General features: G+C 69.5%; 38 protein-coding genes and 1 pseudogene. 17 read left to right on the top strand and 22 right to left on the bottom strand.

Going from position 1 to position 47,463, the window contains the following annotated elements; genetic code table 11:
• Positions 1-352: 352 nt before the first annotated feature.
• The 5 genes from LZF96_RS23200 to LZF96_RS23180 all read right to left on the bottom strand — a co-directional run bounded on the left by LZF96_RS23200 (position 353) and on the right by LZF96_RS23180 (position 6,307).
• Complete coding sequence (locus LZF96_RS23200) at positions 353-2,854, bottom strand: DEAD/DEAH box helicase (RefSeq protein ID WP_233876217.1); 2,502 nt, start codon at positions 2,852-2,854, stop codon at positions 353-355.
• 49 nt (positions 2,855-2,903) lie between these two features.
• Positions 2,904-3,413, bottom strand: coding sequence for a hypothetical protein (locus LZF96_RS23195; RefSeq protein ID WP_233876215.1), 510 nt, complete (start codon positions 3,411-3,413; stop codon positions 2,904-2,906).
• A 77-nt stretch (positions 3,414-3,490) separates the two neighbouring features.
• Positions 3,491-4,120, bottom strand: a complete 630-nt coding sequence (locus LZF96_RS23190; RefSeq protein ID WP_233876213.1) for a hypothetical protein — start codon at positions 4,118-4,120, stop codon at positions 3,491-3,493.
• Positions 4,117-5,106, bottom strand: coding sequence for a hypothetical protein (locus LZF96_RS23185; RefSeq protein WP_233876211.1), 990 nt, complete (start codon positions 5,104-5,106; stop codon positions 4,117-4,119). Before LZF96_RS23185 ends, LZF96_RS23190 begins: the two co-directional genes overlap by 4 nt.
• Positions 5,107-5,146: 40 nt before the next feature.
• Positions 5,147-6,307, bottom strand: coding sequence for a nucleoid-associated protein (locus LZF96_RS23180; protein ID WP_233876209.1), 1,161 nt, complete (start codon positions 6,305-6,307; stop codon positions 5,147-5,149).
• 401 nt (positions 6,308-6,708) lie between these two features.
• Here LZF96_RS23180 and LZF96_RS27180 point away from each other — a divergent pair, with 401 nt between their 5' ends.
• The 5 genes from LZF96_RS27180 (at position 6,709) to LZF96_RS23155 (ending at position 17,236) form a co-directional block, all read left to right on the top strand.
• Positions 6,709-7,713 carry an SEC-C metal-binding domain-containing protein gene (locus LZF96_RS27180; RefSeq protein WP_233876207.1) on the top strand — a complete coding sequence of 335 codons (1,005 nt, stop codon included), beginning with the start codon at positions 6,709-6,711 and terminating at the stop codon, positions 7,711-7,713.
• A gap of 457 nt (positions 7,714-8,170) precedes the next feature.
• On the top strand, positions 8,171-9,706 hold the full coding sequence (locus LZF96_RS23170) for a DUF2397 family protein (RefSeq protein WP_233876205.1): 1,536 nt from the start codon (positions 8,171-8,173) through the stop codon (positions 9,704-9,706).
• A complete protein-coding gene (locus LZF96_RS23165; RefSeq protein WP_233876203.1) occupies positions 9,703-10,998 on the top strand; it encodes a TIGR02678 family protein in 1,296 nt (431 codons plus the stop codon). Before LZF96_RS23170 ends, LZF96_RS23165 begins: the two co-directional genes overlap by 4 nt.
• A complete protein-coding gene (locus LZF96_RS27175; protein ID WP_308294271.1) occupies positions 10,995-16,004 on the top strand; it encodes an SbcC/MukB-like Walker B domain-containing protein in 5,010 nt (1,669 codons plus the stop codon). The genes LZF96_RS23165 and LZF96_RS27175 overlap by 4 nt, the downstream gene beginning before the upstream one ends.
• Positions 16,004-17,236 (top strand): DUF2399 domain-containing protein, encoded by a 1,233-nt coding sequence (locus LZF96_RS23155; RefSeq protein ID WP_233876201.1) that lies wholly within the window; start codon positions 16,004-16,006, stop codon positions 17,234-17,236. Before LZF96_RS27175 ends, LZF96_RS23155 begins: the two co-directional genes overlap by 1 nt.
• A gap of 95 nt (positions 17,237-17,331) precedes the next feature.
• Here the strand turns inward: LZF96_RS23155 and LZF96_RS23150 are convergent, their stop codons facing one another.
• From LZF96_RS23150 to LZF96_RS23140, 3 genes are read right to left on the bottom strand one after another with little or no spacing between them, the layout of a single operon-like run.
• The gene (locus tag LZF96_RS23150) at positions 17,332-17,904 is read right to left on the bottom strand and encodes a transcriptional regulator (protein WP_233876199.1); all 573 of its coding nucleotides are present in this window, start codon (positions 17,902-17,904) and stop codon (positions 17,332-17,334) included.
• A 16-nt stretch (positions 17,905-17,920) separates the two neighbouring features.
• Positions 17,921-19,450 (bottom strand): helix-turn-helix transcriptional regulator, encoded by a 1,530-nt coding sequence (locus LZF96_RS23145; RefSeq protein WP_233876197.1) that lies wholly within the window; start codon positions 19,448-19,450, stop codon positions 17,921-17,923.
• Positions 19,451-19,462: 12 nt separating this feature from the next.
• Positions 19,463-19,795, bottom strand: a complete 333-nt coding sequence (locus LZF96_RS23140; RefSeq protein WP_233876195.1) for a hypothetical protein — start codon at positions 19,793-19,795, stop codon at positions 19,463-19,465.
• A 141-nt stretch (positions 19,796-19,936) separates the two neighbouring features.
• Between LZF96_RS23140 and LZF96_RS23135 the strand changes: the two genes are divergently transcribed.
• Positions 19,937-20,158, top strand: a complete 222-nt coding sequence (locus tag LZF96_RS23135) for a hypothetical protein (RefSeq protein WP_233876193.1) — start codon at positions 19,937-19,939, stop codon at positions 20,156-20,158.
• Positions 20,159-20,185: 27 nt separating this feature from the next.
• Here the strand turns inward: LZF96_RS23135 and LZF96_RS23130 are convergent, their stop codons facing one another.
• Positions 20,186-23,806, bottom strand: coding sequence for a Helicase associated domain protein (locus LZF96_RS23130; RefSeq protein WP_233876191.1), 3,621 nt, complete (start codon positions 23,804-23,806; stop codon positions 20,186-20,188).
• A 238-nt stretch (positions 23,807-24,044) separates the two neighbouring features.
• Here LZF96_RS23130 and LZF96_RS23125 point away from each other — a divergent pair, with 238 nt between their 5' ends.
• From LZF96_RS23125 to LZF96_RS23110, 4 genes are all read left to right on the top strand, one after another.
• Positions 24,045-25,019: a hypothetical protein gene (locus tag LZF96_RS23125; RefSeq protein WP_233876188.1), complete on the top strand. Its 975-nt coding sequence runs from the start codon at positions 24,045-24,047 to the stop codon at positions 25,017-25,019.
• A 189-nt stretch (positions 25,020-25,208) separates the two neighbouring features.
• Positions 25,209-25,937 carry a hypothetical protein gene (locus tag LZF96_RS23120; protein WP_233876186.1) on the top strand — a complete coding sequence of 243 codons (729 nt, stop codon included), beginning with the start codon at positions 25,209-25,211 and terminating at the stop codon, positions 25,935-25,937.
• Positions 25,934-28,243 carry an integrase gene (locus LZF96_RS23115; protein WP_233876184.1) on the top strand — a complete coding sequence of 770 codons (2,310 nt, stop codon included), beginning with the start codon at positions 25,934-25,936 and terminating at the stop codon, positions 28,241-28,243. The genes LZF96_RS23120 and LZF96_RS23115 overlap by 4 nt, the downstream gene beginning before the upstream one ends.
• Positions 28,240-29,361 (top strand): hypothetical protein, encoded by a 1,122-nt coding sequence (locus LZF96_RS23110; protein WP_233876182.1) that lies wholly within the window; start codon positions 28,240-28,242, stop codon positions 29,359-29,361. Before LZF96_RS23115 ends, LZF96_RS23110 begins: the two co-directional genes overlap by 4 nt.
• Positions 29,362-29,704: 343 nt before the next feature.
• Here LZF96_RS23110 and LZF96_RS23105 read toward each other — a convergent pair whose 3' ends face one another.
• The 5 genes from LZF96_RS23105 to LZF96_RS23085 all read right to left on the bottom strand — a co-directional run bounded on the left by LZF96_RS23105 (position 29,705) and on the right by LZF96_RS23085 (position 33,923).
• On the bottom strand, positions 29,705-30,187 hold the full coding sequence (locus LZF96_RS23105; protein ID WP_233876180.1) for a Mov34/MPN/PAD-1 family protein: 483 nt from the start codon (positions 30,185-30,187) through the stop codon (positions 29,705-29,707).
• The gene (locus LZF96_RS23100) at positions 30,184-31,464 is read right to left on the bottom strand and encodes a ThiF family adenylyltransferase (RefSeq protein ID WP_233876177.1); all 1,281 of its coding nucleotides are present in this window, start codon (positions 31,462-31,464) and stop codon (positions 30,184-30,186) included. The genes LZF96_RS23105 and LZF96_RS23100 overlap by 4 nt, the downstream gene beginning before the upstream one ends.
• Positions 31,458-32,042 carry a hypothetical protein gene (locus LZF96_RS23095; protein WP_233876175.1) on the bottom strand — a complete coding sequence of 195 codons (585 nt, stop codon included), beginning with the start codon at positions 32,040-32,042 and terminating at the stop codon, positions 31,458-31,460. The genes LZF96_RS23100 and LZF96_RS23095 overlap by 7 nt, the downstream gene beginning before the upstream one ends.
• On the bottom strand, positions 32,039-33,013 hold the full coding sequence (locus LZF96_RS23090) for a hypothetical protein (protein ID WP_233876172.1): 975 nt from the start codon (positions 33,011-33,013) through the stop codon (positions 32,039-32,041). The genes LZF96_RS23095 and LZF96_RS23090 overlap by 4 nt, the downstream gene beginning before the upstream one ends.
• Positions 33,014-33,608: 595 nt before the next feature.
• Positions 33,609-33,923 carry a hypothetical protein gene (locus tag LZF96_RS23085; RefSeq protein ID WP_233876170.1) on the bottom strand — a complete coding sequence of 105 codons (315 nt, stop codon included), beginning with the start codon at positions 33,921-33,923 and terminating at the stop codon, positions 33,609-33,611.
• A 128-nt stretch (positions 33,924-34,051) separates the two neighbouring features.
• Here LZF96_RS23085 and LZF96_RS23080 point away from each other — a divergent pair, with 128 nt between their 5' ends.
• Positions 34,052-34,399 carry a hypothetical protein gene (locus tag LZF96_RS23080; RefSeq protein ID WP_233876167.1) on the top strand — a complete coding sequence of 116 codons (348 nt, stop codon included), beginning with the start codon at positions 34,052-34,054 and terminating at the stop codon, positions 34,397-34,399.
• Positions 34,400-34,445: 46 nt separating this feature from the next.
• Here the strand turns inward: LZF96_RS23080 and LZF96_RS23075 are convergent, their stop codons facing one another.
• The 4 genes from LZF96_RS23075 to LZF96_RS23060 form a co-directional block, all read right to left on the bottom strand.
• Positions 34,446-35,915 carry an SAVED domain-containing protein gene (locus LZF96_RS23075; RefSeq protein WP_233876165.1) on the bottom strand — a complete coding sequence of 490 codons (1,470 nt, stop codon included), beginning with the start codon at positions 35,913-35,915 and terminating at the stop codon, positions 34,446-34,448.
• A 391-nt stretch (positions 35,916-36,306) separates the two neighbouring features.
• Positions 36,307-36,765, bottom strand: a complete 459-nt coding sequence (locus tag LZF96_RS23070; protein ID WP_233876163.1) for a hypothetical protein — start codon at positions 36,763-36,765, stop codon at positions 36,307-36,309.
• Positions 36,766-36,920: 155 nt separating this feature from the next.
• A complete protein-coding gene (locus LZF96_RS23065) occupies positions 36,921-37,694 on the bottom strand; it encodes an ATP-binding cassette domain-containing protein (RefSeq protein ID WP_267941270.1) in 774 nt (257 codons plus the stop codon).
• A 78-nt stretch (positions 37,695-37,772) separates the two neighbouring features.
• Positions 37,773-38,027: a hypothetical protein gene (locus LZF96_RS23060; protein ID WP_233876160.1), complete on the bottom strand. Its 255-nt coding sequence runs from the start codon at positions 38,025-38,027 to the stop codon at positions 37,773-37,775.
• Positions 38,028-38,158: 131 nt separating this feature from the next.
• Between LZF96_RS23060 and LZF96_RS23055 the strand changes: the two genes are divergently transcribed.
• Positions 38,159-39,604 carry an NF041680 family putative transposase gene (locus LZF96_RS23055; RefSeq protein WP_233876158.1) on the top strand — a complete coding sequence of 482 codons (1,446 nt, stop codon included), beginning with the start codon at positions 38,159-38,161 and terminating at the stop codon, positions 39,602-39,604.
• Between the two features lie 128 nt (positions 39,605-39,732).
• Positions 39,733-40,188 carry a hypothetical protein gene (locus LZF96_RS23050; protein ID WP_308294270.1) on the top strand — a complete coding sequence of 152 codons (456 nt, stop codon included), beginning with the start codon at positions 39,733-39,735 and terminating at the stop codon, positions 40,186-40,188.
• A 16-nt stretch (positions 40,189-40,204) separates the two neighbouring features.
• Here LZF96_RS23050 and LZF96_RS23045 read toward each other — a convergent pair whose 3' ends face one another.
• The 4 genes from LZF96_RS23045 to LZF96_RS23030 all read right to left on the bottom strand — a co-directional run bounded on the left by LZF96_RS23045 (position 40,205) and on the right by LZF96_RS23030 (position 44,495).
• Positions 40,205-41,020 (bottom strand): IS5 family transposase, encoded by an 816-nt coding sequence (locus LZF96_RS23045; RefSeq protein WP_233876156.1) that lies wholly within the window; start codon positions 41,018-41,020, stop codon positions 40,205-40,207.
• A 312-nt stretch (positions 41,021-41,332) separates the two neighbouring features.
• A complete protein-coding gene (locus tag LZF96_RS23040; protein ID WP_233876154.1) occupies positions 41,333-42,364 on the bottom strand; it encodes a helix-turn-helix domain-containing protein in 1,032 nt (343 codons plus the stop codon).
• Positions 42,365-43,323: 959 nt separating this feature from the next.
• A complete protein-coding gene (locus LZF96_RS23035; protein WP_233876151.1) occupies positions 43,324-43,662 on the bottom strand; it encodes a DUF6415 family natural product biosynthesis protein in 339 nt (112 codons plus the stop codon).
• Positions 43,659-44,495 carry a hypothetical protein gene (locus LZF96_RS23030; RefSeq protein ID WP_233876150.1) on the bottom strand — a complete coding sequence of 279 codons (837 nt, stop codon included), beginning with the start codon at positions 44,493-44,495 and terminating at the stop codon, positions 43,659-43,661. The genes LZF96_RS23035 and LZF96_RS23030 overlap by 4 nt, the downstream gene beginning before the upstream one ends.
• A 303-nt stretch (positions 44,496-44,798) precedes the next feature.
• On the opposite strand from LZF96_RS23030, the gene LZF96_RS23025 reads away from it, so the two are divergent.
• From LZF96_RS23025 to LZF96_RS23010, 4 genes and pseudogenes are all read left to right on the top strand, one after another.
• The gene (locus LZF96_RS23025) at positions 44,799-45,134 is read left to right on the top strand and encodes a hypothetical protein (RefSeq protein WP_233876148.1); all 336 of its coding nucleotides are present in this window, start codon (positions 44,799-44,801) and stop codon (positions 45,132-45,134) included.
• Positions 45,135-45,404: 270 nt separating this feature from the next.
• Positions 45,405-46,049: pseudogene (locus tag LZF96_RS23020) on the top strand (ATP-binding cassette domain-containing protein); the annotation flags it as partial.
• A gap of 176 nt (positions 46,050-46,225) precedes the next feature.
• Positions 46,226-46,408 (top strand): DUF5302 domain-containing protein, encoded by a 183-nt coding sequence (locus LZF96_RS23015; protein WP_233876146.1) that lies wholly within the window; start codon positions 46,226-46,228, stop codon positions 46,406-46,408.
• A gap of 176 nt (positions 46,409-46,584) precedes the next feature.
• The gene (locus LZF96_RS23010) at positions 46,585-47,451 is read left to right on the top strand and encodes a transposase family protein (RefSeq protein WP_308294269.1); all 867 of its coding nucleotides are present in this window, start codon (positions 46,585-46,587) and stop codon (positions 47,449-47,451) included.
• The last annotated feature ends 12 nt before the right edge of the window (positions 47,452-47,463 follow it).

Below are 47,463 nucleotides of genomic sequence, written 5' to 3'. Positions count from 1 at the left end.
GCTTCGCTCCGCGAAGACGACGCGCCGTCGCTACGCGACGGATACATCGCGATGCTCCGCATCGCTGACACTACGTCACTCCGTGACGTAAGCCGGCCACTTCGTGGCCGGCTGAGATCCCGCTCCGCGGTCTCTCAGGGGAGTTCGCTCCGCGAACTCCTGCAGCTAGCTGCAGCGGTGAGGGTGCGTCAGGGCTGCTTGGGTTTGCGGGAATCACGCGGGTGCGGATACGGGTCGCGCTCTGGGCGAGGGACGCTCCCTCTGAACCTGAGTGTCTCCCCCCTGCTGGAGGGGAGTCTCCACACAGTAGCACTTCCTGGGTGCTTCCTTAGTGGAGTTGCGAGCAGAAAAGTTACGGGATCTCTGAGAATCCGGGGTGCTCCTCTTCCGGAGGAATGGCGTCTGCTTCGCGGAGGATGCTCTGGATCAACTGGCTTCTGTTCTGGGAAAGTTGGCCGTTCTTCTGGGCGGTGCGAGTCTTGCAGAGCCAGGGGCCGATCATCACGCGCTCTCCGTCAACGTCGATCCCCTCCCGGGCGCCAGGAGGACGGCCGTGCCGTTCCACGAAGGCGCGCAGCAGAGTGGCTGTCTGCTCGAAGGAGCGGCGTTTCCTGGTTCTGGGGGTGCTGGGTGTGGCGGGGGTGGTGGTCTTCGTCGTGGTCAGGGTGATGTGGTTGGGGGTGAGGCCGAGGCGGGCCAGGAGGTGGCGTTGGCCGTCGTCGAGAGTGCTCCAGGTGGTGAGTTGGCGGTGCAGCCAGGTGCCAGCTTTCACGCCGTCAATCACGGTGTCGCGGCGCAGAGTTGCGGGGTCGTGTCCGGTCTGGAGGTGGCGGGCCAGCAGGTGGTATTTGCGGTGCCAGTCGGGTCCGTGCGGGAGGAGCCAGTCGGGGTCGAGGGCGGTCAGACGTGTGTGGCGGGGCTTGGGGAGCCGGCCTTTGCGGGCGAGGCCGCGTTGGTCGACGAGGAACTGGCCGCCGGGATCCTGGGCAGGGATGGCGAGGTGGCCGTGTTCGGCATGGAAGGCCTCGATGAGGGTCATGTTGCCCTCGAAGGCGGCTTCGTGCTCGTCCCAGATCATGCCGAGTGCGTCGAGTTCAGCAATCCAGTCGGCAGTCAGGGTGCCTCGGCGGTGGGCGGTGCGCTGGCCTGCGATGAAGGCTCCCAGGCGGTAGCCGTAGGCGTCGGTGTAGTCGACCGGAACCTTCAGGTGGCCGTGTTCTGTGTGGTAGCGGGTGGCGGCGGCCAGGCCGGCGCGGCGGGGTGCGGAGAGCACCGCGCCGGTGGAGGGCCAGGCCAGCAGGTCCATCGCTTGGGCGATCGCGTAGGGGGCGAGGGTGAAGTCAAAGCGGAATCGGCGGGTGATCAGGCGGTGGGTGGCACTGTCCAGGCGGTGCGCGGTGGTCTTGCGTGGGGCGCGGGCGGCGATGGTCTGGTCGTGGTGGCGCAGTGCTGCAGTGATCAACCAGAGAGCTTCGTAGGGGGTGTCGAGGAGGTCGGTGGGGTCGGAGTCGGGTGGGGTGTAAGCGGGAATGACCAGGCTCGCGGTCTTCACTTTGGTGGTGGGGGGTTTGCGCAGGGCGCGGCCAAGGGCCTGGACGATCCGGCGCACGCTCTCGGTGCGTGAGGCGAAGACGATCGCGTCGACGGCCGGCAGGTCGATCCCCTCGGATAGGACCTGGGCGTTGGTGATCACCGCGCGGTCGGCGTTCGCGAAGTTGTCGAGGAGTTTCGCGCGCTGGTCAGGTGTGTGGTTGCCGTTGATCGACGAGACGGACAGGGTGCCGGCCCAGGAGGGGCGCTGCTCGGGTGGGAGGGTGCGCAGGGTGTGGGGGAACTGGCGGGCGAAGTCCGCGGCGTCGGCGACCTGCTGGAAGTAGACGATCACATGCTTGAGGTCGTGCTCGGTCATCGCTTTGAGGACCGCCAGGTGCAGAGCGGTCGTCCGGCGCGCGGTCGGGGCGAAGCCGGTGTGCGCGCCGCCGGGGTCGGTCAGGACCATGCGCAGGTCGGTATCGGTGATAGTGGGGACGAGGAGCTGGTAGTCGGCCAGGACGCCGTCCTCGATCGCCTGGGCGTGGGTGTAGGTGTGCAGGCGGGGGCCGAACACCTTCACATCGTCCATCGAGGCGATCAGGGACGGGGACTCCCAGGCCGGTGCGGTCGACGCGGTCCGCTTCGGGCGCGGGCGGGCATCCGGGGCCTCAGCCAGGCGCGGCGCCTCCCATTCATACGGCGTCGCGGTCAGATACAGACGGCGATCCGTGCGGATCCGGGAGGAGTCATGGATCACCGTCCATTCCTTGTCCCAACTGCCCGCGGTGCGGTGCGCCTCATCCACGATCGCGAGATCGAAGACCGGAGCCGGGAAGACCGAGTGCTGGATCTCCTCGATCCGCCGAAGCGAGTCGAGGGTCACGAACACGGTCGCCGACTCGTTCTTCTTGGCACGCTGGGCCAGCCAGTACGCCAGGTACTCCCCCGACCCCGTGGACACCGCCCCTGCCTCGGCCAGCACGGGATGCTTGTGTGCCTCGAGTGAGGACACGGCCATCAACGGCTCACGCCGGCCATCCGCACGGGCGGCTCGGGCCCACTGGCCGATCAAATCCCTCGACGGCACCACCACCAGCAGAAACCGGGTATCGAGAGCCTCGGCCGTCCGCAGCGCGATCAGCGTCTTCCCCGTGCCACACGCGGATACCATGTGCCCCCGCGAACCCGGCTTCCTCAGACCGCGTACCCCACTGTCCACCGCCGCCTGCTGATCGGAGCGCAGCGTACGGCGGACGGGCGGGAAGATGCCGGCCCTGGGCGTGCAGGTGTCCGGGACGACAGAGCTGGGATCGGTGGCCATCAGGTGCTCCTTGGGAGAATCGGCTGACCGCCGCGGGGCAGAGGGGAGGTCACTGGTAGAGGAAGTCCGCTCCCCACACCTGGAGTCCGTCGACCAGGGCAACGGCGGTGTCCGCCGCTTCCCGGAGCTCCGCGGCTGTGCACGCGTCGTAAATGGCGTTGGTCGCCCTTGAGTTGTGGTACTCCGCAGCGAGCCGACGGAAGGTGACCGAGGGACGGAAAACAGTATCCGCCGACGCTTCTTCATCCACGAGCTCCGCGGGAAGCCCGCAATACGTCTCCGAAGTGATGAAGCATGCCCAGTCGACCAGTTTGCGTGTCGACCACACATCGTCGACGACGCGGTCGAGGAGCAGCGGACGGCAGTGGGGGTCAGGGCATTCGTCCACGGTCGCGTAGAACAACTCGTCCAGCAGGACGGTGTCGGCCCTGGTCACAAGGTCCGGATGCAACTCGGACAGCGGCGCGAACTGCCGCTGCCGATGGCGGACCGTGGCCGCATTGTGTACATGGTCAGCGCCGATCGCCATTCTTTCCACGGCCTCCTTCAGCAGGCTCATTTCCCGGTATCACAGTTCATCGTCGCGCGCTCTGGGTGCACAGCGGCCGCAAAACAGCGAACACGCAGGCGGATGCCTCAGGGTGATGCAGGACCGGGCTGAGGCTGGGCGGGCATTGGTTGGCTGGCCGCGGGCGTGGCGGTCTGTTCGGCGAGTTTGCGATAGCCCGTCGCGGTGAGAGCACGCCAGGCACGGTAGAAGCCGAAGGCGGTAGCCAGGCCGAAAACGGTGGTGGCGCAGAGGATGAGCAGGCGGTGTTCGAAGGAGTAGCGCAGCATGGCCAGGTCCGCGGTGAGAGTCAGGGCCAGGGTGTTAAGTGTCCATCCACGGCAGATCCGCATACGGGAGCGCGCGTAGTCTGCGCGGGCGGCCAGGGCCGGGAAGTCGGACAGGCTTAAGCGCGCTTGGGCGTAAGCGGTGTTGGAGGGGAAGAAGCGGGTGCGCAGCCGACGGCGGTGCGGCGTGAGGGCGGTATCGGCTGCCCGGTCGATGAGGATGCCCAGGGCGTAGGCGGCGGCGAGCGCTGCTCCGACCACCGCGGACGAGCCCGCTAGGGGGGCGAGTTTGGCCGTGGTAGCTGGGCCGATCAGAGCAACGAGGAGGAGCACGGCTGCGGTGAGCGCGCCGATGCCGACCACGAGGACCTCGATGAACATCGCGGTGGCGGCCGCGAGGGCCGGCGGCTCGGGCTGTGTTGGGCCCGTCATAGGGCGACTCCCCAGATCTGGGCCATGTCGGTGATCATGCTGTCTGGTAGCTCGCTGTTCTTCCAGGCGATGTGCAGGCCGAAGCGGGAACGGATCTGGGATAGCCGTTCAAAGATGATCAGGCTTTCTGGTTGGCTGGCCAGCAGGTAGCGGCCGTGCTTGAGGAAGAGGGCGCTGGTGGGTCCGTACTCGGTGTAGGCACGTTCGAGACGCTCGCGGAAGCGTTCGGTGAACTGGGTGAGTTGCTCGCTGTAGGCGGTGGTGTCGTCGATGGTCTGGGAGAGGGTGTCGATGACTTCGTGGGACAGGTCGGTGCTGTAGGGGTGGTCAGTGAAGGTGCGGTAGATCTGTTCGGCCGTGTTGAGGAGGTGGTTGCTGCGTGCAAGGTCAGGGTGCTGTGCCATGGCTTCTACCCCCCGTTCGACCTCGAGGTCGAATAGTTCGACCAGGGCAATCAGACGGTACAGCGAGCGTCTGACATCGGGGGGTGGGGTGACGCCGGGCTTATACAGGAGCTTGTGGGACATGCGTGACCACAAGTCGACTGCCTCGGTGCGTAGTTGGATCTCACAGTCGTACGGGTTGCCGTCGGGGTCTTCTTCCCCGCCGACCATGACGGCTTGCACGTGCAGGCGGGGGTAACGCAGGCGGTCCTCGTCGCCGGGAGTGTCCCGGTCGTCCTCTACCCACCGGACGTCGAGGCAGTCTTTGATCATTTCTAGGGCGGGGTCGAGCAGACCTCTGTGGGGCACGATGACGCGTACGCCGGCCTTGTCGGTGATTTCCTTCCAGGGGTCGGTGTAGCCCTTGCGGTACATCTTCGTGTTGAAGCTGCTGACCTCCTTGGCGCGGGCGGTCACCTCGCAGGCGATCCCGCGGAGGGCGGTGTGATGCTCCAGGTGTGCCTTGGTCGCCTCGGCTGCCTTTTCGATGCGGGGTCGTTCGTGTTGATAGCGCTGGAAGGCCTCATCGGCGCTCAGGGGCACGGCTGACCCAGCCAAGCGTTGGGGAGGGTGCCGCGGAACATCACGCCTGGGCCGGTGGGAGCGCGTGTCCGTTGTGGGCAGGCGTGGCTTGTTTGGGGAGGGCGTGGATTGTCTCGAATCCAGGAAGTGTCTCGGCCTGGGTGGGCAGCTCAGGGCGCTGAGTGGGTGGTTTGGGAGGGCGGCCCGCTGCTGCTCCGCTGCTGGTCTTGGTGATGGTCGAGGTGACTGTCACTGTCGTCCGGCCGTCGCCGAGGTCCTCTACTTGGATGGTTCCGTCCTGCATGGCTTCTACCGGGGCGACGAGGAAGGCACCGTTGGACAGGTCCACCCGCATTTTCTGGAGCCTGTTACTGATGAGTTCGGTGTTCTTCTCGAAGGTGCCGATAGGGACGTCGTTTTCGGCGAGGAATGCGGCAAGGTCGGCCTGGTGCGCGTCGCGCAAGTGGGTGCGGATGAACTCCGTGGGGTCCAGTGTCGGGGTAGGGCTCTGGAGTTCCACCATAGTGGCCAGGACGTAGTTCATACGGGTGTCTGAGTCCGTGCAGCGGCTGTTGACCCAGTTCATCGCGGTGTCATGGAAACGGCGGGTCAGTTCCCTGGGGTCGTTTTGATGCCGACAGCCCAGGAACTTCTCGAGGAAGAAGCGGGCAACGTCCTTGCCCGATGTCTGGGGGTCTGCAGCCCATCCCTGAAGCCCTGATTCAGCCAGCCCCTCTTCGGAGAAGAGGGCTACTTTGTACACCTTGGATTTCTGGGTGAGCAGGAGGTCATCGAGGTACTGCATGGCGAAGGTGCGCAGGCCGTCGGTGACGATCTCGTTGGTCTGCATGCCGGTCTCGTGCTCGAGTTTGACCATCAGCAGCGCCTGCTGGCTGTCCAGGCGTGCGGAGGCGACCAAGAGAAGCCCGGCCGGGTTGTTTCCTCCTTGGCTATCGCGCAGTGCGTGTGCCAGCTCCCCGGAGACTTGGACGAGGTCCTGTTCAGCGCCAAGGAAGGCGCGGACCGCGTCGGGCAGGGGGGACTTGAGTTCCGGGTCCTCAATGACCTCGCGCCCCAGACGGGCGAAGACGTCACGCAGTTTGCCCTGGAGTTCGTAGCGCACGTCTTCGTCCAGGCGGCAGAACGTCTGGCTGAGCTGGAGTGGAAAGAGCTCCTCGCCTTGAGCGCGCCTGGGCACTACGTGGACGATGGCCTGGTCCACGACGAGGTCCCCGAAGTCGGTCCGCACTGCCCACCCCACGCATCCCGCCCGCACCCCCGTAGGCCGGACGCCGTCTCGCCAGACCCAGTCCGGAGCGGAGCCAGCCCCGTCCCGTGGCGTACGTCTGTGCGACATCACCTGGCCCGGGGCAGGGCAGGCCCGTTCTGGGCCTGTCCGTGTCACGTGCCACCAATCGTGCCGCTCATCGTAACGGAGCGTACGAAGGCCATGGCAGGGATACCGGGAGTGGTGGCTGAACTTCGCCGGTGCGATGCAGCGTGCCGACGGGCTTGGTACTCGTACGCCGCCCTCCGACGTGTCCACTTGCGGCCGTGCATGATTTCCTTCGGTTCCAGGGGTGGCGTCGCACATGCGCTGGCGCCGGTTGTAGGGGGTTGGAAGTGACGCATGCACCGCAGGACATCGTCGACCTGCCGCGCAGGATGAAGCATCTGGCGGTCGATCGTCGCAGCTATCCGGTGATCGCAACGGTGGACCGTGGCCCGCAGAAGGTGGACTTCGGATCCATCAGCGAGCGGCGGAAGCTGGCCTTGGCCGCGTTCGACTGGTGTGCGGTGTGCGGGCTGCCCTTTGGTGATGAACTGCGCTGGCAGATGGTCTTCCAGGAGAAACCGCTGCCTGCGACGGTCATCAGCGGCGAGGCACCGGTGCACGAGGTCTGCGCACTGTATGCGGCACAGGTATGCCCGTATCTGTTCTCGCCTCGCTCACGGCTGGGAGACGAGGCCCGCAAAGGCATGGTGCGCGATACCGTGGTGCGGTTCGCGGGATTCGAATCGACCCACGCAGTGTTCGCCCATGAGTCGGGACTGCAGCCCGGCGTCTACACGCTGCACTTCGAGCACCGTGGCCAGGCGGATGAGTTCTCCTACCGCAAGGCCGGCGAGATCCGAGAACGGTTCGCCGAGGCCTTGGCGGGTGAACAGGAGCTGCCCGTCAGCAACTGGGAGAACGTGCTCGTGCGGCTGTTCAACCGGATCGACGACGGGGGCGAGGGAGATGTGGTCACGGGCGCGGCACTCGCTGCGGGGGCGGCCTTCGCCAAGGACATCTTCAAACTGCAGGGGCTGAAGGCCTTCCGGGGCAAGAGCTACCCCACCGTTGCCGGACTGCTGTTGAAGGGGACCGAGCAGGAGATCCGCGAGTTCTCCGCTGCTTCGCAGGACGAGGCTTTCAGCGCGGTCGGCCCGTGGGTGCTCGAACGTGCCGGGAGCTTTCCCGTTCCGCTGCAACGCTGGCGCAGCCGCGGGCAGGGCACGGTCAGCCACAGCCGGCCTCAGGTGCCGGACGGCCCCGGACGCAGCGTCGCCAGGAACGCGCCCTGCCCGTGCGGGTCAGGGCGCAAGGCCCGCCGATGCCACCCCGCGGGAAGCCCCGCCAACTGACAGTGCCTTCAGGGGGAAGGACAGACACGGTGCCAGTGCGCCAGGTACTCCCCCGTGCGCCTACGCGAACCGCTCCCCATGTTGCGGGCTGCGGATGTTTGCCAGGGTCGAGGAGGGGAGGGCTGTCAGCGGCTCGCCGCGGCCGTCCGCACGGACTGCCGCTGCCCACTTGCCGATCACCAGGCTCGGTGCCGCCGCCAGCAGGTGGTTGGCGCCAGGGGCTTCGGCTGGACACGGCGTGGTGTGATATCGCGGCGCAACTCGGAACAGAGGGCGGTGTAGCAGAAGCAGGGCCCCTGCTACACCTCGGTAGGCCGCCGACGGCAAAGTGCTGGTGGGTGGTGCTTTGCGTCTCGTGGAGCACGGTTGTTATTCCGGTTCGTGGGAGATCTGTCAGTGGTGTCCTTCAGACTGGGAAGCCCTGTACGCGTGGGGAGCGGACGAGGCGAGGGGCGGTATGGATCAATCGCGACAGTGGTGGCGGAGCGTTCTGTCCAGCGACTGGACTGTGTTCGCTCTACCCGAGGATCTGGTGCGGGAACGCTATACGGCCCTGTTGGCTGCGTTGGAGGAATTGTCTACCCGCGGCCCGATGTGGACACCGGCTCAGATTCTCGAGCAACTGCGCACCGTGGGGTACCACGATGGGCTGGCCGAGGAGCAGTTGCTGTCGTCGCTTGAGCAACTGGCCAAGTGGGAGCTCGCCAAGCCGTTCAGGGACTATGCGGCACCGGTGCGCAACTATCGCGGGGTGATCTCGCGGCAGGAGGCCTGGGCGTTGACGCTACGGGGCCGGGCGCTGGTGGCCGCCGTACGGGCAGCGGTGCTGGACTCCCGTCGTGCACTGCAGCTGCCGAGCCGGCTGCTGGACGGTGTCGAGCAGACGGTCCGCCGGATGCTGGAGCATTTCAAGAGTGATCCTGGGCTGCTGACGGGTGATCTCGATGATGTGCGGACCCGGATCGACGAACTCCAACGCGTGACGGCCGACTTCTACGGTGCACTGGCGCAGATGGTCCAGTCCGATGTCACTGACGACGACGTGTTCGGCAAGAACCGGGACCGGGTGCTCGAGGCGCTGCGGCAGTTCCCGCGGGAGTACGGGCGGGCGCTGCGGCGGGTGGGGGACGCGCTGGCTGCGTTGCGGGAGGTGGGCCACGGTCCGGTCGTGGAAACCGCGGCCGCGCACGCGGGGCTGGTGGATCCGGCCGAGCAGCAGCACTGGGTGGACGAGCGGATGCGTCGCTTGGCCGACTTGGAGGCGTGGTTCACGCCTGACGGGACGGTTTACCGGTTGATCGCTTCGGCGACCGGTGCTGTGCACACGCTCCTGATCGCGATCGACCGGCGGTATGCGGCCAGGAGGCGGGGGGCGGATCTGGGGGCTGACTTCCGCTCTGTGGCGCGTAGCTTGCACCGGCAGGGCGGCGAGGAGCAGGCGCGGCGTGTGTACGGGGCGGCGTTCGGGGACTGGCCGGCGTGGCACGCACAGATCGGGCCAGCCGAGGAGGACGTGGCGCATGCGACGGTGGCGGCAGCCGGGCTCACGGTGCACCGCATAGAGGTGACGCTGCGTGAGCATGAGCGGGTGGGAAGGCCTGGGGGCAGGCCCCGGAAACTGGCGGACACCACCGTGGACCGGGAGGACGCGCTGGCGCGGGCACGCGAGGAGGCGCAGCTGCGCCGCCGGTTTGCCCGGGTGCTGGTGACGCCTGGAGAGGTGGGGCTGGAGCATTTCGCGGGGTTGGCCGCGGATGCTTCGGTGATCTTGCTGCGGGCGGTGGAGGCGGCGCTGCAGGAGTTCGACCCTGCGCTGGGGTTCGGGTCCGCGGTGGCCGAAGGAGCCAACGTCGTGGTGCGGGTACGGCCGGGAGTGGCGGACCGGCAGGTCCGGGTGGAGTTGGCCGAAGGGGTGCTGACCGGCCCGTATCTGCGTATCCGTGTCGATGCGAGCGAGCGGGCCGACGAAGCGATCGCGCGGGGGGCGGCATGAGCGGCGAGGTGCTGGAGGCCGATCTGCGGGATGCGGCCCGGATGCTGGTGGATCGAGGACGGCTTCAGGCCGAGGCAGAGCCGGAGCTGTACCGGGCAGCTGTGAAGGGGCAGGCCGCGCTGGCGGGGCTGTTCCGGTCGGAGCTGGGCTGGACGTTCGAGGTGCTGGAGGTGGCGCAGCTGGTCCGGCTACACAAGCGGCGTGTGGATATCCCTGGTGACCGGGGGCCTTCGGTGGTCCGCGGCGGGGGTCGTCCGGTGCTGCTGTCGCAGGAGGCGCTGGTGCTGGTGTGTCTGGTGTGTGAGCAGTTGTGGCGGCGTCCGCGGTTGAGCGTGCGGGAGTTGATGCAGGCGCTCGCGCAGGTATGTGCGGAGGAGGCCGCCTCGGGTGGGCTGCCGCGGGTGCAGTGGGTGGCCGGGGAGGGGACGCCGAAGCAGGAGGCCCGCTGGCACCGGCAGAATCTGGTGGACGCGTTGCAGGTGCTGGAGGCCGAGGGATCGGTGGAGGCGGACTCCGACCTGGAGCGCGTCGTGGTGGACGAGGACGCTGACCTTGTGGTGACGGCTTCTAGGGACCGGTTGGCGGCGCGGTTCTCGTCGCTGTCCCCCGCGCTGCTCGGCTTGGACGCGCTGCCCCCGCAGGAGCACGCGGCGGCGTTGTCGACCGCTTCGTTGCTCGACCCGGCAGCACCGGAGCCGGACCAGGCGGCGTCGGTGGAGGAACGGCGGCTACAGGCGCTGCGGCGGCTGGTGGACGACCCGGGCGTGGATCCCTTCGACGAGCAGACACCGGGGACGGCGTATCTGCACACGCTGGCCGGCAGGGAGCGGGGGCTGGCGCTACTGGCCGGCTTGGGGCTCGGGGTGACAGTGCGCCGGGACTGGTGGGAGGTCACCGATCCCAGTGGGCTCGGAACCGCGATGGACTTCCCCAACGGGCGGCGGATGGAGCGGCAAGCCGCGCTGGCGCTGCTGGCTCATCTGTCCGAGCGGGACCGGGCCGGTTCGGTGGTACAGGTGGGCGACGTGGTGGGGCTGCTGGAGGAGGTACGGGCAGTGATGCCGAACTGGGCGGCCGGTCACAAGGCGCAGCTTCCCGCGCTGGCGCGGGCAGCGATCGGTGAGCTGGCGGCCGCGCGGCTGCTGGTGCCGGTGGTGGGTGAGACGGAGCAGTGGCAGGCGACGCCGGGAGTGCACCTGTGGCGGGTGCGGGTGGCGCACGCCGCCCGCGGCGCGGCGGGGCCGGAGCCCGGTAGGGCGTTTGGTGCCGAGACGGGTGAGGGGGACATGTGAGGATCGCCGGAAACGGGCCCGTCGGGGCCGGTGACGTCGGGCTGGGGGTGCCGGTCGCGGAGGGCCGGTGGCAGCCCACGCGGGCCGGGGTGGTGAACTCCTGGGCCTGGGCAGAGGAGGAGCTGCTGTTCGGCAACGGGTGGCTGACACTCGCGGGGCCGAACGGGTCGGGGAAGTCCTTGTCGGCGTCGATGCTGGTCACGGTGCTGCTGGACGCGGATGTGTCGCAGACCGCCTTGTCGGTGTCAGGGAAGGCGGCGGGGACGTTGCTGAGCCGGCACACCGACCGGGACGAGCAGCAGGACCGCACGGGGGTGTGGTGGCTGGAGTACGGTCGGCGCGCCGATGGCGGGGCTGTGGAGTATGTGACGACCGGGTTGTGGCTGAGAGCAGTGGGCAAGGCGGTGCACCGGGTCTTCTTCCTGGCGCGGGGGCGGGTCGGGGAGCAGCTGCGGCTGCAGGTGGACCGGGAGCCGGTGCGGATCGGTGACCTCGCAGCACAGTTGGCTGCCTGCCAGGGGCAGGCCTTCACCTCCAGCGCTTCGTCCGCGGCGTCGAACCGGGCTCGGTTGTCGGAGCATCTGCGGGCGGTCGGGGACGAGCACGACTACCGGCGGGCGGTGCGCGAGGAGTTGTTCACGCCGCTGGACGAGGTGCAGTTCGACGCGCTGGTGGGGGTGCTGCGCAGCCTGCGCAGTGTGCGTACGGCGGAGGCGATCTCCGCGGTGGAGATGGGCCGGTTGCTGTCCAGCGCGTTGCCTGCGCTGGACGGTGAGCGGCTGACGGTGATCGCTCAGGCGATGGAGCGGATCTCTGAGCTCGAGGACCAGCTGGAGCGTGCCCGGGCGGAAGAGAAGCTGCTGCAGGGCGCGGAACGGGCGTATCGCCGGTATGTGGAGGCGGTGGCGGTGGTCGAGGCCGCCTCGCTGATCGCAGCGAACACCGGGTTCGACGCTCAGACCAGGCGGGAGCGCCAGGCGAGTGAGGAGGCGCAGCAGGCCGGAGTGCGGGAAGCCGAGGCCGTGGAGCTGCTGGCCGGGACGCGGGCCGAGATCGGGGAGTTGGAGGGGCGGAAGAACGCGGCGGAGGAGGAGCTGCGCGGGCACGCGGGCGCGGTCCTTCCGCAGCGTGAGCAGCGAGCGGTCGAACTGGCCGCTGCCGCCCGCACGGCGGCCAAACGGTCGGACGAGGTCGGCGGCGAGGCTTCCCGGGCTGAGGGCGTCGCCCGGGAGTCGGCGGATGGCGTCCGGTCGGCGCAGGGCGCCGTGTCGGCGGTTTCCGGGCCCTTGCGGGTAGTGGGGGGCCGGCTGGGCGCGGATGCGGCCCTGGAGGGACTGCTCACCCTCGACGAGCGGCTGGTGGCGGCCGAGGCCGCGGCAGTGGCCGCAGGCGTGGTCGACGAGGCGTGCGCGGCACCGCTGGCGTGGGTGGACACCCGGATCTCCCAGATGCGGAAGGTAGAAGCCGCGCTCGGAGACCATGCGACGGCGCAGGGAATGGAAGTCGCGGCGGCGGCCGATCTACGCGAGGCCGAAGCGGTCGAGGAAACGGACCGGGCCACGGCCGACCAGACGAGCAGGACGCGTGCGCGGGCCGAGGACACGCTGCTGGAAGAGATGCGCCAGTGGGCAGACACGGCAGTGGAGTTGCGCGGTCCCGCCCTCGAGCTGCTCGTGCGGGACAGTCGCGGCGACGGGGAGCGGTTGCCCGTCGGGCAGCTGACAGCCGGACTCGCTCAGGTCGCGGGCGAGGCGCGGGCGAGGATCGACGCAGCAGGGCACCATCGGCAGGCAGTCGCGGACCGTGCGGTGGCCGAGCAGGCGGCCGGGGCATGGGAACAGGCACGCACGCTCTGGGAGCAGGAACGCGGCGCGGCCGAGCACGCCTCGCAGGCGTTGCACGGGGCGCAGGAGGAGGCCCGGGAGCAGGACGCGGCCGGGAAGGAGGCCCGGGAGCAGCACCAGGAGACGCACCTACGGCAGGTCGCACAGGCGGAGGCCGCCGTCGCGCAGGCTCAGGAGGCAACGGACGGGGCCGGATCGGCGGCCGTGGCGGCCTGGGAACAGTGGCAGGGCCTGGTCGGCGTGTGGCGGCGCGATGCGGTACTGATTGACGTCGGCATGGTGCCGGAGCCGGCCGGGGACGGGGCCACGGTCGACGCCACGCGAACAGTCGCGCAGATCCAGGTGTCCCTGGAGCGGGCGCACGCAGCGGCCACCGGGCGGCTCCAGCGTGTGGTGGACGCCGCCGACCAGGCGGCGGGATTCGCGCAGGAAACGGTCCGTGACCTGGAGCAGCAGCTGGAGCGGGCCCAGCAGGCGGCGCCGGTGCCACCTGCACCGCTGTGGCGCAGCCGGCAGCCCGTGGACGGCACCCCGTTGTGGGCGCTGGTGGACTTCGCCGGACACCTGACGGACGAGGCCAGAGATCGCCTCGAGGGTGCTCTGCTGGTCAGTGGCCTGCTGGACGCCCTGGTGCGTGCCGACGGGCAGGCGGTGGCAGGGGATGTGACCCTGCGACCTGGAGCTGCGGCGGCGTCGGGGACGAGTCTGGCGGACGTACTCCGGCCCGACGCGCAGGGCCGGATCGCCCCCGAGCGGGTCCACCAGCTGCTGCGGTCGATTCCCCTGGATCCGTCGGCGGGCGATCAGGTCACGATCGCGGTGGCGACCGCGGTCGCACCGGCCGGCTACCAGGCGCGGTTCATCGGGCGAAGTGCCCGCGAACGCGCCCGGCTCCGGCACGTAGCCGACCTGGAGCAGCAACTCGACCAGGCGCAGGGGGCATTGCACCGGGCACGCGAGGAGACTGCGCGTGCTCGCGCCCGGGTGAACGCCGCCGCGATGGAGCGGGACCGGTTCCCCTCCCCCGCCGGGTGGGAACAGGCCAGCGAGAGGTGGCAGGGCCTTCTCCGGGCGCTGCAGGAGACCCGCAACCGGTCCGCTCAGGACATCCGCCTGGCCGAACGCGGGCTGGCGCAGGCACTGCACGCCCTGGACGCGGCTGCCGCGCGGCGCCGCAGCGCGCTGGAGATGCTGGCCCAGGAGGCACGGCACACCGAACAGGTGGCGGCCGCGGCACTGGCCGCAGCCCGGACGGCTGAAGGTGTTGCACGGGAAACGGCCGGGACCGCGGCCGCCAGCCACGCCCGGTGGGAGCAGGCGAAGGATGCCCAGGCCCACGCCGATGCCGAGCAGGCCGGTTTCCCGTCGCCGGATCAGGTCCTCTCGGCCCAGCAGCAGGAGGACGACGCGACCGAGCAGCTGCAGCACTCCATCAGGCGCACGGCCGACGCGCGCGAGCGGCACCGCCGGGCCGGCGAGGCCGTGCGTCAGGCGCTGCGGGCGTTGAACCGGGCAGCCGACGCGGGCGGCGGCACCGTGCTGCCCACGGATCCGAAGGCGGCCGGCGCCCACCGCGAGGACACCACCTTGATGTTCCGGCAGGTCGAGGCCTGGCGGGGCGCCGCAGCGCGGGTGATCGACCTCGCGGGACGGGCACGCCAGGACGCGGCAACCGCCGAACGCTGGCGGACCCTGGCGGACGACGCCGCCCGGGAGGCAGAGCAAACCGCCGTGGACGCGGGGCGCGAGAAGGCGGCTGTCGAGGAGATGCGGCGCCTGCACGGCGCCGAGTACGAGGAGCTGAGCGCCTCGCTGCAGGAGGTCACCGGTGCGCTCGACCGCGCCCGGGCACGGGTGGAGGAGCTGCAGCGCGCCAAGGAAGAGGCTGCTGCTGACGCGGCGTCGGCCCGGGCGCGGCTGGATGAGGTCGCACCGCTGCGCCAGGCGGCCGAGGAGCACCGCGATGCCTGCCTTACCCAATTGGGCCGGCTCGTCGACGAGGGCCTGGCCATGGTCGGCGAGGACATCTCCACCGGGCCGGAGGGCCGGCCCGCGAACCTGACCGCGGGACTGGCCTGGGCCAGGCACCTGCTGGCCGACCGCCCCACCGGGCCAGGCGCGGGAGTGGGGGCGGACCGGCTCGCCGCAGCATCCCGGGCCCGGGACGCTGCGCTGAAGACCCTCGAGGGCGCCGCCCGCACCGCCAACAGCGCACTGGCCCGGTTCAACCGCCAGGTCATCCTCACCAACATATCGGGCACCGGTTGGCAGCGTGCCGAGGTCGCCGACCCGGCCGCCGCTCGCGGCCAGGACCTGCGCGCAGCGGTGGAGGCACTGCGCGCGGCAGTCGCCCAGCTGGAGCAAGACCTGCGCGCCGACATCAAGAAGGCCATCAAGACCAGCATGTTCGCCCAGCTGCAGCGCGACGTTCAGGTCCGCCAGGATCTCGCGCAGCAACTGGTGCAGCAGATCGGCCAGACCCTGGCGGACGTGCGTACCGGGGTGGCCCGGGTGGGCGTGAAGGTCGAGTGGTCGGTACGCAAGGACGCGGACGCGAAGGCCATGGTGGAACTGGTGAACAGTCCCCCATCGGACGAGATGTTCGAGCGAATGTATGACGTGCTGCGGCAGCGGATGGACGAGTCCGTCGGGGACACGTGGGCGGACCGGGTCGCGCACACCTTCGATTACCGGGCCTGGCACGAGTGGACGATCTCGGTGACACACTCCTCGTTCAGCGACGGGGATGGTGACCGCTTCAAGGAGGTCAAGCCGCGTGGCATGAACCCGCTGGAGACGTTGTCGACCGGGGAACGGCGCCTGGCCACGATGCTGCCCCTGCTGGCGGCCGCGTGGTCGATGTACAGCGGGGAGTACCGCGGGCCGCGGCTGCTGTCGATCGACGAACTGGATGCGGCGTTCGACGACGTGAACCTTCGGCAGATGCTGGGACTGCTGCGCCGGTGGGAGTTCGACGTGCTGGCGACCGCGCCCTCGATGACCCCGGTGATCAAGAAAGAGGCCGGGCAGGTCGTCATTCACCAGGTCATCACCAGCGGGAAGCACCGTGTGACGGTGCCGTGGCTGTGGCAGGGCCACGGGGAGGCGCAGCCGCTGACGCTGGACCTCGGTCTGGGCTTCGACGGCGGGATGGGCGGCTGATGGGCACGACATGGGAATGGGTCGCGGGCGATGAGGCGCTGGCCCCGCTGTGGGCCGCCGTACACGACCGGTTGTGTGCTGGGACGGATCCGGCGGCCGTGGCGAGTGTGCGGGTGACCGGGCTGCCACCGGCGGGGGTAGCGGCGTTGCGGGCGTGGCTGGACGACGCGGGCCGACTGCGGCGCGGCACTTCCGCGGTGGTGGTGGACGCCCGCGGGGCGCGAGTGCCGGTGCGAGCACTGTGCCAAGTGCTGCGGCTGGAACCTCAGGACTTGGTGACTGTGGTGGAGCAGGCTGTGGGACGGCCGGTGATCAACCGCGTGCGGCAGCGCGTGAGCGAGGCGGCGCTACGCCAGGATGTGTGGCAGTACGCGGCCGCACAGCTGCCGGCGTGTCCGGGGCTGGTCGCACGGATGCGCGCCGCCGGGATCGGCGTCGACGAAGGCACAGGGGTGCGCAAGCTGGTCGATGCCCTCGCCGCCGTGGCGACACGGCTGCCGATCGACCCGCCGGTCTCGCTGCCCAAGCTCGCCCACGACACTGCTGGTGACCCCCACTTCTTCGACCTCGACACCCTCGCCGGCAGCCGACTCGTCACACTGGTCGCCGAACTGACGGGCCAGGTGGAGCCAACACGGCCGGACCGGATCCGCGCCCTGCTCGAGCAGAGCGGAGTGGTCCCTGACCGGCTCACCGCCACCGTGCTGCTCCACCACGTCCAGGCCATCGGCGACGGACCGGTCGACCGGCGCCTACGCGACGCCGTCGCCCCGGTCGCGCTGCACCTGTTCGACCTGACCCGCACTCCCCCACGTCTGGACCCGACCCAGACGGTCACCGTGGTGGAGAACCCCTCCGTCCTCGAATCCGCCCTCGCCCGCGGCCACACCACGCCGCTGGCGTGCACCAGCGGACAGTTGCGCGCCGTCGACCACGCCCTGCTGCAACTCGCCGTCGACCAGGGCGTAGCACTGCAGTACGCAGGCGACATGGACGGGCCAGGCCTCGGCATCGCACACACTGTCACCCGTCTGTACGGCGCCAGGCTCGTCGCCATGGACCTGGCCACACTCCACGACGCCGGCACCCACCCGTCCGCAGTGCTGCTGGGCCCGCTCACCGACGAAGACATCGACCTGCAGCTCGCCCGTGCACTGCGCGACATGGGACGGGTAGTGTTCCAAGAACATGACGCCGTTCTGGACCGTCTCCTCCCGCCCTCCTCCATCTAGGTGGCCAGTCCGGATCGGGATCGTTGTCCGGCGCACGGGTGTGCACGTGCTTCGGCACATGAGACCGTGCAGCGAATCTAAGCCTCTACAGCGGTTCAGGCGGCGAAGCCGATGTTGGTGACGTACTCGTACTGGCCCCACTGCGAGCCGAGGTCGACGATCTGCTCGATCCAGGCGTCGCCTAGGGCCCGGTCGTCGCCGGTGGACCAGGCGTCGATGATGGCCTCCCAATGGCGGATGTTGAGGGTGCGGAATTCCACGACCCGCTGGTGGGCGGTACGTACGCCGGACTGGTTGAGCGGGTGGATCTCGACGCGGGTGCCCCGGCCAGCGCGGTTGAGGCGCGCCAGTAGGTAGCGGGCGACGTTGTGGCGGCGGACCGTGCGGTAGGCAGCTTCGACCCGGGCGAGGTTCTGCCTGGTGGGATTGCGGGTGCCGGCCAGCCATGCCTTCAGGGTGCGATCGGTGACGGTCAGGCCCGCGTCGTAGGCGGCGGCGCGGGCGTGAGGGGTGCGGGTGAGGTAGTGCAGACGGGCCATAAGGCCGCGCCGGGTGGTGACAGGAGAAGTGATGAAGTCGGCGAGGGCGTCGAGTCGGCGGGCGACGGCCTCGTGGCCCTTGATGCCTTGGGCGCCGTACTTGCCGAAATCGATGGTGCGATCGGGCACGTGAACTCCTGGCCTGTCAGTTCTCGTCGGTCTGTCCGGCAGCAGCCGGGTCTGCGGGCTCGGCGCCGACGGCGTACACGTCCTTGACCTTCACCTCGGAAACTCCACGGCCTTCCGGGAAGACACGCCGCCAGTCGCCGACGACGTGGAGTTCGTCGGTGCCCATCACGCGGACGACCGTCAGGCCGGCGTCGTGTGCCTTGAGGGCTTTGGCCCAGAGGTTGGCGAAGGCCTGCGACCGGATCAGGTGCATCCAGTCGGGGCGGTACAGCTCCCGGTTGTAGTTCGACTCCCCCATCGTGGAGACGAACTTCGAGTACATCGCCTTCACGTACTCCAGCGTCACCTCGTCGTCGGCGGCGATCGCGGTGTCGCGGGCGTCCTTGAGAGTGATGCGGAACTTCTCCAGCAGGCTCTCCGTCGCCCCTGAGGTGAACGACTCGTGGATCTCGGGGGGTTCGCACAGGCCGTACTTCGGGCCGGACAGGCGCAGCAGCAGGCGCAGGGTGGGTTCGGTGACCCACAGGGGGCCGGGTTCGTCACGGTTGCCGATCGGGTTGGGCAGGTACGCGCCGTGCTCCCATGCGGGCGGGTTGATCAGGTGGACGCCGGCGCGGCGGCGGTCGTGCATGTTGCCGGTGGTGTGCTCCAGTTGGCCGAGTGGAAGGTGCGTCTTGAGCGCGCTGAGATAGGCGCCGTTGATGTCCAGGGCCGTCACCTCGTGTCGGCCTGCGGGAAGTTCGGGGCGGCTCCACTTGGGGCGGGCCTCCCAGATCTGGTCGGCGCCGCGCGCGGACTGCTTGCGCAGGATGTCCGGGATCCAGGGGTGGGCGACGACGGCGTAGCGGCCGCCCCTGCGGGTCTCGTCCAGCAGGGCCATCGCATCCGGGATCGCCCGCTTGACCAGCGCTGCGGTCGCCGCCTCCACATCGCCCTCGTGCGCCTCGAGCGCCTCGGCCACGGCCGCCGCGGTCGGGCCGGACGGGTCGGCGTCGGACGCGGTCGGCGCACGGCGGCCCGCGGGCACGGCCTTTACCGGCTTCGCCGTGCGGCCCTCCGACCGTTTGGCGGGGGTGTCGGGTACGGGGGCTGTGCTGGCGCACTGGGCGGGGTCGAGGTGCTGGGGAAAACCGGCGACCTGGTGGCGGGCCGGCTGCCCGCACAGGACACACGGCTCAGGCGCGGCCAGAGCTTCGACGTCGTCCATGTCGTCGTCTGCGGCCGGCCCGGGTGCCGGAGACGTTGTGTTCTCGTCCAACGCGGGCGGGGGCGCGGGGGCTTCGTCTGCGGGCTGCGGGGCGGGGGGTGCGAGTTTCGCGGCCAGGCCGTCCAAGAGGTAGGCGTACTTCGTCCTGAGCTCCCCAGACGGGTCCCGGCCGGTCTCCCACCCTGTGACCGTGGAGGGGCTCACTCCGAGAGTCCTGGCCAGCTGGGCCTTCGACAGGCCGGCCCGCTCACGCAGCCCGCGGCGTACCCGCGCTTCGGGGAGCGCGGACTGGGGGGTGAGAGAGGCGAGCAGCGAGTCGATCGCGTCGAAGTCGCTCATCGATCCGCCCTCTCAGATGTAGGTGACGGGGTTACGGGACAGGTGCGGGCTCGGCGTGGGCCGGCCCACCCGCGCATCGCCGCGCAGCAGGTCGCCCTCGAGGGCATAGCGGTCCCCGTGCTTGGAGATCCCGGTGATCCTCGCGACCGCGAGTACCGTGCCCTCAGTGTTGATGATCTGCACCTCGTCCTGGGACAGAGCCCGGTCGGCGTTGAACTTCCAGATGCCGCGCCCTGCCTGCCAGGCTTCGTCCTCGGACATACCGGGACGCCATCCGATCGTGACGCGTCCCAGCCCGTCGCCGGTGTCAGCGGGCCGCTCGGCTCCCAGCTGGATCTGCAGCACCCCGTCCACCCTCCCACTAGCGAACTCTTTAACTTGTTGCAAAGTTATCAGCGACTGGGAGACTTCGCAACAAGTTGAAGAGTTATCGGACTGATCGACGGACCGACGAGCCCACCGCCGCCCAGGCAACCAAGGAGACACATGGCCAAGGCCCACGCCGAGGTACTGCGCGGCGTCCGCGAGGGCACCTGCACCCCGTGCGGCACACCCCGCGCCGAGCTGGTCCGCCTGCGGTTCACCCCCGACGCGAACATCCGCCGCAGCAGCGAATGCGGCGGCGAGACCCCACTGGGGATCCTCGTCTCCGCCCCACCGAGCGAAGTCACTCACCCCGGCGTGGGTCGATGGAGGCGGCGGGGGTGATGGGGACGACAGGTGTCACGGCCCTGCTCAGCGCGGTGGGGCGATGGGCTCTGTGGGGTCGTGCGCCCAGAAGGCGGCGGTGACGCGCTGGACGAGGAGGGACTGGTCGCTCGGCGGGTCATCATCGCTGTCCACGGCGTGCGGCACGAGGACCCTGGTGCGGGCCACACGCCGTACGTCTTGTGCCATGAGCGGGCGCAGGACGTTGACGAGTTGTGTGGCGGTGCAGTTGGGGTCCGGCAGCACGATGGCGTCGAGGTCGCGGGGCAACGGGTTGTAACTCCTGTATACGCAGCGGATGACCGGCTGGTCGTGTGCGTACCGCCCTGCCGGCGGGTCGCCCTCCAGGAGGATCGCTGCGTCGAGCATGTCCACCGCCAGCTGTATGCCGAACTTCTGGGCCTCGTCCCTCGTGGCCAGTACGACCGCGACACGGCGCAGCCGGAGCCGTTCGATGATCTGCGCGGTTGCGTTGGCTTCGGTGGACCATTGCCGCGGACGCCGCGAGGCGGGGTTTCTGCGGACGCGGACCACCTCCAGCTGGCAGGGCGCCAGCAGGTCTTCGTCCTCCAGCGCCTGCCGGCTCGTCGGGACGATGTGACTCCCGAAGATCTTTTGTGCAGGCATGTGAACCGCCCAGTCCACGTCGCGCGCCTTGAGTCCGGGTGCCATCTGGCGGGGGATGCGTGGAGTGGCCGTCAGATAGATGCGCCGCCGGGCCAGGATGCGGTCGTCGTAGTGGATGCCGGCATAGGGGTGTTCCGGCGTGATGATGCCCTCTGCCGTGCGGTGCGCTTCTTCGACGACGAGGTGTCCCCAGGCAGGCAGGTCGTGGCGACGGTGGCTGTCGGCGACCAGCCGGGCATCTGCGTAGCGGGCGAACACCAGCGCTCCGGGCGGCTGCTGTCTGATCCAGTCGGCCAGATCGGCAGCGCTCGACAGACGGGCACCGCCGTGCGGGCCGAAGCCCAGGCCCGCCTGCGTCCTGTCGCCCACTTTCCGCCAGGTGGCGGCGACTTTGCGGAGGTAGAGCACATCCGGGCCGAGGATCAGGCAGGTTTCCGGGGCGAGTTCAAGCACGGCGGACGCGATGGTGGTGGTCTTGCCTGCTCCGGCGGGCATGCTGATCAGCGTCCGGTGGCCGCCCCCGCCGAAGATCATCGGGGCCAGGCCCGGTGGCGGCTCGCTCTCGGCCGTCCAAAACACGGGGTCGTGCGCACCCACCAACGCGGCAATGTCCTGGAGAGCCGGTTCCTCCCCAGCCGCGGGATTGCTCGTGACGACAGCGGGGGTCTGTGCTGATGGAAGCGGTGCCAACGGCGTCTGTGCGCGCTGGGAAGCCGGTGTCCACTCCATGGCCAGTGCGTCCAAGGATGCGATCTCCTCGCTGCTGAGGGCACCTTGGCGGGCCTGGGCACGCAGGTCGGTGATCCATGGGCCGAGCGGGAAGCGTCGATCGCCTTCGCCGGCGTGGAAGTCGGGCGGGACCTGCAAGTGGTGGTGCTGGCGGTAGAAGTGCCGGGCGGCGCGCAGGCCGCCTGCGAAGTGGTTGGTGGGGGTGCGACGGAGCGCCAGGGCCAGCGGGCTCTCCTTGAACGGCAGTGCCGCCAGTTGCTGGCGCTGTTCCTTGGCCAGGGTGGGGAACATGTCGAACTGTCGGTCGAGCCAGCGGGTTACGTGGTCTGCGTCGCCGGGCAGAGGGCCGGGGGTGATAAGCGGCGGCGACGTGCTGTCGCGGACCCGCGCCAGAGTGCGCTGCCACGCGTCGGACCAGTGGGGGTTCCACCAGCGGTCGATGTCACGCAGGGCGCGCCGATAGGGGTCGGGCAGGGTGCCTGCGTCGTCCTGGCCGCGCTGCTGCAGGAGCCACTGCGCGAGAGGGCGGCGCTGATAGGTCTCCTGCGCGTCGTGGGGAAGGAGGTGGCCGTGCTCGCGTGCGTAGGCCTGCGCGGTTTCGAGGAAGGCCTCAGTGCTGGCCGGGTCGTGGCGCCAGGTGATGTTGAAGGTGGCCAGTGCGGCGACGCGTGCCGCAGGCAGGTGTCCGGCGGCTTTGAGGGCGCGCTGATAGCCGAGCCAGCAGCCGAGATGAAACCCGTCGTCGGTGATGTGATTGCTGGGGACGTCGAGGTGTCCGTGTTCGGCCTGGAAGGCCCGGGCGGCGGCCATCCCGGCGTCCCAGATGTCCGGTTCGGGCTCCATGATGCGCAGCATCAGGTGGGGGGCGATCTCCACGGCGCGGGCGGGGCGGACGGCGTAGTCGGGGGTAGAGATGAGCAGGCGGCGGCCGCTGATCGGCAGGCGGTAGAAATAGTGCTCGTCGTAAGCCCGCAGCGCGATCATGACCTGGTGGAGCAGGTGGTAGGGCGTGCCGAAGGTTGCCTCCTCGGGGCGCTGCCCGGGACCGAACAAAACGGGGATGATCAAGGTGGAGACCTTGTTCATGCCGGGGCCGATACGCAGGGCCCGTCCGATGGCCTGGATGATGTCGATGGTGGACTGCTTGGGGTCGGCGAACAGTACGGAGTCGGCCAGCGGGAAGTCGACGCCTTCGACGCACAGGCGGACGTTGCACAGGACGCGGAGCTCGGCGAGCGAGCCTTCGGGCCCCGCGGTGGGGGCCTGCCCGAAGTGGCTCATGCGCTCGCGTCGCACTGTCCTTGACTGTTTCGAGTGGACGCTGGACACCCACAGGCCGTCGGCATGCCCTCCGGGGATGACGGCGGCGGTCTGCGGGAGGGTTTCGGCGAGGGCTTCGCACTGCGCGATGCTGCGGCTGAAGGAGACCGCCCGCTGAATGTAGTGATCCTCGCGGGCTTTGAGCAGGGCCAGTTGGGCTGCGGCGACCCGCGCAGCATCGGCCTGCGGGGTGCGGCCGCCCCGCTTGGTGCGGCTTGTCAGGAAGGCGCGCAGCTGCGGGTGGTGGATCTCGGGGGCCGCGATGCGGTAGTCGGCGAGTCTGCCTTCGTGGATGGCCTCGGCCAGGGAGTAGCGGTAGGCGACGGTGCCGTAGAGCGATACATCGTCCATGGAGGCGATCGGTTCGGTGACGACGCCCCGGTTGACGTCCCAGATGCGGGGTGTGGCGGTGAGGTAAAGGCGGTGGCGGGCGGGGATGGCGTCGTCGTCGTGGATGACGCCCCAAGCCTTGCTGCGGGCTCCGGCGGTGCGGTGGGCTTCATCGACGATGGCGATGTCCCAGCGGGGCAGTTGATGGTCACGGTGGGCCAGGCGGAGCTTCTTCAGCGCGGCGTAGGTGGCGAAGACGTTGACCGGACCGTCGGCGTCTCGCACGGCCTGGGCCAGGCGCGCCGGGTCGCTTGTCATGGTGAGGATGCCGTCGAGGACGGGCTCGCTGGTCTGCGGGTCGGAGCAGACACCGAGGTAGCGGCCCGGGCGGCCGGCGGTGTACCAGACGCGGGCGGTCTGGTTCAGCAGCTCCAGGGTGGGCAGCAGGGTCAGGCTGTGACTGTTGGCGGTGATCTCGTGGGCGATGTGGACGGCGAGGTGGGTCTTGCCGGTACCGCACGGCATGATCACCTGCTGTCGTGTGCGTCCCATCGCGAACGCGTTGAGCACACAGTCCGCGGCATCACGCTGACGGGTCCACAGCTTGCTGGACAGGCGTCCGCCGGGAAGATCAAGCTGCACGGGCCAACTCCGCAGTTCTGGCAGGTCAGTGGGTCTGCCAGAAGACTGCGCAGCACAACGACCGCGCACTGCCCGCCCGCGGTGTTGCCACACGATCAGGTGAACCGCCGTACGAAACCGGCCTGTCGGTGTTCACGCGCGAGGTAACTGTGCAGGTACAGCACAGGTGGCGGCTACGCGGGGCCGATCTGTGTGCAGGATGGAGGGCCACATGGTGTGGGGCCGGAGTCTGGCACACGTGTCGGTGCGGCTGGCCGGCCACGAGTCGAACTGCTCGCTGCTGTGGCGTGTGGCAGCGGCCCAAGGGGTGGATATCGCCTTCCTGCTGGACGAGTTGGGCGAGGGAGAACCGGGGCAACAGGCGGTGCAGCCGCATCTGGCCGAGGTCTTCTTGAGTGCTCCGGCCGCCGAGCGGCTCGCGGCGATGCTGAATGTGGAACTGCCGAGGCTGCAATGGGCGCTGCCTCATCTGCGCGCGAACCACCTGTTACCCGGCCAGCAGGCCAGGTGGGAATGGCCGTGGTATCCGATGGAGCACTATCTGATCCCGGCCTGCAGCCGGTGTGCGGCCCTGCGCGGCGGCGGGTGGGGGCCGATCTGGCTGGTCTGGCCCGAATCCTGGAAGATCTGCGACCGGCATGGCCAGTTCACCCACGTCCGTCAGTCCGGCTCCGGCGTGGAGCTGGCCCCGCTGGCGCAGGTGGCGCGGGCGCACCGGCAGCACCAGCGGTTCGAACGTCGGCACGGCCCCATCGGGGCGTACCTGGTTGCGGACGCGTTCGCGATCACCGGCTGGTGGTGGCGCACGAAGGTCGTGAAATGCTGGGCACGGCGAGCACACCGCGCCGGGCTGCCGGAGGGCGACCTAGAGTCGGCCTGGCTGTGGATGTACCCGGAGGCCGTCGCGGTGGCACGTGCGCTGCTGGACTACGAGCGGCAGCGCGCGATGCGACCCGGCGGGCCGTGGACAGCGGCCGAGGCGCAACTGCTGGAGCGCCTGGCGCAGCTGACCGCTGCGCTCGAGCTGCCGTCCGGGACGTGGCAGATCCCGGTGACACAGTGGCTGCACCAACATCACCGATGCAGGCCGCCGATGGCCGGGCCGGGCCGGCCGGTGACCTCACTCATCCACGCCGACGACGAACAGCAGCAGTCCCTGGTCGAGCGGTGCTGTCTGCCCTGGGACTGGAACGACCCGTCCGTGCCCGTGTGAGGCGGCGCGGCAGCGCCTGTTTGCCGCCCGCGGACCACAACTGCTCAGGTTTCGGGCTGGCGTTCACTAGGCCCTTCATCCGGGTGATCGGGTGCTGCGGTGGCTGCGGACGCCACCCTGCTCGGCGGATCATGGAACGGGTCTGTCTGAGGCGGGCCTGCCTGGCAGCGAGCGGATGGAGGGGCGCGCGTGCCGGATGCTCCCCTTGACCAGCAGGTGATCACCGTCTGCTATCTCGACCGGTTCGGGCGTCAGCGTGAACTGCCGGTGGAGCAGGTCGCTCAGGTGCCGTTCGAGCAACTGGCACCCCTGCAGATGCCGGTGCCGTATCCGGGCCGGCGGTCCTTCGTCACCAAGGCCTGGGCCTCGGCCACCGGCCAGTCGCTGGCGTGCGGTTCGCTGCGCCAGCAGCGCTGCGCAATGCTGCTGGACCGGAATCTGGAGGTAGCCGCGCGCAGCGCCGGGCCGATGGAGCTGCACTGGACGCGGGACGGCTGCGTACAGAGTCTGCAGCCGGACTTCGTCGCCTTGCGGGCGGGACGGCGGGAGGTCATCTGCGTGGCTCCTGAGGAGCTCACCAACGCCTGGCACGCCGGGCAGGAACTGCTGGCCCGGGCCGCCGCCGTGACCGACTGGCGGGTGCACGTCATGCGGCCGCCGGACGGTGTGGAGCTGGACAACCTGAAGCTGCTGTACGCCGCCCGCAGCCCACAGCAGCTCTCCCCGGACGATGCCGAGGCGCTGGCCCGGCACTTCACCTCGGCGCGCACCATCCGCTCCGGAGTGCGCGCGGCTGGGCTGCCCACATTCGCGGGCATCGACCTGGCCTATCACCTGATCTGGAAACGGCGGCTGCACACCGACATGACCAGACTCCTGACGCCGTCGTCGACGGCATGGCTCGGGGAGGACGGATGACCGCACCGCACGACGCGGCACCGCCCGTCCCGGTATCAGACGGCGCCGACACCCTGGCCCTCGGCGACACCATCACCTTCAGCCGAGCGCACTGGCTGGTGACCGCCTTTCACGGTCCGCGGGTCTTCCTCACCGCAGTCGGGGACACCACGGCCGAGCCTTTGATCATCCTCCAGCCGGTGCTGACGTCCGCGAAGGACTTCGCGGTCCTGAGCCGTGAGGCTCCCCGCACGGTGGTCGCCCACCGCGGGCACGAGCTGAAGGCCCTGCCCGCCGCGCTGCGCCGCGAGGTCACCCGGTGGGAGCGCATCGTGAAGGAGGTGCTGCACCAGCAGGCCCCGAACGTGCCGGCGACCAGCCGGCCCAAACCCGCCTTCGACCCGGAACTGCATCCCCTCAAACAGCGCTACCGAACCAAGGCCGACCAGTTGACCGCAGCCGGCTGGCCGACCTCACCCGCCACCGTCGAGCGCAAGTGCCTCGTCTGGCGCAAGGAGGGCCTGCTGGGGCTGATCGACCGGCGTGGCCAGCGCGCCGCCTCCGCGCACGGACGTGTCGACCAGCGGGTGATCGACCTGGTGTGGGAGACCCTGGACGGCGAACGCGAAGCGGGGCTGTCGCCGGGCACCCTGTCGCGGCTGATCGGCCGCGTGCAGCAGACGGTTCGGGTCCGCTATGCACGTGAACTCGCCGACGCCGATGCGGCCACCCTGTCTGCGCTGCTGCCCAGCCAGGCTACGTATTACCGGCTGCTGCAGCGTCTGGGGATCACCGCACACAATGCGCATGTGGTCGCGGCCCGGCGTGCGGCCGGCCCGCCGCTGTCGGTGACCCGGCCCGGCAGCCGACGGGCGACCACGGCACGGTGGCCCGGGGAACTGGTGCAGATCGACACCACCGGACTGGATGTCCTGGCCATTGGTGACGACGGGCAGGTCATCTCGGTGGAACTGACGATCGCGATCGATGTAGCCACCCGCAGCATCGTCGGTGCGCTGATCGTGCCCAAGCGGTTTCGCCGCACTGCCGGTGCGGGCCGGTGGCTGGGCGGGCGGGCCACCCGCAGCTTCGACACAGTGCAGGTCGTGGCGCAGAGCACCGCGCCGCTGCCGGTACGGCCGGGGTGGGCCCCGGAAACCTTTATGGACGGCTCGGATCTTCCCTTCGCGGAACTGCTGGCCGCCGATGAGCGGTTCGCCGGTGCGGCCGCCCGGCCGGTCATCAAACCCGAGACACTCGTCGTCGACCACGGCTCCCCGTTCGTCTCCGCAGACTTCACCCGCTCCTGCAACTCCCTGGGCATCGAGGTGCGCGAGGCCCGGCTGCGCACCCCCGTCGACAAGGCGATCGTCGAACGCGCCATGCTGGCGATCAAGACCGGCTTCAGCCAGCACCTGGCCTCCTACACCCACCACCGTCTGGACCTGCGCGGCAAACACGTCCGCAAGCAGCCGCTGTGGACGATCGCCCGGCTGCAGGAACTGTTCGACCAATGGGTGGCGCTGCACTGGCAGCAGACCCCGCACGGCGCGCTGCGCAGCCCGTTCACCCCGGGACTGAAGCTCACCCCGAACCAGATGTACGCGGCGCTGATCTCGCTGCGCGGCTATCGGGCCACGGCGCTGACCGAGGGCGAGAACCGCAAGCTGCTACCGACCGTGTGGGTGCGCATCAACCGCAAGGGCTTCCAGATCAACAACCGCACCTACAACCTGGACAAGGGGACCCTGGATCCCTTCCGCGGCTCGTCCGGGCTCGCGGCCTTCCAGGGACGCTGGGAGGTGCACTACTCCCCCAACCAGCCCGAGGTCGCCTGGCTGTTCGACCATCGGGCCGACCCAGACGGCGACCCGTGGGTGGAGGTGCCCTTCATCCACCGGCGCCTCCTACGCGACCGATGGACCGAAGAGAGTTGGGAGCAAGGGCTGCAGGTCCATCTCGCCGCCGGCGGCCGCCGCCACGACGAGGCCGCCATCGCCCGGGCCACGCAGCGTCTGCTGTCCACAGCCACCGACGGGCCCGGGCCCGATGACATGCCCGCTGTCTCCGCCCGTTCCCTGCCCGCGCCCCGCCTCCGGCCGGTGGCGCCCAAAGAGCCCTATGCCGCCGGGATGCCGCCGCTGGATCCACAATCGGTACGGCCTTTCCGCCGCCTCGACCGCCCCGCTGCACAACTGTTCACCGCCGGCGAGTCCGCCCAGGACAGCGCACAGAGCGTCGATGCCTTCCTCGCCTCACTGCCCGAACTCAATCCGCCCGCCGACGGTGAGAACGGCCCAAGTGGCCAGCAAGGACAGGATCGTTGAAAGCACCGGTACGTGATCCGCAGTCCCCGCCCGCTCCCCCAGCCCCGCCGGCCCCCGACCTCGCCGGTCCGCCGACCACCCTGCTGGGGTGGCGCACCCGCCTGCGGCAACCGCCCTTCCAGCCCCCGCCCCTGGTTCCACTGCCGCCGCAAGACCCCTCCTGCGCCGACAGCGAGGAGGCACGGGAGAACGATCCCCGCGTCCGCTACCACGCCGACCTCGGCCTGATCGAAACCACTGACATCGAGCGCGGACTGCACCTGGCACGGCGGATGCTCCGGCGAAACGGCGAGCGCCGCCAGATCGGCCCGCACGTCGCCATCGACAGCGACTACCGCGGCACCGGCAAACGCACCCTGCTGCACCACATCGGCATGGGCCACCAAGGCCGCCGCGAGAAACTGCACGGCATCGACGACACCCGCATCCCGGTCGTCTGCATCAACGCCCCACCCACCCCGGGCACCCCGGCCGACTGGTCCGCCGCCCTGGCCACGTTCCTGGGCTGGGACCTCTACCGCGCAGACACCGACAGCCGGCCCGTGCAGCGCATGAAGGACTTCACCGGGCCCGCCGTGCACGTGATGCGCACCCACCACGTGGAGGTATGCCTGGTCGACGGCGTCGACCGGCTGCGCACCGAGGACCTGCAGCCCACCTTCGACTTCTTCGACTACCTCGCAGACGAACTGAGCCTGACCATCTTCTGGAGCGGCATTGGCTCCAGCGACATCCTCCGCGAAGCCCGCACCACCCGCATCCCCGCCCTGCGCCGGACCAGCGACGCCACCCCGCTGCGCCAGCGGCCCGTACCCACCTTGTGGGTCAACCGGCTGCCGCCCCGCTGCCCCGAACACCCCGACGAATGGCCCCGAGCCCTCGCCAGCTTCGACGGAAGACTCCAGCTGTGCCACCACCGGCCCGGCAGCCTCCTGGAACTCGACGAAGAACTCTACGAGATCACCGACGGGCTCATGGAGAACCTCACCCCGCTGCTCAGCATGGCCGCGCAGATCGCCATCCTCGATGGCACCGAAGCGGTCACACCCGAGGTCCTGCACGATGCCGCCCGCTACCTCGACCTGCCGGGCAAGGATGACACCAACGGCGCATGGTGACGCACAGCGCGCGGGCGTGGGGCTCCTGGTCCCCTCCCAGGGCCGCGAGGTATCAACTCCCCGGGGCCCAGGCGCAGTGCCCGTTCTGCTGATCGGCGGTCGTCTCAGGCGACCCCGAAAACGGCTGGGAATAGAGCCTTCTGCCGAAAAGCACAGACCATGCCGAGGCCTGGGTGGGCGGACCTGGTGACGGGCCCAAGCCTGCGCGGTGAGTTCACTGTTATCGCGGGTGCGTACGGCCGGGTTGAGGGCTGCGGGCGGCGATGGCGGGTTCGTCGTGCGGTGACGCGGGTGCCGGCCGGCACGGAGGCCGGAAGCGCCATGGCCGGGGAGGCGGGTCTTCTCACCTCGGCCCGTCCACGGGGCTGATGGTGAGTTCCACGGGGGCGACACGCCGGCCGTGGCAGGTCCAGGCGGCCCCCGTCCAACGGCCTTGCCGGGGAGCGAAGACCACTGCGATGACGCTGTGGAAGCCCAGCTCGGGATCGTCCAAGAGATCTCGGTAGGTGGCCGTGTCGCGCGCGCTGGGGACCGGACGCCCGGTGGGGTGGGTATGCCATTCGCCGACCCAAACGCTGCTGTCGGCCGCAAAGGCCGCGTCGGCGAGCGCCTGAGCGTACGCGAGATCGCGCAGGAAGTACGTGGGGGTGCGTACGGCGGCGGGTCCGGGAGTTCCGGCGTGGTGGACCGTGACGGTGTCACGGGTGTGGTGTCCGAGCAGGATTCCTCCGGTCTCGGTGGTGTGGTCGGCCGTGCGCAGTTCGGTGGTGATCACGCGGGCGGCCGGGGCAGTGAGGTGCACGACGGCCACGGGCTGTTGGGTCATGGCTCTTCGCAGGTGGGGCAGCCGGGTCTGGGTGGGGTAGCGGGAAGCCAGCGCAGTTCGGTGGTGCGGTGGAGGTCGAAGGGCGGGGCCCAGTCGGGTTGGCGGCGCAGTCCGAGCAGGGCGTGCTCTCCGGGCAGGCGCTGGTCGGGGTGTCCGGCGCGTTCGAGGAGAGTGGCGACGGCGCTCTTCGCCGCGAGGTGGGCGACGAGGTGGAGGTCAGGTCCGACAGCGGTCATCGGCCGGTGCCGCGTGCCGGTGCCGTATCCGGCGTCCAGAGCGGGCTCGGGGTCGACGCTGCCGGCTTCGGCGAGGGTTTGCCGCCGACAGGTCAGGCAGCCGTGCTGGGGCCAGGGGCGCAGTCGGAGGATCTCGCCGAGGGCTCCGTCCTGCAGGACGCAGGCGAGGACGGCGGTGAGGCCCGCTCGGCGGGCCAGGTGGCCGGTGACGCGGCGTGCGGCCACGCCGTCGGCCGCGCACACGACGAGGTCGGTGTCTGTGAGGAGGGCTCGGATCCGGTCGGCGTGCTCGATGACGTCCAGGGCCAGGGGCGCCACGCGCGTGTCGGGGCGCAGCTGGGTGAGTTCCTCGGACAGCGCGGTGACCTTGGTGCGGCCGATGTGTTTGCGGGAGCTGGTGTGTCGGACGAGATTGTGCCATTGGAGGCGCTCGGGATCGACGAGGGTGAGGTGGCCGACGCCGTAGCCGGCCAGCGCGTGCGCGGTGGCCGAGCCGATACTCCCCGCTCCGATCAACATGACGCGGGTGCTACGGAGTTCTTCGACGGGCCAGTGGCCCTCGAGCTGCAGAACCCCGGTGACTTCGGGCTCGACCGACACCTCAAGCGGCTGGATGCCCGCACGGGTGACGTGCCAGGCGAGGAGGTCGGGCAAACCGCTTTCGGGAAACGCGTCCTTCCCGCCGGGGGCGTGGGTGATGGCCACATAGCCGCCGTCGCCCGGCGTCTTGAAACCGCTGGGTACGGCGTCCTTGAACGCATCGAGCTTCAAGGACGTGCCGCGCCGTACTCGCAGGAGGTACCAGAGCGCGTGCAGTTCGCCGGTGGCCCGGTACCAGTAGCCGGTGGGAAGGGAGTCGCAGCCCGCCAGCAGCCGGTTTCCGGGTGCGGGATCCACCGAGATGATGGATCCGTCCGCTCCGTCGGAGATGCCGCTCACGACGGCAAGGTCGTCGGGCCGGCTGATGCGCAACGACAGCCGGCCCGATGGGCCCGCGGTGCGGAGTCTGGTCGCGGCGCCCTGTGGGATGAGGATCAGCACGCGGGACCGTCCTGCCCGGCGGTGTCCGGCTCACCGTGCCCGGTGGTGTCCGCGGGTGTCGGGGGCTGGGCCAGGAAGTGGTCGAGGCGACTGTCGGTGACGATTCCGCTGCCGGTCATCTCCTCGATCGTCTGGTGCTTCATCAGCGCGTACTCGATCCGCCAGCCGGCGGCCTTCAGCAGCAGGTCGCCAACGGACTCGCGGCCCGTCCATACGTCGTCGCGCAGGAGGCACAGGCTGGAGTCGCCGTTGACATGCCAGCGGTGCTGGGTCCACTCGAACGGTTCGGGCAGCGGGTCCAGAGGGAAGATCCGGGGGGCCACCATGGGGTAGGCCTGGCCGTATTCCAGGCGCAGCCGGAGGCCGCGCTCGCCGATCCAGTCGGCGAGGTGGGCGGGCTCGGGCCGGTCGAACGGCCAGCGGGGCAGCATGCCCTCCCATCCTCCCGCTCCCTCGTCGCTGAAGACGAGGTGGGGAAAGTGGGCGGGGATCTCCTCCTGGTCTCGTCGCAGTCGGCGTGGTTCGCACTCCCACCAGGTGATGGAAGTGCGGGTGCTGCGAGCAGGTGCGGTCGTCATCCCTGGGGTGCGTCCTTGATAGGGCGGGGAGTGATGAGCGCGGGCGCGCCGATCAGCGAGGTGGTCTTGGAGGCAGGGGCGGGCGCCGGGAAGTCCTCGCCGAAGATCTCCTGCCACAGTCGCAACGCCTCGTCGATGTCGCCTTCGGCCGCCGCCGCGCAGGCCTGGTCCGCCAGGTCCGCGGCATTGGCGAACGCAGCCGACAGGCCCTGGCGGTCCAGGTCGGGCTGGACCTCGCCGCACAGACCGGCCGGGTCCCACACGCCCTCGTTGACCCGGGTCGCGGCGGCGGTGAAGAACGTCTTCAACCCCTGGGAGCGGTTGCCGGACATGGGTAGGCACTGCAGGGCGAGGACCTCCATGACGAGGGACTTGACGCGTCCCTCGACCGGTGCGTCGAGCCGCCACTGCTTGAGCAGCCTGACCAGCGGCCGGAAGTATGACCAGGAACGCTGGTGTTCGGCGACCAGTTCGATCAGGTATTCGGGGTTGGCCGGCACCCACCTGGCGCTGAGCTTCTCGGGTATGAGCAGCGAGTTGTCGGGCTGCCGCAGCGCGGTCATCACGTCGACAGTGAAGGCCTCCGGGTCGTCGGGGTCGTCGAGGAAGCACTTGACAGCGTGGTTGCGCAGCAGGGTGTGTCGGACCACGGTGGCGTGGGTGCCTTTGTTCTGGCTCAGCAGCCGGTTGACCTGGGAGCGGATGTGCTCGAGGGCCTCCTCCGCGCTCGGCCCGCTGCTCCCCCACTCAGGGTGCTCGTCCGGGTCGTAGACGACCACGATGTCGACGTCGTGGATGGGCTTGAGCTGCGTGCTGCGGCTCAAGGAGCCCGATCCGAACGTCTCGAGGACGTCGGGCTCTTTCAGCAGCGCCTCCTTGAACAGGTCCCGGCGCCCGCGGGCCAGCCTCGTTTTCTCAATGTCCTCGTCGACGGTCTTCTGCAGCGCGTCGAATGCCTCGTCGATCCTCATGCGGTGTGCCTCCTCGGGCTCGCCGTTCAGCCCGGTGCACGCCCCGGACGCGGCACCTCTGTGGTGCGCGGCCGAAAAAGGACGTTCGATGGCTGCTCGTTGCCACGGTACGGGCCCCCACTGACAACGCCCTTCGGATCAAACCGCATTGATCTTCAGGGTGAGGTGCTGTCCCGTGCCTGTCGCCGATCCGGCTGCCGGGGGCAGCGCGTCGGGGCGGTCAGGAATCTGCCCCGGCAGGCATGGAACGCTCGCCCCGCAGAGCAGGATCGCACGCAGTGCGCTCCCAGAAGAGCGCATTCCGACCGAAGAGTTGGGGGGTTGGGCATGAGATGGCTCGGGCACTTGAGGCGGCTTGCACTGTCCCGGGAAGGCGGCGGCACGATGGTGATGGCAGCAAGCACGGCCGTCGCGCTTGGTGTCGTGCCGAACATCCTGGAGCAGTTGACCAGCCGGCCGTGGGTGTTCGCCGTGGTCTTCGCCGGTGCGCTGGCCTTGGTCGTCGTGGGATGGGGACTGCAGCGCCCGCGCGGCTTCGGCGTGGTGATCAGCCTGTATCCGGCACGCCACACGCGGGCCTCGCGGGTCGTGGCCTTCAAGGCATGCCTCCCGCCAAGCGCACAGCACGACGCTGGTCGTCGACCGCGCGGTCCTGTGGCCAGGCGAGCCCTCCGCCCCACACCGATCGGACGTCGTCGACTTCGTCGCCCGGCTCGTCGACGCCCAGATCGAGGAACTCCGGGCAGCGGGAGCAGCGGATCCCGAGGTCGTGCTCTACGTGCTCGCCCACCTGCACGACGGATTCCTTCTGGGGCGACGCCTGACCGACGAAACGCAGTCCGGAGTCAGCCTCGGCAGTGCGCTGCGCGCCGAACTCGGCCTCCGCCAGCACGGCCGGCTCTGCCACCACCTGGCATCTGCCGCCTCCGGTCCTCCGCAGCTCGTGGAGATCCCACGAGTTCCCGGACAGAACGCCACCGGGTCGCGCTGATCGTCCGTCTGGCATCGGCCGCTTCCATGGTCGACGACGCCCGCCACGTGGCAACGACCGGTCAGGTCGCCCACGGGCCGGGACACCAACACGGCTACCACCTCCCGCCCGAGGGCACCACCGGTGCGAACAGCCCGTGCGGCGCCTACCTCGTCATCGACACCGGCAACGCCTACCTGCCCGACGACTCCGCGCTCCATGCCGCCGTCACCACCCACATATGGGAGTGCTGGCAGACGTCACGCCGGCAGTGGACAGCGCAACTCGGCGACGCCACCCCGGTGGAGGAGCTGCTGTTCTTCCATGGCCCGCTGCCGTTCGCTGTCGCGTTGGGCTGGCTGACGGCCCGTGACCGCCTCACCCCGGTCCCCCACGACCTGCACGAGGCGCGCTGAACAACGGCTTCACCCGGGCAGCGTGATGGTGGAGAGGCGGCGGGTTTTACGCGTCGACGACGAACGCCTTTTCATACACCTGCTGCGCGTTGACGTCCTCGTACACGGTGGTGGGGCGCAGGCGGTTCCACCGGTTACCCAGCAGCAGAGCCAAGCCCATCGGGCCAGCCTGGAAGAGGTGGATCGCAGGATGCGCGCGGCAGGCACGACGCAGCAGATCCCGGATGCCGACGGCAAGGGCGCTGGCCGTCGCCGCATCCGGGACGGAGTTGTCCTTGGCGCCACCGGGCGGGCGCAGCACCAGCAGCCGGGAGACGGGTACACGCTGCTCCCGCAGGAAGTCCAGCACATCCTCGGTGGGGTCGATGGCGACCGCGATGGCCACGGCGAGCTCCGGCCCTAGACCGAGAGCGTGCTCGTCGACCTCCGGGGCCAGCACAGCGTCGTACCCGGCAGCGGACGACCACACCTGTCCGCGCTGGGCCACGGCCAAGTCGACTCCAGTCACCATGCGGAAAGCCGCGCCGACCACGAACGCGGGCGCCAGACGCAGACTGCCGGTGACGGCGATGGAGGTCGTGCCCGGCGGCATCCGAAACGGTGCCGCTTCGATGTCCGCCTGCAACTGCGCCCAGGTCGCCGGGGCAAGCGGACGCCGCTTCACGTAGGGCGAGGCGCCTCCGAAGCGGTCCGCCCAGTCCACCGTGTAGTCGGCGTCCTCCGCCATCGGGTCCGGTTTCAAAGTGGCGACGGAAAGCACCGCCCGTGACGTGCCGGCCTCCAGACGCAGAGACCGGATCGCCTCCCTGACGTCCGCCAGGGACAGCCGGCGCTGCCCATCGGCGACTCGGCGGGCCACCCAGTCCGCGCCGGCGTGCATGGCCTCCTCATCGAACCGCAGCCCGGCAGCGAACATCAGCATCTGCAAGTGCTCATGCAGGTGCATCACGTCCCGTGCCAGGTCGAAGCGCAGCACCTTCAACAGATCCAGCAGCCTGTCCTCGCTCAGCCCGATACCGGCGGCCCAACGGCTGCGCGCCTGCCCCTTCTTCGATCGCGGTCCCTGCTGCGCCGCCTTCGGTGCGAGCAACTGGGTGCGGGAATCCCTCAGTGAGATCAGCGGATCCCCGGCATCCGGGGACCGGTTGCTCAACAGGGCAAGATCGACCGGAGTGCCGTCCCCGGCGAGTTGCTGCCAGGCCTGCGCCACCTTGCGCAGGATCGACGGGCCGCCCTGGTCGCTTGGCTTGAGCAAGTACTCCTCGTTGACGGGTGAGGAACTGTCTGCGGCGTACTTGACCTGCATGTAGGTGTGCGGCGGCTCCTCGCGGTACAAGACGACGTCATCCACGTTTCCCACGCCGTCCACCTCAACACCGACCGCCACCACCGGGTTCGGCACGCGCAGCGCCGCGTCACGCACCGCCGTGACACAACCCTGCCACGCGATCAGCCACTGGTACCGGTCACCGGCGATACGAACACCCGTCGAACTCGGGGCAGGCAAGTCAGGCACGAAACACGATCTCCCACTCGAGCGGCCGCCATACCGCAGCCAACGAGCAGATCATCACCCGCGAACCCTCCCCGCGCCCAGCCCATCAACGCTGGAAGCCCGTCGGGCTGAACGACGGCGTTCTCGGGCCCGCCCGACGCTGACCAGCTTGCAAAGATCAAGGGCGCAGAGCGGGCATCTGCGCTCCCCCAGCCACTGCTCTATACGCGTCGGGAACACTTGATGCCCAGTCCATGACAGACGCCCACCGGCAAGGGTTCGTCAGCCGAAGGCATGCAGACACCCCTGGCCGCTACCGGAATTCTCAATACATCTGCGGGATTCTCATCAAGCCTGCGGTACTGCAGCTCAAGGTCCTGATCCGCACGGAGAAAGCATAGCGAGGCATCTCTCAGCCATCTGCATCCTCGCAGGTCAGAGCGATCTCTCTACCGCAAGAGAAATGAGAACTCACAACGGAGATGGTCTGGTAGGGCACCATGGTCGCGAGAGGGGAGGAGGAGGGGAATACGAAGAGGAAGAGTACGAGCGCCCCTGTGGCCGCGATCAGGCCAATGAAACGGCCGGGTGTGAGTTCTCCTGCCAGATGCCCCACTGCGGCGGCAAAGATGATTCCTGTCATCCCGAACACCGGGTATTCGAACCATGGGGTGCCGGGGATCCCGGCTCGCCAGGTAACCGCCCAGAGGATGAGGACGGGCACGGTGTATGCGGAGAGGAGCCAGAAGAGATCCGCTGCAAGGCGGGCCAGTGCGGCGTGATGGAGCGGGCGCGAGAAGACGGGCGAGGAACCACCGACACGGGGGGCACGTGCGGCCCTGTCCGCGCACAGTGCCATGGCGGCGACCATGAAGGGCAGACATGCGCTTGTCGTGGCCACTGAGGTGCGGGGCCAGGAGTCCGGCGTGAATGCGCCCGCCGGAAAGAGGAGAAGGCAGGCGACACCGATCAGCGGGAGGGACCACCAACGCAGAGGGCTGCGTCGCCACTCAATAAGGAACCCTTTCATTCGTGTGCCCCCGAAGAGGTGAAAAGGTCCGTGTCCTGCCCCAGTACCACTGAATACCCCTTTTCCAGCGGGGTGTCCCCCGGGGCGTCATCATGGGCCAGGTCCGTCAACTCTTCCGGGGTGCCGTCGAAGACGACGGTGCCCCCGTGCAGCACACCGATACGCGGTGCGCTGTGTGCGAGGTCTTCGACAATGTGGGTGGAGAGCACCACACAGGCGGTTTCACCCAGTTCCCGCAGCATGGCCCGGAACCGGATCCGCTGCCGGGGGTCGAGTCCGGTGGTGGGCTCGTCCAGCAGGATCACGGCGGGAGAACCCAGCGTGGCCTGCGCGATTCCGACTCGGCGCACCATACCTCCCGAAAGCTTGCGCATCGGTGTGCGCAGCTGGTCAAGGAGGTCCACGCGGGCGAGAGCCCGAGTGGTCTCCTCGGGGATTCGGCCGAGTGGGATCTCTCTCAGCCATGCACAGTGGCGTACGAAGTCCTCGACTGTGAAAGCGGGAGGGTAGCCGAAGCTCTGGGGCAGGTAACCGATGCGTTGCCGTGCGGCCCGCAGGTCGCGCCGCGAGCTGACCTCGCCCGAGAACAGCCTCAGGGTGCCCTGTTGCGGAGCAGTGGCTGTCGCCAGCACCCGCAGCAGAGTGCTTTTCCCCGTCCCGTTGGGCCCCAGCAAGCCGTACACACCGTGTCCCAGTGAGAGGCTGACGCCGCGAAGCACGGGTTTACCCCGATAGCCCTGATGGAGATCGCTCAGTTCAATCGTGTTCATATGGGACCCTTGATGTCGTGCGGGTGCGGGGCGCAACTCCACTGCGCCCCGCACTCGCACGTTACTTGTGATGCTCCGTCAGCCCAACTCGACGACAACCTGCCGGATACTGAAAGTGCAGTCGGGGACGTGAACACGGGTGGTGCCACCGTTCTGGTTGACCCACGACGTGTACTTGTCCGACTCGCCCACGCAGTCGGCCTTGGCGCGCCAACGGCCGGAGCCGGTGCACTCTGCCCACCCACCCGTGCTGCCCGCACTGGTCACGCAGCTCAGTGCCTGGGCGGAGACCTCGGCGGAAGCAGGTGCGGCGGTCACGCCGATGAGAGGCAAGCTGAGCTTGACGTTTAACCTCGCCTGTCACCCGACCTGCTGATCTGCGGTTCTTCTGGGGACAGCGGAGGCGGCCGTTCTCCACGCTTCGAGATGTCGAGTCACCAAGCATGAGAGAACGGCCGCTGCGTATGAGTCTCCCGGTCCACGCGCCCACAAGTGAGGCGTTCGATGTCTTGTCCCGCTTTCGTGTCGAGTTCTACGAGTGCCTTTACGCCCGCGCGGACGCGCTCTTCGAGCTCACGGATGCGGTGCTGTGTGCGGACGGGCCGGTGAAGACACTGGTCGAGCTGTCGCTGGCGGTCGAGCATCGGCGCGGGCACGGCGCCCTGTACGCGGCGTTGGACCGGGGCTGGGCCGAGCCGGCGCGGTTGCGGCGCACGCTGGCGGGCCTGCCGCTGCCGAAGGCGGTCGACGGGCGCATCGTGCTGGCGGTGGACGTCAGCAACTGGCTCCGTCCCGACTCCCCGACCAGCGAGAACCGGCTCTTCTGCCACGTCTACGGACGCGGTGACCGCAGCAGGGACCAGTTCGTGCCCGGCTGGCCGTACTCCTTCGTCGCCGCTCTGGAGACCGGCCGCACCTCCTGGGTCGCGCTGCTGGACGCTGTACGCCTGGGCCCGGCGGACGACGCAACCGCCGTCACCGCCGCCCAACTACGCGACATCGCCGAGCGGTTGATCCAGACCCAGCAGTGGCAGGAGGGGGATCCCGAGATCTGGATCGTCATGGACTCCGGATACGACATCGCCTACCTCACCCACGCCCTGGCGGACCTGCCCGTCGTCTTGGTCGGACGCCTGCGCTCGGACCGTGTCATGCTCCGCGACCCAGGCCCCGCCCGCTGCGGGCCGAAGGGCGGACGGCCGCGCCGACACGGGGGCGTCCTGACCTTCGCCAAGCCCGACAGCTGGCACACCCCCGAGGTCATCACGGTCACGGATACCACCCGCTACGGCAAAGCCGAGGCGATGGCCTGGGACCGGATGCACCCCCGGCTCACCCACCGCGGCCCCTGGCTGGAGCACACGAAGGAAGAACTCCCCATCCTGCACGGCACGTTGATCCGTCTGACGGTCGAGCGCCTGCCGGGCAACCGCGACCCGAAACCGGTCTGGCTGTGGTGCACGGCAACCGCCGCCACACCGGCCGACGTGGAACGCTGGTGGCAGTCCTTCCTCCGCCGATTCGATCTTGAACACACCTTCAGGTTCATGAAACAGACCCTCGGCTGGACAGCCCCGAAGATCCGCCACGCGGACACCGCCGACCTGTGGACCTGGCTCATCATCGCCGCCCACACCCAGCTCCGCCTGGCCCGTCCTCTCGCCGAGGACCTCCGCCGCCCCTGGGAACGGCCAACCGAACCCCGCCGCCTCACCCCCACCCGGGTACGACGGGGGTTTCGCAACATCCGGCCGACCACAGCCCGTCCGGCAGCCGCACCAAAACCCTCACGCCCAGGCCCCGGACGGCCCGCAGGCTCGAAGAACAAGCACCGCGCCAGACAGCACGACGTCGGCAAGACGGTCAAACGCGCCGAGTCGATCAAGGAGCACCGAGCCCGCCGAGGTTAAAGGTCAAGCTGAGAAGCCGTTTCCTTTCCGAATCTGTTGTGCGAGTTTCTGCAGGTCAGACGTGATGTCCGTGCTGTCGAGGCAGGCTTGGGCCGTCTTGTTCGTACTGGGTGACGTGGAGGTGGCGGATGGCGTCGATGCGGGCGGTGCTCGAGAGTCGTGAGAAGGCCGCTTTGGTGCGGGTCGAGGAACTGCGGGCCGAGTTCGAGCGGGTGCGGGTGGCGCTCGCGGAGGCGGAAGAGGTGCTGAATCACCGGGTGATCGGCCTGGAACAGTATCTCGAGGCGCTGGCCGAGCAGGGGGCGCCCGTCGTGACGGAGGCCGCGGGGCCGGCTGTCGCCGAGGTGCCGGTGCCGACGGCGGAGCCACGCAGGACGGTGGCCCGTCGTGAGGACGGGGTGTCGGTGGAGGTCCTCGGCCCGGACTATCAGCGAATCATGTCCGCCTTCGAGGGGGCGGACGGTGGAAGCCTGTCGGCGAGGCGGGTGGCGGTGGTGCTGGGATGGGACAGTTCGGTTCCGGCCCGGGTCGAGGGCGCGCGCGGCAGGATGAAGCGGCTGGTGGAACGGGGATGGCTGATGTAGGAGAGGCCGGGCCGGTTCACGCTGCCCGTGCGAGGTCCGGCTGTGGCCGCGTAGCCGTGCGGCGGGCAAGTCGGCGGCTCATGACCATGGTCATGGACCAAAGGATCATGGTTTCGCTGCTGTCCGGTCGCCTCTCGTAGTCGCGGGCCAGGCGGCGGCTGCGCATCAGCCAGGCGAACGTGCGCTCGACGACCCACCTTCGCGGGAGGACGGTGAAGCCGCTGGTGTCGTCGCTGCGTTTGACCACTTCCAGGGTCAGGCCCAGCTTCTGGGCGGCCCAGTCGACGAGGTGGCCGGTGTAGCCGCCGTCGGCCCAGACCAGCCGCAGCTTCCGGAAAGCCTCCCGCAGGGTGGGAAGCATTCCGCGGGCGGCCTCCCGCTCGGTCGTGGCGGCGGAGGTGACCAGCACCATCAGGACCAGGCCGAGGCAGTCCACGACCAGGTGCCGCTTGCGGCCGTTGACCTTCTTCCCGCCGTCGAAGCCGCGTGAGCCGGCGCCGACGACGGCGTCCGCTTTCACCGACTGCGAGTCCATGATTCCCGCGGTCGGCTCGGCATTCCGGCCCTCCAAGCGGCGGACGCGGTCGCGGAGCCGGTCGTGGAACTCCCTGACCAGCGCGTTGTCGCGGTAGCGGCGGAAGAACGCGTAGACGCGGTCCCAAGGCGGGAAGTCCGCAGGCATGGCCCGCCACTTGATGCCGTTGTCGACCAGGTAGCGGATCGCATCAACCATCTGCCGGTGGCAGTAGCTCTCCGGCCGGCCACCCCGGCCGTCCATCCACGCCGGCACCGGCAGCGCCAGCCGTACCACTGCCCACTCTTCGTCCGTCATGTCCGAGGTGTAGCGGGGTCGGCGGTCCGGATGATCAGCCGCGCTCCCGAACCTGTGGGCGAGGCAGTCACACTCCTGGGTGGACGAGCTGGACCCCGCAGGGCAGATCACGTACAACTGCGACACAGGGCCTCCTGCCGCTCGGGACTCAACAACCGCGAGCTACTCAGGAGGCCCCTTCTTCATGCACACACGGCCGCCAACTCACCCGATCCACGACCCTGTTCGATCAGAGCGACCACGTGACCGGAAAGACAACTACCTCTGACAGTCCCCGTGTGAGGCGGCCGACATTGTTGGCGTGAGGAGAAGCTAGTCCCTGTCGGCGCCGCGGCCTTGGGTTTGGGTGCCACCCTCTTTGCGCTGCGTGCCGGCCGTGTTGTGCTGCACGAAACGGCGGTACTCGCTCGGGGGCATGCCGTAGGCGGTGTGGAAGGCACGGGTGAAGTCCGCCGGGTGGAAGAACCCGCACCGAGCGGCGACGGCGCGGATGCCGAGGTGGTTCAGGCGGGGGTCGGCCAGGTCCCGTCGGGAGCGTTGCAGTCGCTGTTGACGGATGAATGCCGCGACAGAGGTGCCGTGCCGGCTGAAAAGTCGGTGAAGGGTGCGCAGGGATATGTGATGGGCCGCTGCGATGGTGACCGGGTCGAGATCCGGGGCGTTCAGGTGTTCGTGGATGAAGGAAGTGATGCGCAGGAACAGGAGATGTTGGCGGGAGTCCGGGGGCAGGTCCTGTTCGCGGTCGAGGTGGTGTGCCACGGCTCCGGCAATCAGGTCGAGCCCGGTGACCCCCAGCCGGGCTCTGTCCCGGGGCGTGCATGCGTGGCTGTCCTCGTCGAGGCTCATCAGGAACCGGGAAAGCATCCGCCCCATTCCCTTCCTTCCGGGCAGGGGCAGGGCGAGGAGAGCGGCGACCCGGTGCTCGGGCAGTGGGAGCAGGCGTCGGGGGAACTGCAGGACCAGCGATGTCGATGGTTCCGCGCCGGGGGCGACAGTCGCCTCGAAGGGGCGTGAGCTGTCGTAGAGCACCATGTCTCCGGGGTCGATGACGGCCAACCGTCTTTCCTGTTCGATGCCCTGCCGTCCGGAGCGGACGACGGCGATCTGGTACAGCTCCGGATCCGACTTCCTGATCAGTGCCTGCGTCCGCCAGGAGACCAACCCCGTGTAGGTCATCGACGAGAGCTGGGCCGGTCCCAGGGCAGTGGCTTTCAGCCGGGCCGTGAAGGGCTCGTCCTCGGGAAACTTGTTGTGGGTGGTGACCAGTGCCCGGGACAGGGTTTCCTGCCAGGCGTCGGTGCGTTCCTCGATCGGTAACTCGGTGCTGTCAAAAACGGTTTCCATGCATCCCCCCGTGACGATGGAGCGCCTACAGCGCGCCCTGGAGAGAATGGTGCCAAAAGGGATCGGACAGTGACAGGATTTTCCGGCCGATCAGCGTGACCGCCCTCGCTGCGGTCCACACCCGGCCCTCCACCCGGCCTGCTCCGGATTCCGAGACCAGCGGGTGGGACGACGTCGGCGTGGGTGTGCACACTCCGCGCGGGCAGCTGCGCGTCAGGCCGTTGATGCCCGCGCCGGCGGAGCCACCGGTGCCGCCGTTGTCGAGCGCGGCGGGGCCGGGTTGGTATCGGCTGCGTATCTGTGTCTGTGTCCGGGGCCGGGACACCACTCATGATCAAGTCGCCCACGACACCGAGCACCACCTGCTGACCATCTGGCCCGCACCTGTCGCCCCTGCCAGGGTGTGGAAAGCGACCGACCGCTGCGGCGTCGGGCTCCGCTCCCTCGCCACACCGACGCCCCCGCCCTCGCCTCCCGCGGCCCCACCGAAAGCGAACTGCGCCGCCGCGAAACCGAATCGGAGAACCTCCGCCGCGTCATCGCGCGTCGCCACCGGTCGCCTGACGGCCCCGCCGCCCCGCACTGAACCACAGCCTGGCACCGAGCAGCCGCAGCATATCCACGGCATGAGGGCCCCTCCTCGGCATGAGGGCCCCTCGGCCGCCCCGAAGGGCGGCCGCCGGCGACGCTGACCCCGTGGTTGCGATCCTCGGCCGCTCCGAAAGGCGTTCGCCGCCCGGGTCGGGCGATTATCACGCCGTGATAATCCCGATCCCGGTCCCACCCGGGTCGGGGGGTCACCCTTCGGAGCACCTCGGTGAGGTGCCACGAAGACCGGAGAGGGTGAGGCCGGGCCATGTCGGGAAACGTCTCCTGCTCCGCAGCCCGGCCCACCTCGAGGGCTGCGTTGCGATCCGCGAGCGTCCCGAAGAAGGGCAGGACGTCCACGGTGGTTTGGCCTACGACCGGGTGTGGTTCGGTGGGGCCGCGGCGGCGTAGCGGGCGAGGTGGTCGGTGGCCTTGGCCAGGAGGCGCAGACGGTCGGCGGGGGGTTGGTCCGTGGTGGGGTTCAGTTGGGTGGTGGCGTGCTCGATGGTGCTGTGGGCCCGGGCGCGTGCGTGGTCGTCGACCAGGTGGGTGGCGTAGCGGCGGGCGGGTTCGAGGAGCGCGGTCAGGTGGGCGCGCAGGCGGGCTTTGAGGGCGTCGACGGCCGGTCCGGTGGATCGGGTGTTGGCCAGGGCGAGTGCGAGTTCGACGTCGCGGCGGACTTCCGCGGGGTGCGGCAGGGGGGTGCTCACGGCCGGACTCGCCGGGTGTTGCTGGGCCGGTCGTGGTTCTCGGCGGGAGCCAGGGCGTGGGGAATGGTGGTCCATTCCCGGCCGCCGCGTGGGGCGCGCAGCCAGGCGGTGTGGTGCTCCTCGATGGCTATGAGGGTGCCGTTGCGGCCGGTGAGGGTGTCGTGGACCGGTGTGCCGGGTTCGGGGCTCCAGACGGTGAGGATGGATGCGGCGTGGCGGTCGGCCCACCATTCCAGGTCCGCGTGGGCCTCGGGTGTGGTGGCGAGCATGGCTCGGTTGTGGGTGACGATGCCCCGGGCGTGGCCGGTGGTGATCAGGTGGCGGGCCTGTCGCAGACGGGGGCGGGAGGGGCGAGTGGTGGAGTCGGTGAGTTCGGCGACCACGTGCCGGCGCTGGTGGGCGGCGATTTCGCGGCAGGCGGACAACCATGGTGCGGGGTCGCGATCGGGTGGGGTGGCGAGGTAGAGGACCACCGGCATCCCGGGGGCTGCGTCCCGGGTACGGGGTGGGGTGCTGCGCTGCAGAACGGAGCGCAGGGTACGGGGGTGGGTGAAGCGGTCGGTGGCGGTCGGGGGGATGAGCCAGTACGGGCCCGGAGGCGCGGTGCGCGCCATGGGAGGCGGGGCGACCCGGTGGATCGGCCATCCCGGCACGGCTGCGGTGGGGGTTGCCCGGGTGGTGGGCGGCAGCAGGAAGTACAGCGCCCGGTGGGCGGGGTCGACGTAGACCGGGCCGGGGCGGGCCAGGCGTTTGAGGAGCAGCAGTCCGTCGTGGCGGGGCAGGCGGATCGCCGGGTGTACTGGCGACTCCGGCACGGTCACGGGGTTGGGCATGGGGGTCTCCTCCCGGTGGGGCGCGGGTGCGGTGACCGTAGTGCGGGAGGTGGGTGGGGACCCGAACTGGCGGCTCGGGTGCACCATCGGTCCGCCGGGCCGGGACGGCAGCGGTCGGCGGAGGAAGCCGCTGATGCCGGTGTTCTCGGTGCCCCGGCGGCCCGGGGTCCGTCTGGTCATCGGACCGAGGTGCCGCCCCGGACGGTCCTCCCCCTGGGCCCGGGCCGGCGGGTCAGATGCCCAGACGGTCGGCCAGATCGGTGACCTGTCGCCCGTCCGCCGCAGGGCCACCCCGTCGTCGCCGTGTACGGACCCGCCCTGGCCGCCACCGCCGACGTGGTCCTGCTCGCCGGGCCGGCGAGCCTTCTCACGACCTCCGGCGCCGACGGCCTGATCGCCCACCTCAGCGGCCCCGGCGACGCCTTCCTCACCACCACGGCCCCCGCCCTGCGCCGCACCGCCGGCCCGCAGACACCCGGCACCCTGCGCACCCGTCTGGGCCTGCCCCACCCCGCCAGCCGCTACGCCACCCCGGTCAGGCACGCCGCCCGCCCGCTCCGGGGGGCGGGCGGCGGAACAACGAACGAGGAAAGGGGCACCGTTGACAACTCATCCCCCCTCCCATACATTGTATGGTGACCCTGTTGTCGTCGATCGGAGTAGGACGTTGCTCGTCTGAGGTCTTGAAGACACCGCTGCGATCCGCATGAAACGCCGCTTCATCGGCTATGCGTCAGTCCGTGTGTGACCTCGACATGAGCGAGACGTCCCTCCCCAGGGTCCTCCCCCTCAAGTCCGGCAGAGCCCCCTCCACGGGTAGCGATACCCCCGTTCTCCTGCCGTCGCCACGCCCCGGTGTCTCGAATGCGTTGCCCCACCACGTTCGAACGAGCAACCGCGAGGCCCCCCATGTCTGTGTACCCCGGCTTTCCGACCTCTGCCGCTTCCATCACCTGCACCGCCCTCCACTACACCCGGCCCGAGGGCACACCCGTCTTCGAGGACCTCCAGGTCGCCTTCGGACCGGGCAGGACCGGCCTGATCGGGCTCAACGGATCAGGGAAATCGACCCTGCTCAAGCTGATCGCCGGACAGCTCACCCCGGCCTCCGGCACCGTGCGCACGGCGGGCTCGCTCGGCTACCCGCCGCAGAACGTCACGTTCGACACCCAGCTGCGTGTCGACGAAGCCCTCGGCATCGCCGCCACCCGCACCGCCCTGCACGCCATCGAGGCAGGGGAGACCACAGAGGAGAACTTCACCGTCGTCGGCGACGACTGGGACGTCGAAGAACGCGCGATCGCCCTGCTCAGCAGCCTCGGCCTCGGCAGTATCGGCCTCGACCGCACCATCGGCGAGGTCTCCGGCGGCGAACGCTTCCGCGCCACCCTCGCCGCCCTCATGCTCGCCGAGCCCGCCCCCCGGCTCCTGACGCTCGACGAGCCCACGAACAACCTCGACATGGCGAGCGTGCGCCAGCTGACGAGCGCCCTCGAGTCGTACGAAGGCGCACTGATCGTGGCAAGCCACGACGTGCCGTTCCTCGAGTCGATCGGCATCACCCGCCGGCTCATGCTCGACGGCGAGCTGCGCGACACAATGCCGGAGGAGGTGCGCGATGAACCAGTGACCGGCTGAAACCCCTCCCCGGGCGGTGCCTCACCGCCCGTCAACCGCAGTCCCATCCCGCGACACGCCGACCTCGCAATGGTCGACCCCAGGAGGCAGACATGACCGACATCCCGAAGAACAACGCGACCGACGACGACGCCAAGCGCAAGTTCCAGGAGGCACTCGCCCGCAAAAACCTCGACACCGCGTCCCGCACCGCGCACGGCAACGTCCCGGCCCGCACCAAGGGCGGCTCCAACCCCGCCGGAGGAAAGCGGAATTTCCGCCGCAAGACGGGCTGAGCGCCACACGTCGACCAGGGATGTGTCCTCCCCGTCCGGGGAGGGCACATCTCTTCCCCACGCGACCCCTGCGCGGACACACGCCCCGCACGTCCACCGCTGACCGGGGGTGCGTCAATTCAACGACCCGTAGTCGGTGGTGACGCTGGGTGGCCATCCCTGATCATGATCTTGTGATGGATGTCGACTTCTTTGTGGGGACGGTGCCTCCCGGGCTGTCGGCGCTGGTCGTCGAGGATGTGGTGGACGGCGGTGGCGCGGTGGTGGTCACGGCTCGCACCCGGGATGTGATGGCGCCATGTCCGGTGTGCGGGGCTCCGACGGCGAAGGTGTACGGCTATCACCGCCGGACGGTGTGGGATGTACCGGTCGGCGGCCGCCCGATCGTCGTCGCACTGCGCGTACGGCGGCTGGTCTGTCCGGCCCTTATCTGTCGGCTGCAGACCTTCCGAGAGCAGATTCCCGGACTGCCGGAGAGTCATCAGCGCCGTACGGTGCGGCTTGCCTGGCAGATATCCCGGGTAGCACGGGAGTTATGCGGCCACCCGCCTCTCCGGCCTGCCGGCCGTGCCCGTTTCCCCCGTACCGCACTGCGCCATCTGCGGCGTCAGCCGCTGGGCGTCATCGATAAACAGCACACCGGGAGGCCCGAAGCTACGACAGATCGGACGCCACACCGGCCACCGCACGCCACACCGGCACCCGGCCGGGCAGAAGATGCGACGCCTGTTCGCCGGCGAGCGTCTCCCCCGGGCCCGTGTCCCCGTACACGCGGCACATCCCGCGGGCCACGACCGTATTGCCCCACCGCTTCCACGACAGCGGCCACCTGCCGGGACGACACCAGCCGGGCCCCCGGCACGTACAACCGCATACCACCGCCCCGCGCACCCACATCCCGCGGCACCACCCTCCGGGACAGGCCCGTCGGCGGGGGGTGCCTCTATGTCTTTCGTCAAGGCATTGCTGTCGGGTTTGGGGTGGTTCGGGGCTGTTGGGGTTATGCAGCGAGTTCGATGTTCTTCGGTGTCCGGGATTCGTAGAGGGTGCCGTCG

The organism is Streptomyces sp. ST2-7A, assembly GCF_021390475.1.
Taxonomy (GTDB): Bacteria; Actinomycetota; Actinomycetes; order Streptomycetales; family Streptomycetaceae; genus Streptomyces.
This window is presented reverse-complemented; position numbering and strand designations above follow the sequence as displayed.

Bases quoted from the DNA above. Each gene is read 5' to 3' on its own strand.
- LZF96_RS23040 (WP_233876154.1), bottom strand. From the start codon at position 42,364: ATGGAAACCGTTTTTGACAGCACCGAGTTACCGATCGAGGAACGCACC.
- LZF96_RS23165 (WP_233876203.1), top strand. From the start codon at position 9,703: ATGAGCGGCGAGGTGCTGGAGGCCGATCTGCGGGATGCGGCCCGGATG.
- LZF96_RS23030 (WP_233876150.1), bottom strand. From the start codon at position 44,495: ATGCCCAACCCCGTGACCGTGCCGGAGTCGCCAGTACACCCGGCGATC.
- LZF96_RS23050 (WP_308294270.1), top strand. From the start codon at position 39,733: ATGGCGTCGATGCGGGCGGTGCTCGAGAGTCGTGAGAAGGCCGCTTTG.
- LZF96_RS23105 (WP_233876180.1), bottom strand. From the start codon at position 30,187: ATGACCCAACAGCCCGTGGCCGTCGTGCACCTCACTGCCCCGGCCGCC.
- LZF96_RS23115 (WP_233876184.1), top strand. From the start codon at position 25,934: ATGACCGCACCGCACGACGCGGCACCGCCCGTCCCGGTATCAGACGGC.
- LZF96_RS23015 (WP_233876146.1), top strand. From the start codon at position 46,226: ATGACCGACATCCCGAAGAACAACGCGACCGACGACGACGCCAAGCGC.
- LZF96_RS23055 (WP_233876158.1), top strand. From the start codon at position 38,159: ATGAGTCTCCCGGTCCACGCGCCCACAAGTGAGGCGTTCGATGTCTTG.
- LZF96_RS23170 (WP_233876205.1), top strand. From the start codon at position 8,171: ATGGATCAATCGCGACAGTGGTGGCGGAGCGTTCTGTCCAGCGACTGG.
- LZF96_RS23200 (WP_233876217.1), bottom strand. From the start codon at position 2,854: ATGGCCACCGATCCCAGCTCTGTCGTCCCGGACACCTGCACGCCCAGG.
- LZF96_RS23195 (WP_233876215.1), bottom strand. From the start codon at position 3,413: ATGAGCCTGCTGAAGGAGGCCGTGGAAAGAATGGCGATCGGCGCTGAC.
- LZF96_RS23070 (WP_233876163.1), bottom strand. From the start codon at position 36,765: ATGGTCGCCGCCATGGCACTGTGCGCGGACAGGGCCGCACGTGCCCCC.
- LZF96_RS23135 (WP_233876193.1), top strand. From the start codon at position 19,937: ATGGCCAAGGCCCACGCCGAGGTACTGCGCGGCGTCCGCGAGGGCACC.
- LZF96_RS23045 (WP_233876156.1), bottom strand. From the start codon at position 41,020: ATGACGGACGAAGAGTGGGCAGTGGTACGGCTGGCGCTGCCGGTGCCG.
- LZF96_RS23155 (WP_233876201.1), top strand. From the start codon at position 16,004: ATGGGCACGACATGGGAATGGGTCGCGGGCGATGAGGCGCTGGCCCCG.
- LZF96_RS23065 (WP_267941270.1), bottom strand. From the start codon at position 37,694: ATGAACACGATTGAACTGAGCGATCTCCATCAGGGCTATCGGGGTAAA.
- LZF96_RS23145 (WP_233876197.1), bottom strand. From the start codon at position 19,450: ATGAGCGACTTCGACGCGATCGACTCGCTGCTCGCCTCTCTCACCCCC.
- LZF96_RS23190 (WP_233876213.1), bottom strand. From the start codon at position 4,120: ATGACGGGCCCAACACAGCCCGAGCCGCCGGCCCTCGCGGCCGCCACC.
- LZF96_RS23010 (WP_308294269.1), top strand. From the start codon at position 46,585: ATGGATGTCGACTTCTTTGTGGGGACGGTGCCTCCCGGGCTGTCGGCG.
- LZF96_RS23095 (WP_233876175.1), bottom strand. From the start codon at position 32,042: ATGACGACCGCACCTGCTCGCAGCACCCGCACTTCCATCACCTGGTGG.
- LZF96_RS23090 (WP_233876172.1), bottom strand. From the start codon at position 33,013: ATGAGGATCGACGAGGCATTCGACGCGCTGCAGAAGACCGTCGACGAG.